The sequence below is a fragment of the Paenibacillus phytorum genome (genome assembly GCF_013141715.1).
In the GTDB taxonomy this organism is placed as follows: domain Bacteria; phylum Bacillota; class Bacilli; order Paenibacillales; family NBRC-103111; genus Paenibacillus_E; species Paenibacillus_E phytorum.
Genome location: NZ_WHOA01000205.1, coordinates 1 through 57,671, shown reverse-complemented (window position 1 = coordinate 57,671; position 57,671 = coordinate 1). Strand labels below are relative to the sequence as shown.

Below are 57,671 nucleotides of genomic sequence, written 5' to 3'. Positions count from 1 at the left end.
GAAACCGACCGTGATCGAAAAATCGTGGACAAAGTAAGAACTTATAAATATATCCCTTCTCCGGGAACGAGTTTAACGCCACCGCAAGGATTTGATTTAGCGGCATTCCGGGCCAAAATGAACGCTTACCACGCCAAGATCTTGTTTGAGGAGAAGGATGCCTCTAATTGGCCGAAATATCGTGAGGAATTAATAAACAAGTATCATGGAAAAGAAATATTTGAGAATTACGCCAAGCAAGTATCGGATGCGCTAGGCAAACCGTATACGTACGTTTCGGCCAATCCGTAATAGGAAATCATATTTTTGTATACGGATGTAAACTAAGCAGTTTTTTGAGGTGAATGGTTGTCATGATGGATGAAAAAGTAAGCAGAAAAACATTCCGAATCAGATTGGAGGAAATGGCCAGTATTTTGCGGGAGGAAATTATTTCAGGCAAGCGAGCGGTAGATGAATTTTTGCCCTCGGAATTAGATTTAACGAGACAATTTCACCTTAGCAATAAATCGGTGCGCAAAGCTCTGGATATGTTGGTCGAGGAAGGGTTAATCGAAAAAATACCGAAGGTCGGCAATCGCGTTACCGCCGTCGCTGACGAGAATAAAACGTTGGTTCGCTTTGGTTATCATCCGAGTACCAATTATGAGACGGCTTTGGCGGAAATGATTTCCGAATTTCACGGGCTTTATCCACACATACAGGTACAGCCCGTCGAAATTCCCTCACAAAATTTCCATAACTCCATAAAGGAATATTTGGATGCCGATCTTTTGGATGTTTTCAGCATGAATGACCGGAGCTTCATGGAGTTTGTAGACAATGAGACTTATAACCTGTTGGAACCATACGAGCTCAATCCTTCGCTGTACCCATTTCTATCTGAGCCGTTTATGCACCAAGGGGAGCTTCTGGTCCAGCCCTTTTCATACTCGCCGGTCATTTTGTGTTACAATCGGGAACATTTTGCCGAAATCAATGTATCGGAACCGTACAGTGGATGGACATGGACCGATCTTCTTGCTCATGCCAAGGAATTGGCTATTGAGAATGAAAGATTCGGATTCTATTTCCACTTGCTTTCCCAAAACCGATGGCCGATCTTCCTGTTTCAGAGCGGTATCGCTTTCGAACGAAACCAGCATGGACACTATGAAATCGACGAAGCAAAGCTGATGGAAAGTCTGGAGACGTGCCGTGACATTATATACATGCCCAATGTGTTTCCGACCATGCTTTCAGCCAGCGAAGCAGACGCGGAAGAGCTGTTCTTGAACGGGAAGGTATCTATGATTATGACCAGCTATTTTGGTCTCAACAAAATCAAGGGGGCATCATTTTCTTACGATATTGCCCCATTGCCATACCTGAAAGAGTCTAAAACCATGCTGGTCATCATTGGGCTGGCGATAAGCAGAAAATCGAAGGTAAAAGAAGCCGCGCGCAAAGTCGTTGAGTTTCTACAATCGCCTCAGGCCCAACTGATCATGCGGAAACACACCTTAAGTATCCCGGTGGATAAGAATGCAGCAGAGTGGAAGGGCGAGGAGAGCATCACAAGACCTTCCCGGTATAACATCTATCGGGAGATCGTGCCTACCTTTAAACGACTGAGCGAATTGAAGTTGGATTCCGTCCAGCTGTCTCACGTGCTGCGGCAAGCTAAGCTGTATTGGTCCAAACTTCAGGATGTGAAAGTGACCTCCACAAATATTGTTACTGGGCTGAACACTGATCAAGCAGAGTGAATAACCCGAAAAGTGAATGAATACCCGCCCGGTCCTTTCAAAAAAAGGACCTTTTTTCATTACATAAACTCATTATTTGTATATTAGATATAAATTAATTTTTCGAATAAAAGTTGTTGACAAGTAAAATACTGGATACTTATAATTTAGATATAAATTAGATATGCATTTGAAAAACGTGAGCGGGGAGAGTTGGTTACTGTGAAGGCAATTATCAATCATAGAGGAAATGTCAAAGTGGCCGATGAGCCTCTGCCGCAAGTGAAAAGTAATTTCGTTCTAGTTAAATCACTTTATTCAACGATTAGTCCGGGTACAGAACTTACTGCATTAAAGCGGATGCCGGAAAATCCATCTCCATTGGGTTACAGCGCTGCTGGAATCGCCATTAGTACTGGAGAGGGCGTTGTGGGCATTGAGCTTAATCAGCCTGTTGCTTGCTATGGGGGTCCCTATGTGAAGCATGCGGAATATTTGCTTGTTCCAAAGCATTTAGTCGTCCCCGTCCCCGCACATGTTCCTTTGATGGATGCATCTACGGTAGGGCTTGGTGCGATCGCCATTCATGCGCTTAGGCAAGCGAATATAAAGTTTGGTGAATCCGTCGTCATCGTGGGGTTAGGCATTCTGGGGCAAATTATAGCACGAATTGCCCATGCAGCATGTGCCAGGGTGATTGCGTTCGATATTTTGGAAAAGCGAAGAGACGCGTTATCTAGCATACGGAACATCGATATCTGCAGCAGTATGGAGGAAATCAAGAGCAAGATACAAGAGATTTCAAGTAACAGTGGGGTAGACACAGTTATACATTGCGCCGGCGGTAAACAAATGGACCTCCTCGATGAAAGTTTTGATTGGATACGCGATCGAGGAAAGATCGTCATCGTCGGTGACATGTACATGGAATTCACGCGAAGCAAAATGTTCCTCAAAGAAGCTCAGGTGCTCATATCCCGCGCCGGAGGTCCCGGTAGGTACGATGAGGCCTATGAACATGACGGCTGCGACTATCCGATAGGCTATGTCCGCTGGACGGAAGAACGAAATTTACGGGAATACATTCGGCTTTTGGCTGAGCAGAGAATCGAAATCAGTGGGCTGATTACTAATCAGGTTGCTTTACCCGATGCTTGGCAAGTATACGAGCAGTACAAACATGACCCTGGAAGCTTACTTGGAGCAGTGATTAAGTATTAACGGGAACGGAGGGACTTCCGATGAGGAATGTACATCTTGCCGATGACGCACTAACGGTCACGAAAAAACGCAAGTCAGTTGCACTTAGTATCAAACATGCATGCATGCGATATCATTGGCTGTACATGATGATGATCCCTGGCTTAATCTATTACCTGATTTATCATTACATTCCTATGCTCGGACTTATCATTTCCTTTAAAGATTACAACATGATGCAAGGCATATGGAAAAGCCCTTGGATCGGACTGCAGAATTTCCGGGAAGTCTTCAGTTCCCCAGACTTTCCGTTATTACTGAAAAACACGCTCGTGCTGAGTGTATACCGAATTTTGTTCAATATGCTTCCGGATCTCCTTCTTGCACTGATCCTAAATGAAATCCGGGTTAGATGGTTTAAGCGGATCATCCAAACGGTGACATACGGGCCCTATTTTCTTTCCTGGATCATCGTTTACGGTTTGACGTTCTCATTTCTGGCACCTGATTCCGGACTTATCTCCTCTTGGGTAAACGAACATTGGGGGTTATCCATTAACCTGCTGACCGAAAAAGAATGGTTCAGACCGATTCTGTTATTAACGGACATATGGAAGAACACAGGCTTCGGAGCCATCATCTATTTGGCTGTTCTAGCCACCATCAACCAAGAGTTATACGAGGCGGCGGTCGTGGACGGTGCGGGGCGTTGGAGTCAACTGTGGCATATTACCCTGCCTGGAATCAGAGACGTGTTCCTCATGTTAATCATCCTAAGGATCGGGCATATTCTGGATGCCGGCTTCGAGCAAACCTACATTTTCTTGAACGCACGCGTATATGAAGTAGGCGACATTATCGATACTTGGGTATTCCGGAGGGGTATTGAGAATTTGGATTTCAGTACCGCGTCTACGGTTGGATTATTTAAATCCTTCGTCGGATTCATTCTGGTGATTGTTGCTAATAAACTCGCTAAGAAATTCGGCGGATCCGGAATTTGGTAGCTGAAAAAAAGGAGGATAACGGATGTCCTTTATTCTGAAGAAAAATAAAACGGACCGGATCATAGACACAGTCCTGTATACGAGCCTGGTTATTTTTGGATTCGCGACTTTGTTCCCGCTGTACTATGTAGCCGTAATGTCCGTCACCCCTATTGCAGAAGTGCTTCGTAACGGCGGATTCGTCTTATGGCCACAGCATGTCACATTCGATGCTTACTACTATATTTTCAAAAGCAACCGGATTCCCGATGCCCTGAAAATTACGATCATGGTAACCACGTTAGGAACGTTCTGTAATCTGCTGATCACCTCATTGCTTGCTTACCCCTTGTCCAAAAAATATTTACCCGGCCGCAATGCGGTACTGGTGAGTATTGTGTTCACGATGTTATTCTCGGGAGGGTTGATTCCTCTATACCTCGTCGTTAGTGCTACAGGATTGTTAAACTCCATTTGGGCGTTGATCATCCCCGGTCTTGTTTCTTCTTTTAACATGCTGATCATGAAGTCGTACTTCGAGAATTTGCCAGCCGAAGTGGAGGAAGCGGCTAAAGTCGACGGCTGCTCTGACCTCCAGGTATTAGGGAGGATCGTTCTTCCATTATCGATGCCCATAGTCGCTACATTAGGATTATTTTATGGCGTCAATCACTGGAATGCTTACTTCGGAGGGATCATGTATGTAACGGATCCATCGCTAATGCCGATACAGGTTGTTCTGCGCAACATGATCGTGACACCAAGCGTCAGCCAGGAGTTGGGCCTCAATGTTCAAGATCTGCAAGTGTTGCCGCCTGAGACGATCAAGATGGCTACCGTCGTAGTAGCTACACTGCCGATTCTTATCATTTATCCGTTCCTGCAAAAGTACTTTGTCAAAGGTATGCTGCTCGGCTCCATTAAAGGGTGATACCGGTAACCAACCGGATTAACTAATAAACGTTGGAGGTAAGGACATGAGTACGATGATAAAGAGGAGAACAAGGATTTGGAAGAATGTGCTTTGCCCGATTCTGGCGATCTGTCTAGCAATCACCGGATGGGCACCACTGACCGGGCATGTTAATGCCGAGCAAGCTCCGCCGAACCTGCTTGCCAATCCTGGTTTCGAGCAATTGGCGGAAGAAGGCGATATGATTCCCGGATGGACTTTGTACCGAGGAGCGGACAACTCGCCAAAACCCGGAATTGCAGCAGAGACAACCGACGAAACAAGCTCATCGGGCGCCTACAGCCTCACGGTAACAGACGACAACACGACTGCAGCAATCGTTGTTTACAGCGATTTGATCGAGGTGACGCCGAATCAGGCGTATAAGCTGGACATGAAAGCAAATCAAGTAAGCGGTACCATCTATACGGCAGTAAGATTCTACAAGAAAGCCACGGACAATCCGATTTCAGGATTCATTGCAAAGCCCGCCCTTGCAGCATTATCTCCCACACTGATATGGAAGAGCGTGAATCTCGAAGCGCCTGCACCAGCCGATGCGGCCTATGCAAGGATATTGGTATATACAACCTCAGCGACCAAAGGAGCAGCGTTAGTGGACGATTTGTATTTTTCCGTTAAGCAAGAAGTTCCCTCGGACAATGTTCCATTCAATTTAACCAATCTCGGATCACAAGTGCATACCGTTAACACCCATCGGGCTGCTCTCGGTAAGGATGCCGCAGGAAACCCGGTTGCTTATTCCACTATGGTGGGAATCCCGGCCAAGCTGCTCGTCATTGATGTGAAATCTGAAAAGCTCATTGCTGCGATTCCAATTGAAGACACTGTAAACGGAACCAATTATTCATGTACCTACGTTCGCGGTTTAAGTGTTCAGCCTGACGGTACTGTATACATGGCAGGAACCCCCAGCAATCTGTTTAAATATGTGCCAGGTGCAAGCAAGGTTGAATTTGTAAGCAAGGTTTCAGGCTCGCAAGTGTTCGATATGAAAAACGGTCCAGACGGCACCCTGATTGGCGGGACCTACAATAAAAGCGAAGGCTTTGAATTCAATACCAACACCAAAGTGAATACAAATCTGGGCCCTATTATGACGGGTGAATCCTATTCTTATTCCGTCGCCTATGATGAGAAGCGTAATGATACTTACTATGGAATCGGTGCCCATGCTCATTTGATCAAATATGACCGGGATACGAAGTTGAAAACGGAAATTCCGCTTCCCGAGCGTTACCAGTCCAGTCAATTCATCTACGATATGACGGTATCGGGAGATAAACTGTTTATGAGGTTTTCTCCAGGCTTAACGATTGCTATGGATCTGAATACCATGCAGTTTGATGAGATAGAAGGCAATGTAACTTCCAGGCATGTTTCTCCTAAAGCGCCTTCCGACAATAAAATCTATTTTACATCCGATTCCCAGCTGGGGTATTACGATACGGTTTCTAAACAATATGTCATGCTTGGCGTGGACGCGCAAGGCGATATGAACGGCTTTGGATTCACGCAGCTAGACGACCCGGAATATCCCGGTGATACGCTTATTGGAGTATCCAGATATGGCAAGCTGTTCAAGTACAATCCGGCAACTGGCAAAAGTAAAAGCATTTTATTCGAGATCGCAGGCGAGCCCACAGAGCTGCAGACCGTAGAAGTATCGGCTGACGGGATGGTTCATACGAGCGGGTATTTGTCGGGAGGCAATTCGATCTACAATCCATTTACAGGGATGACTCAGGAATTTACGAACGAAACGATGGGTGACGGACAGAAGCTGCCAGGCTCGCAGACGGACCGAATTTATCATTATAACGATAAAATCTACTATGTGAATTATACGAATATGGTCGTATATGAATTTGATCCCGCTAAACCATGGAATCGTCTTGACCCGGTTTCTCCGAATCCAAGAGAGCTATTTACAGCCTCCGATGTGGGGCATCAAGACCGCGGACTTGCGGGTATCATGATTGATGATGGAAAATTAGCGATCGGCACGGTTCCGAAATACGGATATTTAGGCGGAGCGCTTGCTATTTATGATATAAAAACGGACCAGCGAGAAGTTTACTGGAATATCGTGAATCAGCAAAGCGTAACGGCTGTCACGTATAAAGACGGCTTGATTTATGGAGGCTCCAACATCTATGGAGGTCTTGGCGCAGATCCAACGGAAACAGAGGCGAAATTATTCATTTGGGATGTGAAGGCGAAGCAAAAAGTATTTGAGATCGTACCGGTCCCAGGTAAAAAAGGAATTACGGAACTGATCGTTGGCCCAGATGGGATGATCTGGGGTTCTGCGGAAGGTTACCTGTTTATTTTCAATCCAACTACTCGGCAAATCATTCATACCCAGGAGCTGATGTCGCGGAACTACAGTAGCGCAGTTTGGAGAGATGCACAGTTCGAAGTAGGTACAGACGGTAATGTATATGGGGTGCAGGCTAATCAATTTTTCGTTATAAACGCTCAGACCAAAGTGAAAAAAGTGATTCGAAATGTTGGTATTCGGAATTGGATTTCGCAGGATGCGTTCGGAAACTTCTACTTAGCGGAAGGAGCAGAATTGCTCAAGCTTACCATTCCGAATCTTATCCTTCAGCCAACAGGTGCCGAGTTGACACTGTCTTCCAACAGTTTAATCCGAAACCAGAGTGCGGAACCGATGATAAAAGCGCTGCTACCGCAAGGGCGATCCATTACTCATTTGGAAAAACGCAACCCAGTTTATGCCAGTAGTAATCCAAGCGTTATCGCGATAGAGAATGGGAAGTTCATTGCAAGTAATCCCGGTACAGCCGAGGTATGGGCTCAGGTGAATGTCGGAGGGTCAACGCTGGTAAGCAATCGCGTTACGGTAACGGTAACCGCTACAATTGACTCCTTGGAGAATGAAGTTAACCATTACATCCAATCGGGAACTATCGGAAATGGTAAAAGCCAGGTGCTGCTTAATACGCTTAGGCAAGTGCGCCATTTCATGGACAAAGGAGACTCGAAACAAGCTGCAAAACATTTGGATGATTTTATTAAGCAAGTAACATCCCATGATCAGAATGACAGGATTGCCGATTCCATTGTCCAAATCCTAGTCGCTGATGCTAATGCAGTCTCGGCAACTCTCGGCACTAACTAAAGGAGAATAACGATGAGTATTCCGCTTAATGATCATGAACTTTTTCATTTCTATACCGATCATTTGAAGAATACGCTGCTTCCCTTCTGGTTGCGCTCAGTGGATTGGGAGGATGGCGGATACTTTAACGCTTATGACAATAGCGGAACCCACCTGGTCAGTACGGACAAATTCACATGGTCACAAGGCAGATTTGTATGGATTTATGCCAAATTAGCTTCGATGGACACGGATATTTTTGATCAAGAGGAACGCTGCCATTTCTTGAAGCTTGCTGAGCATGGAGCCGAATTTCTCATGAAGCATTGCCTGCTTGAGAATGGGAGCTGCACCTTTCTGATGGATAAAAGGGGAAATCCGAAGCTGGCCGCAGCAAGCAATCGGTATGATTCCAGTATTTTCGCCGATTGCTTTGTCATCGCCGGTCTTGCCAAATACGCAGCCGTATCCGGGGATAGGAACAACCTGCATTTTGCCCGGCAGTTGTACCGTTCGGTGATTGGCAGAATTCAAGAAGGCAGTTATGTCACGGAACCTTACCCCATTCCTCTTGGTTATAAATCACATAGCATTCCCATGATTCTTTTGAATGTTACTCAAGAGCTGTATGAGGCAGAAGAAGAAGTGCTGGGTGTGCAGACCGAAGAGTTAAAGAACAACATGCTATCGTACATGGATGAGATTTGTAACCATTTCATGGATGAAGATTTCGTGCTTAATGAGATGATTGGTACCGACAATAAGCGTGTGGACTCGCTGCTCGGCCGCTATTGCAACCCGGGGCATACGGTAGAGGATATGTGGTTTGTGGTTCATGCGGCATTAAAGCTGAATCGGAATTCTTATATCAGCAAGGCAGCAAGAACGACCGCCAAAATGCTCGAGCTGGGATGGGACCATGAATTCGGAGGAATCTTCCTGTTTGTCGACAGGGAGGGAGGTCCTCCGAGAGGGAACAAGGAAGGTATTGCACATACCTCCATGGTAAAACAAATAGAACAGAATTGGGATTCCAAATTGTGGTGGCCTCATTCCGAAGCGCTTTATTCAACAATGCTCCTCTATAAGTTGACGGGAGATACGGAGTTATTGGCTCAGTACAACAGGCTTCACGATTATTCGTTCAAGACATTCCCCAATCCGGATCGCAGCGTTGGAGAGTGGATTCAAATTCGTTCGCGAAGCGGCAAACCGATCAATCAAGTCGTCGCGTTGCCTGTAAAGGATCCTTATCATATCATTCGCAACGTCATCTTAATCATTGAATTGCTTGCAACCAAAGAAGTGATAACCGAGTAGATATTAAAAGCCTTAGTTCGGTATTGAACCGGACTAAGGTTGTTTAGTTTTTTCATGCTACAAATTATACGATTAGATCTGTAGTCGAAAAGACTGCCTATGTGACCGGCAGCCTTTTTACTCACCTACGGGTAGGGAAATATGGTAATATTAGGTATATATTTTTTTATTGGAGGGATAGCTGTTGAAGCAGTTTGCGTTAATTTGCTTGGTTTTTACGTCGATCGTTTTTTCGCAGCTTCATTCCGCAACGGCCATAGCCGCCCAACATGATCTGAAAGAGAAAAAATTGCCGGGCTTACTCATTCTGACGGAGAAGCAAACCGCAATGTTCGATGCCCCGAATGGAAAGCAGATTGGAACTTCATCTTTCTCAGTAGTGAGTGTGCTAGATGCGGAACCGGGATGGTACGAGCGATTCATAAATGAATCCGAGCCATTGATTTGGTACAAAATTACTTCCGAACAAGGGGAGTCTTGGATCAGACCGAAACATCCCGAATATCCCGAAGATTTTTTCGAATGGATTCAAACATCAGGAGAAGAGTTTATATACGATGAATCATCCGAACAAGGGAAAACACCGAATACGATTTCTCCGCAGCCGTTGAAATCTATGGGTACTTATCACGGGTATTACCGAATCCAGACATGGCTCGGGTACAAATGGATCAAACCGAAGTACAAGCTTGTTCCTTACTACATTCCGATGAATGAAGACATTAGCTTGAACGCGACCACGCCAATATTTGACGCTCCAGAGGCGAACGCGAAGGTCACCGGGTATTTGAGTGCACCACAGTCAGTGATCGCCTTCGAACGAATCAATCGGGATTGGTTCCATATCCAAACGTGGTTGGGAGAGCAATGGATCAATCCGTCGTATTCCCTGCCGAAAGATGTGCAGACACGAAATGAAACTATCGAGTTAAAGGGAAATACCCCAATTTACGAGTTTCCCAACCGCGAGGCCAAAGTACTGGGAACACTTGCCCCGCAGGTTGTGTCGGCATTCGAGAGCGGGAGCGGTTGGCATCATATTCATAGCAGTTGGCTTGGCGACGTTTGGATCTATGCAAGCGACCCCGCTGCCGACCCGGAAATGTATGAACCTCCGGCTGTTGTCGCAAATCATTCGATTTCCGGCACATGGAGCTCCGTTCAGTATGATCCGGCATCTACCGGAACTAGAGGATTTCCATTAGCCCCATCAATCGGGCTTGATTGGTACCGAGATACCGATTTTTCTAGGGGGATTGTCTCGTTTGGAAAACCGGTTCCCCTCCGTTTTGCATTGGCCAATGCAAGCGATGATCCGATTACAATAGCTCAGGAAGAAAACATTATAATTGAGGTATCGCGAATAACGGGTTCCATCTATGACCCTGCGATAGAGACCGTTTGGAGGGGCACGTTGCCCACACTATCTTACGATTTTAAAACGAAAATGTTGAGCGCAGAGATAGATTTTGACTGGGACGGGAAAGACTCGGACGGCAAGCCGGTCCCATTCGGTGAGTATAGGGTACGCGTAAAGCTTCCATGGACTATCCGCTACAGCATCGACGGGAAAAACGAAGCCTTGTCGCAAAAGGTGGAAACATCCGTTCTTACTCAACGTGTTTTTAGCATCGGGGCCCCGTGAAAGTGCTAAGCTGAAGCGAAAGGGCCTATATTTCTCAGCTAACGGGCAGAATTTTGCAGGGCAGGCACCAGTTCACCCAGAAGTTGACGGTCATTTTAAAAAGTTTTCGCCGTTTCAACAGCCAGTTGAATGGCGTCTTCTATTATTTTTTCCCTCAATTTCGGAGATTTGTTATGGCCTTCAGCAATAACCTTCGTTATTTCTCGAATACCGAATAAATGTAAATTCCTTACTACAAAATTGACCGCCATTTCTGATGAAGCTGCCTCTCCCTCAGAATAGTAACCTCCGCGAGCATTTAATAACGCCACCTGTTTTCCTGTTACCAATCCGACGGGGCCTTCCGGTGTATATTTAAAGGTTGTTCCAGCACGATTCAAATAATCGATATACGTATGCAAGACTGCAGGAACGCCAAGATTCCAAAGCGGAAAACCGATGACGATCTTGTCTGAGGCCAAAAATTGGTCCAGATATTTGGTTGCAATATCTGTTACCTGCTTTTCCTCCGGAGTGAGAGGCATGCCCTGACTGAATTTGAATGCACCATTAATCATAGTAGCATCCAAGTAAGGCAAGTGCGCTTGAAATAAATCAAGCTCAGTCACCTGATCTTCAGGATGGGAATCCACATAACTTTTCAAAAAAGCTTCATACAATTTAACACTTACTGCTTGTTCTACTGGACGATTATTTGCCTTTACGAATAAAACTTTTCTCATTCCCGTCTCCCACCTTTTTTTGAATATTGCGTTCGTTCCCAGTTTAATCCCTTCCACTAGTGTCAGTGTCAATACCTTCTGTAAGAGACAATTAAATTTAATAATGGCAATACGAAGGAGGTCTTTCATTGAAACGGAAATATTCCCTCTTAGGTGTGGTTGCGTGCGTGGGATGCATAATTCTGTGTGTATTTTTTTTGTTTTGGAACCCGTATTCAAGGACGCTAGCAGGTATTGATACGGTTTTAATCATTCTTATAATGTTGATTTTCCCTGCATTTTTAGGCATCCTAACTTCATTTTTGAGAAATCGAATCTTAATGTACATTGTATTTGCTTGGTCGTTGCCTTACGGTCTCTATTTATCTGTCGCGTCGATACCAAGTATTTGGAACCTTTTTAGTGTAGTCCTTATTTTATACCTCGTTTCCGCCATGAAAATGAGGAAGATCTACGGACGTTAACCCGACCTTCTCCGCTAACGGCAGAATTGTTGTATGGATATTTAGACTTTGAATTCCGATTTGTTCTTCGCTTACCATCCATAATCGTTTAGTGGTGTCCAGGTTCTGAGCGGGAACAGACGGAATTGTTGTTTGCATGTCGGTGTAGTAAAAACCATTATGACCAGTCATTTCGTCCGAATCTGCTAACCACACCAAAGTTTCGGCACCTTTCTCCGGACTGCGGGAGAACATTTTCATCACGGCCATAGTCATACGGGCTAAAAGTCCGTTGTTCTGATTGAAGTTCGTGGAAACAAGACCAGGATCAAAGCAGTAGGCGCTGACTCCGGTCCCCTCTAGCCGTCTCACCAATTCAGAGATGAACTGGATATTGGCGAGCTTAGTCTCAGCATAGCGAAATGTAGGACCACCAATAAAATTTTGGGGAAAGCTATAAAGATGTTCCGCAGTGATCAGGACTATACTCAATGCCTGCTAAAGTGTAAATACGTTGGTGATACAACAGATCGAATCTATCTAACTGACGTACTTCATAAGTGTTAGACAGCCTCAAGAAGTAGAACACAGCGGCAGTCTAGACAAGAAAATAAAGTCCTAGACTGACGCTGCTTTGATGAACTAACGTTCCTTGATTAGCTCTCTCCAGAGAACTCTGGCCGTATTCCGATAATTTTCGCTCAATGTCATCCCCTGTACAAGATCACTTTAAGATCGACTCGCAGAAAAAAATAGGGAAACAGGGATGAGCTTAACTGTGGTCGGGGAACGGAAACTCATAGTCCAACCACAATTTGCTCAAGTTTTTAGAGATGTTAACAATCAGGTTGATGTAGCGGTCCGTTGCCCAAAGGTCGCCATCGCTGCTTACGTAGGCTTGACCGAACAAATCGTCCAGCTTGGCAAGCTTTCCTGAGGTGTCGATCTTATAGATGCCAAAGGCTGGATTATCCTTCTCCAATGTACGGGTATAAGCGCGAAAGATGAGTGTGCCGTCCTCCTTATGGGAAAGTACTTCAATCTCGTCTATCTTCAGTTGACGGTTAACGGAAACGGATTGACCGTTTGGCTGGAGCAGACTGAGCTCCCCGGTGATAAAACCATTTCGACCGGTGATGTAGTCCCCTGTAATAGGTCTGCTCGTCAACCACCAAGTTCCGTTTGGATTTTGTTGTACACTGGAGATGGGCCAATGGGTGAACCCATTCACGGGTACGGGTCGTACATTGCCATCCACGAAGAAATAACGGTAATAGGTAGAAAAGTCCGGAAAAATCTGATTATTGGTGTCCGTCTCTACTACCGATAGGATATTTCTTCCTGATCCAAGATCAAGCCATGCTTCCTTATACTCTAAGCCTGCGTAAGAACGTTCCATGAATCCCGTTGAAGAAGATGTACCGTCCTGCGGCATAGGCATCAACGAGAGCAGCTCTTGTCCTCTGTAATAGAATGTTTTCTCCTTCCGTTCGATTATCGCAGAGTCCGGGGAAGCGAATTCCGCTTTAGGTAGCGGTTCGGCATCTGCTCTTGGCGGCAGGGAGGAAACCTTCTGATTCTCCTCTTCCGTCAAAAGTGATGGCTGTTCGGTTAATGATTTCCTGATTTTGAACATTTGTGAGCCAGAGTTAAGATACAGGTAATCGGCGGAGTCGTTGACAAAGGAAGATAGGTAGTGACGCTGCGGACCTACGACGGCGAATCCGTCTTTAGGGCTCCAGAATAAATTCATGTAGAATTCGTCATGCATGAAATGCCAGGTCATCGGAAAGTATGTAATATCCCGAAAACTTAGCAGAGGATATTCCTCCGCTTGATTGTCGATCGGTTTGTCGTTCACAAAGACGGGATACGTCACGAGTTCCGCTGTATACGTCGATTTCCTGTTGCTGCTGTTCTTATCGGCAGCAGGCGGTTCCTGATAGCGATTTCCTTGCGCGTAAACATGAAGCCCTTGCGAGTCGCTCCACGTATACTCCAAAGATAAAGAGCGGGTATAATCCCAGGTTAATGGCAAATAAGTAATGTCCTTGTAGACGATAGGTGGGTATTGGGCTTTGGACGGATCGACGACTCCCCCGTTTATTTGTACAGGGAAAGTGGGGAGGCTGACTTTCACGGAATTGCCGGCAGCGTAAGCGGCTGACGTAAGCTGATCGGTTAGCAACAGTGCGGCGGTGGTTGTGAGAGCAGCGAGTTTTAGGAGACCGAACTTCTTCATTATGGTTTCACCTCATAGAGTATTGTTTAATAAATTAAACGCCAAATTTATGAGGAAGTTACCATTTTTACAAAAGATTAACCTGCGAGCCTTTTTGTCATTGCAGAGGGGACGATATGGCAATAGGGTAAGAGTATACTATTACGTTTACGGTGGTTCATGTCGGAATTGATTCAGCCCATAGGTATAAGCCGTTCGGGCAAATACTTCATTGCAGTCTAATTCTTTATTTTCTTAAACGGGGCCTTTGTTTAGGTTAGCGCAGAGTCTATCCTACAGCTATCCTCCACTTCAACCCGTCTCCTAATTGGATAAACGTATATTTATGTCGTAATTAGAGGTGTTCAGAGGGCTCAAGCTGAATAAAATTCAAATGTTTCATTCGGTTTATGACAGATAATACTTCATTAATTCTTGGTAATTCAAGCCATCTTTCGAAACCAGGAAAAAAGGAAGAAAATACAATGTCGACGCCTTCTCTCTCCATATCTTCGAGAGCTTTTTTAATCTTTTCATGAAGAAAGATGAGGCGATCCTGATTACTTATAGCCATTTTTCGAATTAAAAAGGCAATAGCTGCAAGCTGGGCGTGTGATGTGATATTGTAAAGCCCTCTGATATCAAACCTATCATGATGTATCCCATGGTTGAAACCATCAGCTTTTCTGTACCACTGCCCTGTGGATAGCTCGAAAAGTGATCGGTGGTTATTTTTCTTTCTATCTCCCATTTTGTAAGGGGGATACGCTCGCGTGGTTTGTCGTGTTCACATAAATTTTTTGCTTCCTGGGTTACGTTTTTTGGCACAAAATTGTCCATCAGGATGATTTGATCGGCAACGGATAAAAATTCACCGCTACCTCCAATAACAAGAACGGAAGATACGTGAGCAGCCTCATAAAGCTCCCTGACACGTTCCGTAAAAGGTGTAATGGGTTCATGCTTGATTAATGAACGCATTTTGATGTCTTGAATCATAAAATTCGTCGCACTTCTGTCTTCATCAATAAGAAGAAGCTTACACCCGATGTTGATTGCCTCCATAATATTTGCGGCTTGAGATGTGGAACCGGAGGCGTAGTGAGTCGAAAACTGTTCAGCTGAACTATTGGGTATCCATTTTATGAAAGGCGTAATATTGATATTTTTTATGGAACGGCCTTCCTCTGCAGATATTTCCATTGCACTTTGATCTGTAATCACAAATTCTCGTCCGTCGCCTATGCTGTGATTGTAAATCCCCGAATTTAGTGCATCCAGCACTGTGCTTTTACCCGAATAACCACCGCCGGTGATGACCGTCACACCATGTTTTATTCCCATTCCTCGCAAACCACAAATTTCAACTTCAATATCTTCCGGGGATATAAAAGGCAAGGCACCCTCCAGTGGCCCGCTGTTGTCTTTATTTCTTGGCAAAATGCTGCCATTCGCAATAAACGCACAATAGTCACTGGATTTCAGCCATTCGCGAATCATATTTTGCTTTTTTACCAATTCATAGGCAGCATTTAACTTAATGAGATCAAACTTGGCAATTAAATCCTCCACTTCTTTTGGAAGCATTTTGCAGAGCATGCGCATAGCTTTATCATTATTCTTGAATGGAAGTTGAACTGTAATCATTAAGCATAGATACCATTTTTCCGAGATGGCTTCGACAAAGGATGCATTACGTTGCAACACCACATTGGTTGGACGAAAACAATAAAAAGCACCATTTTCTTTATCAGAACGTGACCGGTTATAAATCAATTTATTTAATGCCTCAATATGATCAACCCATTCTCTTAATGCAAAATCTGAGAGAACAACTTGATCCACATTTTCATCTAAGCCGAGACGGTCAAAAGGTATTTTTATGGTGATACATGGTTTATCCAGTGTGAGTTTATGTGTCCGTTCAATGTAATAGGCAACATCGTTATACCAATAGGTTGGGTCAGATATCGTCCCCCCTTGATCATAGTATGAACCTTCATAAATCATACTGTAAGATGACTGTCCGGATTGTAATGAGCGAAAATATTGAGCGAGTCTTTTAATAAAGCATCATCCTTTCATATTTGGAAAGCGGTGAATAACGGGAAACGATGCCGAAGTTGAAACGATATCTCAAGAAGGGGGCCCCTTATCCTTTGGAACAAGGTAACTACGAAATGGATCGACCCCTAATCTCCAGGTATGAGCCTGCTCAAACATAAACCGGCACTGTTTGAAATTTTCCGCGAAAAATGAATTCCATCCTAAGTAATTCAAGTTCAATACATAGTCCCCCAAACGATTAAATCCTAACCAATTTCAAAATAAAACCACTATTGTTGCCTTGACCAACCTTTTGTCCTAAAAAAATAACAGCCACTCCGTAAGTGGCTGTCATAGACCGGCAAGAAAGCTTAAACGTTCCTTCTGCCTAAATATAAAAGCCCTGAGAGTGAATCCTACCCTCAGAGCCTAATGTATTCGTAAAAGAATAACTAAAAAGCAACATGAGGATAAGACGTATATTTTTTTGTTTTCATTTGTCCTCACCTCGTTACGATTTATTTTTACAGCAACAGAATCATAACATTAAGATCATCCACAATATAGGGAAAGATTAATTATAATTAACTCAAACCCTGACATAGGTAAAAGATGCCACCATAGAATGAAAACACAGGACACGATAAATAAGCCTGAATTTCGAAAGTACGACTCTCTAAAAACGTGAAAAGGGCCCCGAATCTTTGGTAGAATGACATTGATGCAGATGGTGATAATGATCAATTCTTGAAATAGGTCAATAAAAGAAAAGTTCTATTAGGAAACCACTCCATTGTTAGGAGTAGTTATGTCTTTATATACTAATGTAAATCTTATGGTAAAACTTTACTTTGTGTTTAGATACATTACGGTGAACCGTAACATAGATGACAGGTCAGGTCATTACGCTAACGCAGAACGATAGTTCGGAGTTAGTTACATTTTGATTCAAAGAAAAGACCATCCTTAGTGTGCAAGAGGGTCTTTCTTCAAAACTTGTCGTTACAGAAAACGCGGTGAATCTTTGAGATTCTACTAGACAGTTACTTTGGTGGATTCGCAGGAAGTTGTGCAGATTAAAGAACTAGGCGGTTTAATTTCATGTAAGTGCTTCTATACCAGTCTTATTACAAATCCTTCAAGCAAATTGCCTGTTACTCATTCTTGTTAGGTTCAAGGCTCCCGCCAACATTTTGATGTTAATGGGAGCCTTTTGAAATATACTTCTCCACCATTTTATTCAAATAATCTCGAAATTCTTCAACATAGATTTTCGGCTCTACTATTTCCAGATTTGTCCCGAAGCTCGCTAAAAATTGAAAGCCAATACTGTTTTGAGGAACATAGATGGTGGCTAAGAAATATTCAGAACTATAGTTTTCAATACTCTTTCGACCGTACCTTTCAATGAATTGACCTTTTATGCTAGGCGAAATCAACGCCTTAATAGCGACTAGTTGCGGTTGATAACTTGCTTCATGTTCTTGTTCCAATAAATAATTTCTAGGGTTAAATGTGTTTTCATCCATAATAAGATGATCGATCCTGGATAATTTAAATGTTCTATATCTCTGACGATGTAAACAGAATCCCTTCAAATACCAACTCGAATCACTAAAATGAAGCTGATATGGCTCGACAATTCTATTCGTCGTGGTGCCATTTTTATCTATATAATCAAATGAAACTAACCTTCTCTTTAATATGGATTCTTGACACGTCTTCAAGGTGTGAAGAATCTCAGACCGACCCTCCCAACCATAAAATGACAGTTGAATTGAACTTTTCAGAGACAATGGGCTAACCATCGCCTCTATTTTTTTTATCGTAATGTCAACTTCTTCGCTAATTAGAATTTGTTCCAATCCGCCGAGCGCAGTTAGTATATTAACTAAGTCGGAGCTGCTTAAAAGACGCTTATCAACCTTGTATTCATCCATAATACCGTAGCCACCATGAACGCCATTGATAGAATAGATCGGGATGTTTGATAAGCTCAGTGTTTCCATATCGCGAAGAATAGTTCTTTTGGAAACGTTAAATAATTGCGCGAACTCTGTTGTTGAAACGACATTTTTTTTCAGCAATATCATGATGATAGAAATAAGTCTCTCAACCTTGTCCATATGTCTCCCTCATATTTCTCTACTTTATTTAAGAATGGTGATATACTGCTGTCACCTTTTGTAGATTATACTACATTTATCACAAGAAGGAGGTATTACTTTATGTCAGCTATTGTATATTTAAACTTTGATGGAAATGCAGAACAAGGGATTGAATTTTATTCGGAGGCTTTAAGTTCAACTGAAGTGAAAAAAGTTAAATTTAGCGATATCCCACAAGATCCAAACTATCCACTGCCAGAAAATGAGTTAAATATGATTATGGAGTCTTCCATAGAATTCGCAGGCGGGAAAATCATGATGTCGGATATTTTGCCTTCTATGAAGACGGTAACAGGTGAGTTGGTGAAAGGAAATAATGTCCTGATTAGTCTAGTCATCGATGATAAACAAAAACTGGAAGAATACTTTAATCATTTATCGGTTGGTGGCTATGTTATAATGCCGTTATCCAATACTCCTTGGTCTTCGTGCTTTGGAATGCTGGTTGATAAGTTCGGGATTTCGTGGAAATTCAATAGTGACGCAGATAAGTTTCTTGATAAAGTCATTTCCAACAAACAGTAACTCATTAAAAAAATTGTCTTGCAATTAGAGACCACTGCAAAAGTCCATTTTTTTCAGAACAACAAAAGAGTTTAAAAAAACGAGCCTCTAGAATCGCTTCTAAGGCTCGTTTCGCGTTCAGGGAGACATATTTGATCCCCTAAATTCTTTGGTTCTTCCAAAAACATTACTTTTGCCGCGGTCTCCAATTAAAGACCATTTTTTAATATTTCCTGATGTATAAAAGGTATATTATGGGAGTATGAATCAATTTAGAAAGGAAAATGTATTTTATCTATGGAAATGAAAAATTTTATTCCAGTAAAATCGAGAGAAGATTTAAGAAATTGGCTGCAGAACAATTGCAAGACTGAAAAGTGTTGCTGGGTCTTGGTTAGTATGACGCCCACCCCCGATGTCCTGTTATATTTGGACGCGGTCGAGGAAGCTTTGTGCGTTGGATGGATCGATGGAGTCAAGAAGAAAATTTCTGAAACGGAGCTGGCTCAGAGACTATCTCCTAGAAGTAAAAAAAGTTCATGGACTGAATTAAATAAAGAACGTGTCCGTCGCCTCGAAAAGTTGGGGTTAATGAGAGACGAAGGAAGAAGGGCTCTTCCTGATATGGATCACGATTCTTTTAGAATAGATGAAGATATAGAGCAAAGGCTAAAAGAGGAAAAGCAAGTATACGATAATTTCATGGCATTTCCAGATCTTTATAATAGAGTTCGGATCGACACGATACAAAGCAATAAGAATCAGTCAGAATTGTTTAGGAGCAGATTAGATAAATTCATAACAAATACTAGAGAAAACAAAATGTACGGTCAATGGAATGATAATGGACGTCTACTAGATTATTAAGGTGCTCTGGGGCACGAAATAACCATCTATTTCGACTATCACATTCATCACCGCGGTTTGCTAATGAGCGACTGTCTTCACAGTATAAGGAGTGGGTAAAGTCAGATTACGTGATTGATATTCGATACTGACCGTATTTATGTGCCATGGTATTGAGCTAACGGAAACGATAGTTCAATCAAGCATGAAGGCGGTTGGCCAATATTTTCAGAATATTGATTATCACGAGGAGAAAAATAGAAGGATTCAAGTAATGATGCCTTTTCAGAATAACAAGAAAAATCTAGGTGGTTATTCCTCATACATCATGCACGATATGCCAATTCATCCTGACTTTGAGATAGAAGAGGATTTGATTGAATCTGAGAACTCCATTATCTATCAACAAGCTGAGAATAGGATGCATGTTCAAAAAAGCTTGTTATTACATTTACTTGAAACCTAAGCATAAACTAACGGAAAACGATAGTGGAGCTGCACTTTAAGCGGCTCTTCTTTTGCTTTCATTGGACGGGGTTTTTGTCGTGCTGATTTCCTTACTCTTTGCTGAAGCCATGGCCGGGACACTAAGGTATAATAAAACTATGGAGAAGAACACAGAGGGTTCTGACCGGATACGATTGTTGTAGTTTGGAGTGCAGCTTGAAAAAATAAAGGAGGCTGTATCGGTGAGTGTCAATTTAAACTGGATTTCAGCAGGCAATTTGGAAGCGCTTAAACAAGAGGGTGCAAAGGTTATACGAGGCGGTATCGCTGTTTTTTATCATGAAGACCAAGTATATGCGGTGGACAACCGCTGCCCGCATTTAGGCTTTCCGCTCCATATGGGGAGCTTGTGCGACGGGATTTTGACGTGCCATTGGCATCATGCTCGGTTTGACGTCTGCAGCGGCGGAACGCTTGATCCGTGGGCGGACGATGTTCCGTCATATGAAGTGCGGGTCGACGGCGGCGAAGTGTGGGTAAATGCGGTTTCCAGAAGAGCGGAAGGCGCGGAAAAATATAAGCATAGACTGAAAGAAGGACTCGAGCAAAATATCGGCATCGTCATCTCGAAAGCGGTCGTCGGACTGATCGAAGCGGGAGTGCCGGAGCAGGACATCGCCCGCATTGGCATCGAATTCGGCACGACATATGGAACGGGCTGGAACGCCGGACTTACGATTCTTACCGCGATGGCGCAAAGCGTCGACAAGCTGGACAAGAACGGCAAAATACTCGCCTTGTACCAAGGCCTTGTCCATGTCGCTCGAGGCAGCTCGGGCAGAGGAACCCGCCACTTGCTGTCGGCGCTGCCGTCGGCGGACGTGCCGTTCGAACGGTTGACCGAGTGGTATCGCAGCTGCATAGAGGTGCGGGATACGCAGGGCGCTGAGAAAGTGCTGATCACCGCCATTTTGAAAGGCATTGACACGAAGCGTCTGTCGGAAATGATGCTTGTCGCCGCAACAGATCACTTTTACTTGGACGGCGGCCATGTGTTCGATTTCCACAGCAAAGCTTTTGAGGCGCTGGAGTGGGCGGAGGTGTCGCAAAAGGAGCGGATTTTAACTTCGCTCTTGCCGATGATGGCTCGTCCGACACGGAGCGAGGAGCTGCACCAGTGGCAGACGCCGTTGAACCTCGTAGAACCGATCAAGCAAGCGGTCAACGAGCTGGAGCAGAATGCAGCGCAGGCGAAGCTCGCCGGTGGGTCAACGGATGCGCGGCAGCAAACAGATCTGTCAGCTGATACGGAAGAGCAATTACTGAAGCAGCTGCTGAGCGATACGCCTGAGCAGACGATCGCTTTGCTGCGCGACCTGCTCATCGCGGGAACGGCTCCGGCGCAATTGGCGCAGCTCGTTGCTTTGGCCGCCGCGGAACGGATCGTTCGTTTCCATACGCAGAACGATTTCGGCGATTGGATTGCAGTGCTCCATACGTTCACTTATGCTCACGCCGTGCATGAAAGGCTGCTGCAATCGGATGAGCCGATGCTGCAGCGGGCGATTTTTCACGGAGCCGTTAGCGTATATCTTGACCGTTTCTTAAACGTGCCGACAGCCGCACGTCCGAAGCCGTCCGGTTCCGCCGCGCCGGCCGACCATCAGGAACTGCTCGATTTGCTCGATCTGCGCCAGCAGGTCGGACCGGCCGCGCAATGGGTGATGGACTACATTCATGGCGGTGGTGAGCCGGGAGCGCTGCTTAACACGCTTGGCCATGCGCTGTTGCGGGAGGATGCGGAATTCCATTCTTTTCAAATGTATGAGGCCGCAGTGGCCGAATACGGCCGCTGGCAAGCGGCGACAGGCTCTTTTGCGGAGAAGGCCAAAGAAACGATGCTGCTCGCCTGCACCCGATATTTGGCGGCACACGCGCCAACCGCGCGCGAGCTCCCGCATACGGCTAAAATTGCCTGGAGGCTGCATAAAGGTGAACGGTTGTTTGAAGAAGAATAACAGATAGACACACCAGCTGGAGCGTAGAAGCGTTTCGGCTGGTGCCTTTTTTTATCAATCACATGTTTTTCGAGAGCGGCGATGCTGCCCTGCTTCTTATTGCCCCGTTCATCTTTGATGAGCGGTGTTGACGTTGACCGTGAAAATTCTGCCTTTCAGTAGAATGTTGATGGACAGACCTCTTAGATCTATTTTATTTCTCTATCATTCTATTTAATTATTTCACTTAAATGAAACGGACAATTGTACAAATTCTCCTTGAAGAGTCTTTTGACTACAATGTTCGGACAGGTATCCCACGCAATTCTACTTCTTTGATCATATATTAAAAATATGATATGAAGGAGGATACCTCATGGTTGTTTTAGATAATAATGATGTTGAAGGACAATAAAGTTATGAAATTATGCGTTCACTCTACTGGGTGAACGTTTTTTTAGTAGGGTGGAGGAGGTGATTATGCTTTATGACACGAACCTTGTTATGGGGGTTGTGATGTGATGGTCTCCCGTAATTAAACTAACGCAGAACGATAGTTAAAATATAATTACTAAAAGGGATGCCGCGCGGTATCCCTTCGGTTCTGATGTCGCTTTTTATGTTGAATTTCAAGATGACTTTGCGGGAGGTGAGCTCTTTCAAGGTATTTCTTATCCGGAGAAGATCATGATCCCGAGCTAGAGGCTTGAATCCGCAAGTACTGACGTCATCTGCCTCTTAAATAGATGTAAGCCCAACAAGCGGCTCCGCCTGCATATCACAGATAGTGCCGCTTGTTTAAATTAAAAAAGGTATTTTTGGATTGGATCTGAAAAAGCTTTGGAGTTGAGTCGGCTGCTGCCCGGTACTCAGCGTTGAATCAGCTCAGCGTGGTAAGTGCCTCCCGCGTGAACGGCTGAAGCTCATCGGTGCGGTCATCGCGGATCTTGGCCGCCCAGGCCGGGTCAGTCAGCAGAGCGCGACCGACGGCGACGAGGTCGAACTCTCCGCGTTCCAGACGCTCGATCACTTTGTCGATGCCGGCAGCCTGCCCGCCTTTTCCCTCCTCGAACAGGCTGGTGAAAACGGAGTCCAGGCCGACGGAGCCGACGGTAATAGCCGGCTTCCCGGTCAGCTTGCGCGTCCAGCCCGCCAAGTTTAAGTCTGAGCCCTCGAACTCAGGCTCCCAGAAGCGGCGCGTGGAGGCATGGAAGATATCGACGCCTGCCGCAGACAGCGGTGCGAGGAAGCGCTCCAGCTCCTCTGGATTCGCTGCCAGCTTGGCGCCGTAATTAACGGGTTTCCATTGGGAGAAGCGGAAGATAATCGGGAAGTCGGGGCCGACCGCGGCTCGCACCGCCTCGATAACCTCCACCGCGAATTTGGTGCGGCCAACCAGATCGCCACCATAATCATCCGTGCGCTTGTTGGTGACGTCCCAGAAAAACTGGTCAATGAGGTAGCCGTGCGCGCCGTGGATCTCCACCGCATCAAAGCCGAGACGCTTCGCGTCGGCTGCGCTCTGGGCATAAGCCTGTACGAGACCGCAAATCTCCTCGATCGTCAGCGGCTCTGATACCGGCTCGCCGGTCAGGCTCAGGCCTGACGGCCCGATCGGATCGACATTCGAATCCGGGAATTTCTTCCTCTCGCGGGCAGTGCCGGTATGCCAGATCTGCGGAGCGATTTTGCCGCCGGCTTCATGCACTTCGTGCACGACGCGCGACCATCCTTCCAGAGCTTCCTCACCGTAAAAATGCGGCACGCCGTGGTCAGCAGCCGCAGCCGGATGGTTAATGATTGTTCCTTCAGTGATGATGAGACCGACGGCGTTTTCCGCCCTCCGGCGGTAATATCCGGCCACGTCGGGACCAGGAACGCCTGTCGGCGAAAAACAACGGGTCATTGGGGCCATTACAATACGATTTTCAAGCTTCAGTCGGCCGTTTTCAAAAGGCTTGAACAGAGCCGCTGCTGTTTTGGATATGGTGATCTTATTCTCTCCTCCTGCATAGAAAAGGTTTGTTTATTCATCTATAAATACAAATATATAGATGAATAGATGAAAGTGCAAGCACTTCGGATAAAACTTTTGGGGCTACTTCTTCTTGGTCTGCAGCCCGGCCGCAAAGTCCTCCAAAAAGGCGGCAATCGCCTCTTCATTGCGCCTGTAATAGGTCCATTGGCCATAGCGTCGGGACTCCAACAGTCCGGTTTTCTGCATGGAGGACAGGTACGAGGAGATGACTGACTGCGTCAGACCGGATTTTTCCTGAATGCTTCCCACGCAGACACCCCCAGGGAACTCTTCTTTGATAACGTTCGGTAGATTCTCGTTCATCTTTTCCGGCTCCCGCAGCCAGCAAAGGATGTTGAGACGGGTCTCATTAGACAGAGCCTTCAGCACCGCAAGCATATCTTCATTTTTCAAATACTCGACACCCATTCCTAGTTGGTTTGTTCCAAGTATACCAAAAGTACCGCTCATGAGAAATATGATAACCACATTAGTATTTATTCAGACTGTGCATTACGCTTGGGGAGGCATAGGCGGCCGGGACAGTAAGTCTCTGAAGAGAGCCGTGTGACGACACTACAGCTCAATAACCAAATATGAAAGACAACCGGTTCAAAGCGGTTGCCTCTTCCACGCTAAAGGGCAGGAATGTTGAGTAGGTATTCATGGTATAAAAGGATATTAATGGAATCGGTCGAAGAAGTAAGAATGAACAAATAATCAAAGGGAGGTAAGTATTATTTCTACAAAAAAGCAGTTATATGTTGGGTTAATTTTCTTCCCGATCATAATATTTTTAAATTGTGTAACCATAATTGGCACACCTCATGTATTTGTTAAAATAATTAATTTAATTTCAATTGTAGCAGTATCAGGTGGTTTGGGAGCTTTCATAAGAGAAATCTTTGTTCTGAGAGAAAAGGAAAGGACAAAAAAGTTATAGGCTCATGAAACTAACGCAGAACGATAGTTAAAAAAAGAGAAGTTTCATCAAAGCACATCCAAGCGGTTGTGCTTTTCTTATGTCTATGAGAGTGTGTAGGATGGCTTGGATGCTTAGATAAATTAACATAAAAAAAGTGAGTTACAAGGGGTAGATAATAAGTGGAAAATTAAACAGATACTATCACCATTGATATTTTATAATTTAGTACTGATGCAAACAAACGACATCATATGATGCTGGAGAAAAGTAAATTCGAATCAGAGTCATAGTTGGCCTTTGAGCTATTATTGCTGGTAACGGAGGTCGTGAATTGTATAACTATTTTATAAGTTTAAATCCAACTATGCAGGCTGCAATTGTGTCAGCTATCGTAGCACTAGTTACAACCATTTTAGGAACGCTTTTCAGCATATCTTTGAAATCTTTCTTCGACAACAGATCTCTTTCCTATAAACTAAAGAAAGAGTATAGCTATGAGCAAAAGAAGAAATTACGTGAGTTAATCGGGAGTTATCAGGGAAGGGTTTTAGAAGCAGCAACTGAACTGCATTATCGTTTATTAAATTTATATGAAAATGAAGAAAAGGGGTGGTTGGCTAATGAATCATACTATCATAAATCAACAATGTACCGCTTCCTTCGTGTATTAACAATCGTTCGAATGTTTGAAAATGAAGCTATATACATCGACGCACAGATCGGAAACAGAAAAGACATTGAGTTCTTAATGTTTCTAAAAGCCCTACATTGGATTTGCACGGATGTCAGATTATTTGACGGTGTTCCCTATAATAGTAAATATGATCATTTTTATAGTGATCATTTACGTAGTATGTGTGATAGATTCGTAGATGATGGGAAAGTTATTACGTTGGAAGATTTTGAGGCCAGGTTGAAAGATTTCTCTTCCCTTTCTGAATTTTTCAATGGTATGAATCGACTTGAAGATAGATTGCGTTGGGATCGTATTGTGGTACTTCATTTGATTTTAATAGCATTTATCAACACTATAGGGTATGACTTTCAGAAATGTGGATCGGGGAAGGTATTAGAAGTAATTCAAAATGTGCGTCATTTTGGAATTTTAGAAAATATACCCGAAGTGATCAAAACATTAGTGAAACAGAAAGAAACCAAGAATGTCATCCGTTTAACTGTAAAATTTTTAAAGAAAAATTCTATACCTCTAAACTCTAAAACTCCTCTTTCACTCTAAATTTTAAAATTGCAACACGAACACAGATGAACAACTAAAGAATATTGAAAAAATCAAACCAATGTACATCCCATACCATCGGCCACCCAAGCCCTAAGCTAATGGATAACTTTTTCAAAATCCAATGTATAATGAACTAAAATCGATGAATCAAAAGTGAGCAAGGGCGTAAGCATAAATGTGCTTACGCCCTTGCTTATGTTTCAACTTGCATCTCAAGGGAGATGGAATTCCGCTTACTCTGTGATTTAGATATTATACACACGCAGCGCATCATTTCCTCACGAAAGATCGCCAAAGCTGTCCGTGAAAACATCCTGTTTAAGTGGATTACGGCAGCTTCCGGCGTTTCGGCTTGGCGATAATGAGCCTTGAGATTCTTTTTCAAGTTCTTTGTAAGGAAAGAAGTAAAGAGAATGGTATGGATGTAAAAAGGTTAGGATAGATCGGAATTTTTATTGTCCGTTATAATTGGTGCCAGCAAGGCAAATCCCCTTTAAGTGGGTGTTCAAATGAACAACCTCTTTAAGGGAAAGAAGGGAGTAAATGATTGCCTGGAGCACATTAGGTGAGAACCAACAACCGTATGGAGGGATGAACGTGTTTAAGTCAAGAGAATGGCGAAAGCGTATTGGACGGCGGATTGTTATGGCCCAACTATTACTTATCTTGTTTGTGACAGCAGCATTGACTGATTGGAGCAAGGAGCATGTCGTTTTTGGAAGTGCGCAAGATGAACTTGGCGTTCAGCTTTTTGGCGGCATATCTTCTGTGGGGGAAGCTGAGCAGGTCACACTATTGTCCGCTGATTTTGAGGGTAGTGAGCGAGAAGAAATCTGGCAAAGCGGTGGCGGCAACCAGTATCATTTTTCATTCTCGGACACAGCTGGCCGCCATGACAGTGGGGCTGCCGTAATTGGAGTGACAAAGGGAACACAGATTGGCTGGCCGGTATACTCGCAATCGATTGAGGGATTGCCTGCTGGTAAGCCGATTGTTTTTAATGGCTGGGTGCGCACGGAACAGGTTGAAGGCACAGTAGGCGCCTATATTGCGATTGCATATTATGACAGCAGCGGCTCCCGAATTTCCTTCGACCAGTCACTGGGCATTCGTGGGACCCGTGAATGGACACAGCTTAAAGCAATCGGCGTTATCCCGAAAGGAACGGTAACAGTCAAAGTGAATTATTTGCTGTATGGAACAGGTCAAGCTTATTTTGATGATGCATCTGTCTACGTCTATTCGGATGCGGTTATGAATTCGGCCGCTTATTCGGAAAACGTAAAGCTTGTCGTTACGGAAGAGCAATTGAATACGAATCTACTAGGTATTGGTATGCAGCTGAATCCGTTTACTTATATCTATGATGGGCTGACAGCTGCTGATAAACAATTAATCGAAGATCGGTTAAAGGCTATTAACCCTGCTTGGCTGCGTGTCTTTACCGATACAGCTTGGTGGACATCTAGCGCCGGCTATAACTTTAATACGCCAATGATGAATGCGTTGCTCGAGAATTTACAGTTGTGTAAAGAGGTGGGAGCCAGTATAAATCTGGTGATGCATCGTCCTAAAGATCTCAGAAACAGTGGGCTGATTGCTGAACATATGTCAGAGCTGCTTGTGTGGCTCCAGCAGCAGAATATTGAAATTGCAGCTCTAACTTTGTACAATGAGCCGGATTTGGAGTACCCCGGCACGATGGATCAATATGTGGAGATGTACACCACCATGCACCAGACGCTGGTTAATAAAGGATTTGCAGGGGTGCGGTTGGTTGTAGGAGATGCTGCAGTGTTTGACGGCTTTACGGAACGGGCGGCAAGTGCGCTGCAGAGCGAAACGGGAATGCTATCCTATCACCAATATATACCCTACAAGCGAACGTTGATTGCACCAGTGCTGCGTGCGGCTTTAATGGCTGAACGGTCAATGGGAACCGATTTGTTTTTATGGGAAACCAATGTAAGTGGCGGTACGGGATCGGGGACGTTCAGCCCGGGGACAGATCCGACAGATGGCAAACTGCTCACAGAGCGTTACTCCTCTGCACTAAAGTTATCTTCCTATCTTTTGCAAGCGCTTTCCGTAGGGGTGAAAGGAGCTGCTTACTGGGAGGCCTTTGACATGAAGTATTCTGGAAATACGTCCAATATTATGCGTTATGGACTATGGGGGCATAAAACCGCTGATTTCAAACTTCGTCCAGCCTATTATGCATATCAACTGCTGTCCAATCATATTCAACCTGGCTCCGCATTGCGAAGAATAACTTCAATAGACACACAGATTGCTGATATTGATGCAAACGACAGTCGCAATGATGAAGCAGCATTGCTTTCCTACATGATTGACAACCCGGACGGTTCGCGGGCTTTGTTTATGATCAATCCTTGGGATCAGCCTGTTAAGGTTACTGCTGATCTGAGCGGAGATGGTTATCGGCCACAGATGGTTGAGCGACAATTGTTCGACAATGACACCGTTGTCTCAGCAGTATACAGCGAAGCGCTGACGCTGAGTAAAGAGCAGTTTGCCTTGCAATCAGGTGTTTATTATGACGAACTTCCTCCAGAGAGCATGATGGTCATTACAATAGAGAAAACCCCGGATTCTCCCTCAACTGGAAGCATAGGTATGCCGGGCGTGATCCAGCTTTCTGATGACAATGGTCATGACACTGGCCTGCATGATGGAGATTATAACATAATAATGAATATGTGGTGGGGGAATAACGGAAATGTATACAGGCTGTATGAGAACGGTAAATTAATTGAAACCCGCATTGTAACGGAACAATCACAACAATCACCTGCCGCCCAATCAATTTCCACGGCCATTCACGGTAGAGCGAACGGAGTCTACACCTATTATGCCGAGCTCGCCAATGCTTTTGGAACAACCGCCAGCAGCAATCATGCTGTTGTAGTGAGTGATGCGAAGCCGGGCACCCCTGTATTGTCTCATAACAATTGGTCGGACGATGCAGATTATGCGGTTACAATGAACATGTGGTGGGGCACAAATGGTACAACTTACAAGTTATACGAAAATGGACAATTAATTGATACGCAATTGCTTCAGAAAACGACCCCCAATGCACAGTCTGCAGTCACTTACATGAAAGGTAAAGCGCCGGGAACCTATACTTACCAAGGGGAATTGATCAATGCGGCAGGAGCAAGCTTCAGCACATGGATCACGGTCCAGGTAGCGGGAGGAGATGATTGACTTCTTACGTTTTAAGGCTAACACGTTTTTCGGCGAAACGGATGAATAACGGTAAACAGAGTTCAATCAAAGTAAAAATGTTAGGATAGCTACCATTTACAATTTTTAGCTATACTTTAAATTGAGAAACAAACTTATCAATGAAACCAGGGGGAAAAACGATGGAAAAGAGACGGAATTGGCGACTAGTGGTTTCAACCTTATTGTTGGCCAGTTGTCTGGCTGCGACTGCTTGCTCTAGTAGTACCAATGGGACGGGGAATGTCGGGGCGACCAATGTTGCATCTGAAACAAACAAGGCCTCAGCAGGCAAGAAGGAGAGTACTGGCGATAAGATAGATCCGTTAGGCAAATATGACCCGCCAATTAATGTAAGTGTGGCAACCTTGATTGATCAGGCAACAAAATTTCGGGACGGTGAATCGATTGAGAACAATAATTGGATGACTGCTTACCGTGAACAGCTTGGGATTAAAGTGAATTATAATTGGACGGTAACAGGTACCATCGAACAGTACAACCAGAAGCTTAATATTACGATTGCATCTAACGAGTTGCCAGATTTCGTCACCGTGAATGCCATGCAAATGAAACAGATGGCTGAATCAGGACAATTGGCTGAGTTGAATGAGGTTTACGAAAAGTATGCGTCTCCTTTGTCCAAAAGCATCTTTGAATATGATGCGACTGCACTTAATTCAGCGAAAATCGACGGTAAGTTGATGGGACTGCCGTTCGTCAGTGCATTGCCGGACAATGCGCCAATGCTATTTATTCGTACAGATTGGTTGAAAGCGCTTGGCTTACCAGAACCGAAAACGATGGACGATTTATTCGCAATTATGGATGCCTTTACGAACCGGGATCCTGATGGCAACCAGCGAAAGGATACGTATGGCCTTGCGCTGACAAAAGGATTATACGAGATGCCGGGCCTCAAGGGTTTTTTTAATGCTTATCATGCGTATCCAACGCTGTGGGTGAAGGATGACGCTGGCAAGACGGTGTATGGCGAGGTAATGCCACAGATGAAAGCTGCGCTTGCCAAGCTGCAAGCGCTATACAAGTCAGGGCAAATTGACCCTGAATTCGGGGTGAAGGATGCAGGAAAGCTGTATGAAGAAATTGCAATGGGGAAATTCGGTGTATTTTTTGGCTTAGACTGGGCCCCGATTGTCATCAAGGCAGGCAAGATATCAAACCCTAAGATGGAATGGAAGGCGTTCCCGCTTCCTTCAATTGACGGTAAAGTGGCCAAAGCAAGCACGCCGTTTAATGTGTCGCAGTATGTTGTTGCCAGGAAAGGGGCGAAGAACCCTGAAGCTGTAATGAAAATGATGAACCTTAGTGTAGAAAAGCTCTTCGGAGAGTCAGCAGAGCCGGAAGTATACAGTACTGGGAAGGATGGTATTGCTATTCACAAGTACAGATTGTTCCAACTCGAACATCCGCTGAAAAATTTAAATCAGAGTCTTCATATTCAAGCTGCTCTGGCCGGTTCTAATCCGTCTGCCCTTAATGCGGCTGAGAAGCTAACTTATCAGAGAATACTGGACTATCAAGCGGGTGATCTAAGCCAGTGGAGCACCGAGCGGGTATTCGGCATTGGTGGAGCGTTCTCTATTTTGGATGAATACACCAAGAATAATCGACTGCTGCTAAGCGAATATGTCGGCACCAGCACGCCAACGATGGTGGACAAGAAGGCAACCTTGGATAAAATGGAGCAGGAAGTGTTTACGAAAATCATTATGGGAACGTCGACGATGGATGAGTTCGACAAATATGTAGATAACTGGCATCGCCTTGGTGGCAGCAAAATTACGGAAGAAGTAAACAAGGCTTTGTCAAAATCTCGTTAGTCGTGGGGTAAACGAGTAAACAGGTTAGCTTGATAGCTTGTGTGCGCTGCCACCGCTGCATCCAGTAGTGGCGGCGAAACACAGCGGTTAGAGAGCTTTAGAGATTCAGACAGATTGGCGGGATATGACATGCGATATGGAAAGAAGCTCAAACGGGAACTGCCGCTCCACCTTATGATTATTCCAGGGTTCATTCTGGTGATTATATACCAATATATTCCAATGACAGGACTGGTAATTGCTTTTCAGAAGTATCTGCCCGGGCTTGGCATCTTTGGTTCGAAGTGGGTCGGATTTGACAATTTCAAGTATGTACTTGATATGCCAGACAGCTTCCAGGTGCTGTGGAATACGGTACGAATTGCTTTTATGAAAATTATTGTTGGCCTTATTGTGCCGGTTGTAATTTCACTACTGCTGAATGAGGTAAGAAAAGAAGTAGTCAAGAGGAGCGTACAGACATTAATTTACTTGCCCCATTTTTTGTCCTGGGTTATTCTCGGGGGCATTACGGTGGATATTCTCTCACCATCTACTGGCATCGTCAATCAGATGCTGCAAGCATTTGGAATCAAACCGATTTTTTTTCTGGGGGATAACAACTGGTTTCCTTATCTGCTCGTTACTTCGCATGAATGGAAAGAATTCGGGTTTAGTACAATTGTCTACTTGGCAGCGTTAACGGGTATTAATCCATCACTCTATGAGGCCTCCGTACTTGATGGTGCCAATCGCTGGAAGCAGACATGGCATATTACGCTTCCCGGCATGACGCCGATTATTGTATTAATGCTAACACTATCGCTCGGAAATGTACTGAACGCGGGATTTGACCAAGTGTTCAATCTATATAGTCCTTCTGTCTATCAGAGTGGGGATATCATTGATACCCTTGTTTATCGAATGGGGCTTATTGATGCGCAATTTGGGGTAGCGACGGCTATCGGATTATTCAAGTCAGTCGTTTCTTTTGTGTTTATTTCAGTATCTTATCTGCTTGCCTATCGGTTGGCCAATTATCGTATCTTTTGAATAAAGGAGCTCATGTGATGCAATATTCATCGTTAAGTCGAAAAATATTTAATTTAGGCAATAACTCCTTTTTGATTGGTCTTTCGATTCTGTGCATACTGCCGTTGATTCATATTGCTGCAATTTCCTTCAGCTCGAGCAGTGCGGCAGGCGTTGGTGCGGTGAAGCTATGGCCAGTGGAATTTACATTGAAATCTTATCAGTATGTGCTGGATAAACCTGAATTCCTCAAGTCCATTTTCAACTCGCTACAGCGCGTCTTTCTTGGTTTTGCCGTGAATATGCTGCTAATCATTCTACTAGCCTATCCGTTGTCAAAGGAAGTTGCTTCATTTAGACTGCGTACGATGTATGTTTGGTTTTTTGTGATCACCATGCTGTTCAGCGGCGGTCTGATTCCCACCTACATGACAGTGAAAGAAACGGGTATTCTCGGCACGATCTGGGCGCTTATTCTTCCAGGGGCCGTTCCTGTGTTCAATGTCGTTTTAATGCTGAATTTTTTTCGCGGGCTGCCGAGGGAATTGGAAGAATCAGCTTTTATAGACGGAGCAAATCATTGGCAGACGCTGTGGAAAATATATGTTCCACTGTCGCTGCCGTCCATTGCTACAGTAGGTTTATTTACAATTGTAGGTCACTGGAATGCATGGTTTGATGGTCTGATCTATATGAAATCACAGGCGCAATATCCACTTTCAACGTATCTTCAATCGGTAGTAATCAATCAGAACATGGCCAGCATGACGGAGCTTGATGTGAATGACATGATGGAAATTTCCGATAAAACGGCAAAAGCAGCCCAAATTTTCCTGGGAGCACTACCTATACTCATCGTTTATCCGTTTCTCCAGCGTTTTTTTATTAAAGGACTCGTGTTAGGCAGTGTTAAGGAATAATACTGCCAATTTGTATAACGCATGCTACAATTGACCAATGAAGATGAGGGAGTGAGTGAGAGCTTGAACGGTGACGGGGATGGGGAGGATAATTATGCTGAACATATCAGGGCTTCGAAAAATTAATATTTACAGTAAATTGGTACTGACATTCCTGATTGTACTGCTGCCCCTGAATGGGATTGCTCTGTATGTTAGCTCTAGAGGGGCAGAGCATGTGGAGAAGGAAATCCTGACATCTGTTCAATCCAAGATGGCCTTCTATATGACAACCTTTGAGTCGGAAATTACCCGCACTCTGCAATCCCAACATTCCTTCGTCAGCGATTATGATGTAATGAATCTAAGCACACAAGCCAATTTCATGGATCAGAATGCGAAACGGGAAGCAATCCTAAGACTGCAGCAACGTCTGGATCTACTGGTTAATACGAGCAGCTTTTTAAGTCATGTTACCATGCATATTCCGCTGTTGGAAAGAAGTATAACTGACAAGCGAGTGCTTGACAGCATTTCTGAGGACTATAAATCATTGCGTGAATACTCCAGCCGTTACGATGCTCCGATTGTTAAATGGAATGAGCGTATGTTCATAAATTTAATTTATCCTCCGGAGCGCACGATACAACTGGAAGATAAAGCTCCACTTTTTGTACTGACACTGGAAATCGCGCAATCCAGACTGCAGCATGTGCTAGAGCAATTGGCCGGCAGTTATCATGGCGAAGCCTTCCTCATCAGCAATGGGGATATTCCCTGGACATTGGGAAGCTCTCAGAACACAACAATTTCTGAACACTTATGGAACGAGATATTACAGACGATTCCGCTGGATAGCGTCTCTTACATTACAAATCTAAAGACAACGGATGGTGAGTATATTGTTGCTGCCGAAAGATCCAATGAGACTGGAATCTTGCTTGCAGCGGTAATCCCTACGCAGCAAGTAATGGGCTCTCTCAAGCAATATAAACAGTGGTCTTGGTTGATTATGAGTATGACAATTATTATGATTTTTATTTTTTCTTATGGGCTCTACCGCATTATCCATACGCCTCTTAGAAGGCTGGTTGGCGCTTTTCGAATAGTCGAAAAAGGTGAATTTAATGTAACCATCGGCCATCCAAATGAAGACGAATTCGGTTATTTGTATGCTCGATTCAATGAGATGGTTATGCAAGTGAAGCGACTGATTCAAGAAGTTTACGAACAGAAGTACAGATTGCAGCTCTCGGAGTTGAAGCAGCTTCAATCTCAAATCAATCCCCATTTTCTGTATAATAGTCACTTTTCGATGTACTATATGGCCAAAAATGATGATAAAGAGAACCTGATGAGGTTCATTAAATATATGGGTGATTATTTTCAATATATTACCCGCAACGGATCCGATGAGATGATCCTCCGCGAGGAAATCAATCATGCTATAACTTATGCGAACATTCAGGAGATGCGGTTTCAAATGCGTATTCGTTTCACGATTGTAGATATTCCAATCGTTGTGGACACAATTCTTGTGCCCCGATTAATCCTGCAGCCTATTGTTGAGAACGCTTATAAGCACGGTCTTGAGAATAAAGAGGAGGCAGGCGTGCTTGCAATCCGGTTTATTGTTGCAGCGGATCGATTGGAGATTGTTATTGAGGACAATGCGGATTTGTCTGAGAATAGTTTGGTTGCTATGCATGAACTTTTGTCTGGTCAGAATGGCGCCGGGGAAACAACAGGGATGCTGAATGTTCATCGGCGATTGCAGATTAAATATGGACCCACAAGCGGGTTGCGGCTTGCGAGAGGAACGATGGGAGGATTATGCGTCTCCATCGTCATTCCACTTGCTAAGCAAGAAGGGGAGGAGGATTATGCATCGTCTGCTCGTTGTTGATGACGAACCTATTATTGTGGAGGGGCTTTATGAGTTGTTCCGGGATATTATTGATCTGGATCTTGAAGTTCATCGGGCGTACTCTTCCACACAAGCATTGGAATTGGTGGCAAGAATAAAATTTGATCTGGTGTTTACTGATATTCGGATGCCTGGTATGGACGGATTGGATCTCCATAAACATATCGTATCCCGTTGGCCGGGGACGCGTGTAGTTTTTCTGACAGGATACAATGATTTTCAATTTGCTCAACAAGCGATCCGATCCGGGGGATATGATTTTATTATTAAAACCGAGGGCGAGGAAAAAATTCTGGAGGTGTTCTATCGGGCGATTCAGGAAATTGCTTGCCAGTGGGATGAAGAACGATTAAAGGACGCTGCACGCAGACAGATACAACAAGCGATACCATTGCTGCAAAAGGAATACGTCCTTGCTCTCATGGAAGAAGACATCGTAGAGCAGGCCGATGCAAGGGCGAAACGGTTGGAAGAGCTGAACATTTCACTGGATTCCGAGCAGTCGTTGCTGCTTATGACATGCAGAGTTGATCGTTGGTATGAGGATATGACGCATGCCGACAAGACCTTGCTTCTCTATGCCATCCAGAATATTTCCGATGAATTGCTTCAGTACGGTCGGAAGCTGAGCTTGGTATGCAGTTCCAAAAGTCTAATGTGGATGCTGCAGCCTAAGGAGCAGGACAATAGGGGAGGAGAAGAAGAATTCCTCAATTATGTGAAGGAAATAATGGTGGAAATACATGATGTATGCAAAAATTTGCTGCGTCTGCCCGTTTCTCTATTTCTTTCAGGCGGTTATACGAGCTGGAATGACATTGGAAGGCAATGTGGCAATCTCTTGCGGCGTGAGCAGAATGGAATTGGACAAAATGAAGAAGTTTTGCTTATTATCGAGTCCAAGCCTGACGCGAATGAGAATCGTGGAAATCAGATGAACGAAGAGGGGTATTATGTCTACACTAGAAAGCTCAAGCAACTGGAGGCATTCCTCGAAACAGGTCAGAAGCTGTTTTTTCTGGAGTTATTTCATACTTTGTCGACTTCTTTGCAGCCGTTATGGGAATTTGCGAGGCAGCATTTTTTTCACTCTGTTTCTGCTATGCTGCTCGATCATGTGAACTGCTCGGCCAACTCAGCTGATTTATTGTCAATGAAAGCTGTAAGCGCAGTGCTTAATGCGGAAAATGAACGTTCTTGGGAAGAGAAATGTAGCACTCTGATTCAACTCGCACAGTTTATTTTTGACTATCGTGTTAAGGACCAAACGATCAAGTCGATTGAGATGATAGACCAGTTAAAGCAATATATTGGAAATCATCTTAAAGAAGACCTTTCACTCACCAAGCTGTCAAGTATTGTTTACTTAAATGCATCGTACCTGTCTCGGTTTTTTAAGCAAATGACAGGAGTTAATGTAAGTGAGTTTATTTTGGAACTGAGGATGGAGAAGGCGATGGAATTAATCAAAGAGACAGATTTAAAAATTCAGGAGGTGGCAGATGAAGTCGGTATAGGGTCATCAGCTTACTTTATTAGACTATTTAAAAATAGAACAATGATGACGCCGATGGAATACCGTGAATCGATCTGATGCTTCAGTCTTTCCAAATGTAGGTAATGTTGGTTTTTAAGCAAAAGAAAAAGCACCGATCGGGTGCTTTGATTTATTTCTTCGATTGAGATCCTTTTCTGACATAATTGTTGCCGCTGAAAGATAACGTCCAATTGCTGACGGGATTGCCTGTCAATAATGACCTTACCACAGAAAAAGAAAAGGATGCCTCCCATGTACGTGGGTCTGCTCGATTTGCTAACCCTTGTCGCGTCTATTCCATTTTCCGCCAATAACATCCGCATCCTTCAATCAAATACATCGGGTCATTAATTCCATGCATATTTCTGTAGTTGTTGACGGCGTCTGCGCAATTCGGCAGACAATAGTCGTCAATAATAATAAATCCGCCTTTGGAGACTCTCGGGTACAGATGATACAAGCAATCCATGGGCGAACCGTACATATCTCCGTCAAATCTCAACACTGCAATCTTTTTAATCGGAGCGGAAGGTAAAGTGTCTTTAAACCACCCCTTTAGAAATCGGACTTGACCATCCTTCGAAAGAGTCGGCCACCCACACACTTCTATCCTTGATCCCGTTAACTTTGAGAAAACCCCGCATAAAAATGCAAGCTCCGCCTCTCCAGACCCCGGTTTCTATAAAATCGCCCTCTATATTGTCATTGCGCGATAGGAGGCCAGTCAAAACCTATACGGCGCACGTCACGGTTGGGATGAAAACGTTTAACGACCTCCAAATCCTGGGCATGCAGTTGATTCAATAATTCAGCAGGAAGATCTAAATGTATATCTGGCGTCAAAGGCTGGTATCGTTCGGCATCTTCATGCCAGATCTCAAACAAAATCGCTTTTTTTAGCTCCGATTGATTGGACGAGTATTCCTCCACAACTCACCATTTTCTATCTTGCAAGTTTCAAAAGGGGATATACCCTTTTTATTGTTATTATAGCTGTTCTTTGAAGCTAGCCCTATCAATCGTTCATTTCTGCTATGTCGAGCTGGCGAAGACGAGTTTGTTCGGCTATCATGTCGATCTCGGTGATCTTCCCATCCACAATCTTGAGTTCGAGTACGAAAAGTAGTCGACCGCGAGGAGCCACGACTGCGCCCACAGATCCGTTCACGAGCACCGGCCGTGCACCTTGGGCACGACCAACGAATCCCATGGCCACATCATGCGCACCGTGAACAACTGGCCATGCGGCGACCGGTGGAAATGCAGGATCGTTTCGGAGCACGACATCGGGGTCTAATACCGCAAGAAGTTTCTCAAAATCTCCTGAGCGCGACGCAGCTAGGAAAGCATCTACAAGCTCTCGTTTTCGCTTGAAATCCTCTGAATCAGCGGTTGTTTTAGCCCCCTGAACCCGACGACGAGCACGACTCGCAAGCTGTCTTGCTGCAACCTCGTTACGCCCTATGATCGGAGCGATGTCCGAGAAAGACAAGGCGAAAATATCGTGCAATACGAACGCAATGCGTTCGGCGGGATTCAAATTTCCGAGGACCATAAGCATCGCAAGACCAACAGAGTCAGCCTGCAGTGCTTCGTGCTCGGGATCGCTTCCATCTTGGCGGCTAGCAACCGGCTCAGGTACACTCACCAGCGTAAGCTCCTCACGCCGCGATTTGCGAGATCGCAACATATCCAGACACACCCTGGAGACTATTGTTGTCAGCCATCCTCCCATATTCTCGACTCCACTAGTATCGGAGCGGCTAAGGCGTATCCATGACTCCTGTACAGCGTCATCCGCTTCGCTCAGAGATCCGAGCATCCGGTAAGACACCACTTGCAGGTGATTCCGATGCGCCTCGAATTGTTCCACAAGCCAATGATGATCGTTCATACGTTACAGCCCTTCCTTCGTTTTCATTTTTACTTATATGTCGTATGAAACTCAACAGATGTGACAGAGATATACGATATCTGCAGTATTTTCTGAGTTACGCATTCTAAAAATTTTTTTTCACCGAATCGGTCACGTTTCCTTACTGACTTCCGACATAGTTAATGACAAGGGAAATCGGCCACTACGAAAGAAGAGGCCATACCGGGTGTCCTGGCAAAAAAACATTTAAACTAAGGAGATGATTGTTTTCAGCCCCGCTTACGGCAATGTAACGGATAAATTCGGCGTCACGTTCCGAATTCTCACAAGAGGACACCAGTGATCAATCATTGTTACTTAAAATAAGGGGAGGAAATCCTAATGACTGTTCTTTTCATCGTTCTTCAAAGCTTGCTGGCCTTATACTATGTATTTTCAGGCACTGCAAAGACTTTAGGGGCCAAATATTGGGTCGATATTTTCAACAATCTTGGAATACCACAGTGGTTTCGTGTCGTCACAGGCGTCGTCCAGTTAGTCGGTGCCGCTATACTAATCATCGGCTACTGGTATTCAGAGGCGGTCACGTGGGCTTGCATTTGGCTTGGAATTACGATGTTACTGGCGTGCCTCGCGCATTTCAGGGTCAAAGATCCGATCGGCAAAACGGCACCGGCCCTCATGTTTACTGCGTTAATCATCATTCTAACCATCGTTAATGCAGCGGTCTGATATTTCCCTTTCTTAAGAAAGCATCATCTAAATTTATTAACTCTTAAACCATGAGCTTGCCCTGAGTCGGGTAAGCTTTTTTGTTTTCTGAGTCGAGGGGGTTGAAACACGTTAAGAGCTATCCTTGAATACGAAGAGTAGGATAGTTTGGAGTAATCCTTTATGTTAAAATATGGCTAAAAGCCTAAGGTGGATTCTATGGAGAACTGTTCGCAAATAATGGGAATTCCAGTACCAAAAATAACTATGGAAGATACAGTCCATATTATTGACCAAGTAATAACGGAAAAAAAAGATGAACTGTTTCATGTGGTAACACTAAATCCAGAAATCGCCATGTCTTGTCAGCATGATTTACTGCTCCGTTCCATAATTGACGAGGCGGGTCACCTAACCGCTGATGGTGCAGGTATTGTCATGGTCTCTCGTTTAAAGGGAAATCCACTTCCCGAACGTGTTACAGGATGTGATCTTTTAATCAATTTATTGGAGATAGGGAACAGAAATAATTGGTCGTTTTATCTACTGGGCGCGAATGAGATGACTAGTAAAAAGGCAACAGAAGTAATAGGTAAGAGATACCCAAATGTATCCGTTCTGGGTAGACAGCATGGCTTTTTTGATCATAAAGATGAGGCGCAAATTGTAGATGAAATTGCGACCTTGAGTCCCGATGTTTTAGTAGTTGCACTTGGAGCCCCAAAAGCTGAATTTTGGATACATAAGTTTAAAAACAAATTAAATGTAAGGGTTGCTATTGGCGTTGGAGGAAGTCTCGATATCATTGCGGGGACAGTAAAAAGAGCACCAATTATATGGCAGAAGTTAAATGTGGAATGGCTGTATCGATTAATAAATCAACCTTCTAGATGGCGAAGGCAATTAATTTTGCCTCGTTTTGCAATGAAAGCAATGTTCTTTAAAGAAAATAATCGGTTACAATAATTGTTCAAAAAACTCAAAAAACGCAGAACGATTCTGTTGAAGGCATACCTTAATATAAAAATATAAATATTTAGCGATGGTCAAAAACAGCCAAGGAGGATACGTAGTATGAACTTGACCAAATTAAGGAGGACCATTAGATGACTACAAAAAATCCCGATTGGCAAATCCCGAAGCCAAAGAAATCAGTAATAGAGTGGCTGCTTGGCGGGGACCCTGCGATCCGTTGGCAGGTGATGCGTGACCTAACCGAAGAGCCCGATAACTGTGTTGCCGCAGAGCGGTCGCGGATTGTCTCTGAAGGTTGGGGTGCCCGGGTCCTCGGCCTGCAATCTTCCGAGGGCAACTGGGGCGGTGACGCCGACGCACGGAACTGGCTATGCACGAGCTACACCTTGCTGCTTTTGAAGGACCTAGGCTTGGATCCGTCGGGTGAGGAAGCCCGCAGATCGATCGGCCTAGTGCGTGACCACATCACCTGGCCGCGGCAAATGGGCGGTCGGCCCTACTTCGACGGAGAGACTGAGCCCTGTGTCAATGGTTGGATCCTTGGAGTGGGTGCCTACTTCGGAGTGGCAAGCGCTCGGCTAGTCGATCGACTCCTCGGTGAGCAGCTTGAGGACGGAGGTTGGAATTGCAACGCCCCTCAAAGTCGACGATCCTCGTTCCACAGTACCATATGTGTCTTGGAAGGACTATTAGAGTACGAGAAGGCTAAGGGTGAAACTGCTGCGGTGACCGAAGCCCGCGTCCGGGCACAAGAGTACCTTCTGGAGCGTCGCATGTTGAGGTCCCTGTCATCCGGCGAGGTGATCGATCCCAATTGGAAGCGTTTCTCGTTCCCGACCACGTGGCATTACGACGTGCTGCGGGGTCTGGATTACTTACGCAGCGCTGGTGTCGAACCCGATGAACGGGTCACCGAGGCCGTCGGTCTGGTGGCGAAGAAACAAGACCAAAACGGGAAATGGCCGCTCGAGAACTCTCACCCCGATCGAGTTCACTTCGACATGGAAGGTGTGGAAGGCGAGCCTAGCCGCTGGAACACTCTCCGCGCCTTACGAGTGCTGGACTGGTATTCAACACAACACTAATGTATCCGATAGAAGAGGACTATTTCTTTACCTCCGGGTTACGATTTGTTAGAAGCATTTTTCGGAACAAACCTTCAGGATAAAGATGAAGAGGGCATATGCTGAAACGTTTTAGCTAACGAGGAATTTTAGTGCAGGAGCTGCTTAGACGGCTCTTTTTTTATTTATTGTACAAACGAGCAGCATAGTTTAATCGCTTCGCGAATATTTCAATTATTGAGTATCAAATTTTCCGTTATTACCAATTAAAAATAACTATTAGAATTGAGTGATTTTGGGAGAAGGGGGAGAACATCGTGAAGAAACAAGGTCTTATTTTTATTATGCTATTTTTAGTGCTCTCGTTGTCAGCTTGTTTGTCGTCAAAAGTCGCTTTAAACACGCCGAATCCATCTGAACCGCCATCAACGTCTGCACCAGAAATCACGCCGACGCCCACACCCACACCCATATCCGCGCCATCGCCCTCATATTCACCGCTCGCAGTGTCGCCAACACCTGCAGCAAGTCAAGCGCCTGCATTTGATCCCCCAGTACACTTCGATTATCCAGATGCAGTACGTGGAATTTATGTAACAGGTTGGTCAGCTGGAGGGGGCCATATGTCTAAACTTCTATCACTTGTTGATAATACAGACCTAAATGCAATGGTGATAGATATAAAGGATGATGACGGGTATATCACATTTAAACCTGAGGGCAAATTTGCAGAATTTGGCCAACCTTACATAAAAGATCCCCAAGCACTCATGAAAACACTTGAACAGCATAAAATTTATCCTATCGCACGTATTGTAGCCTTTAAAGATACGGTTTTGGCGAAAAAACGTCCAGACCTCTCTTATTTAGACGGCAACAGTGTTTGGCGTAATGGAAAAGGTGACGGGTTTATCAACCCATTCCTTCAAGAAACATGGCATTATAATGTTGATGTTGCAAAATTAGCTGCAGAACTTGGGTTTAAAGAGATCCAATTTGACTATGTTCGATTTCCGGAAGGCTTTGAAAGTAGGGACAAAGTTCTTAAATATTCATTGGGCGATTACAAGGATAAAAAACCAACTAAGTTTGTGCAAGAAGAAAAAGATTATACGGAAGCCTCTAAGAAATATCAAGACGATTTGACTTCTTTACAAATAAAGTTGACAGATGCTACGAATACCTACAATTCAGCAAAAACCGATGAAAATAAAAAAGCAGTGGACGATGTTCAAAAGAGTATGTCTGATCTAAAAAAACATGCACCCCAAGCACCGGATTTTAGCGATAAAGCACGTATGACACAGCTTCGTGTTGATGCTGTCAGCGACTTTGTCGCATATGCCAGAGAACAACTAAAGCCGTATAAAGTAAAAGTGTCTGTTGATATCTTCGGATATACGGCTACATTGCCTGAAGCTCCAGGTATCGGTCAGAACTTTAACCGCATTTCAAGCTCAGTAGATGTAATTTCGTCTATGATTTATCCAAGTCATTGGTCTAATGGTTATTTCGGAATTCCAAAACCAGATAAAGATCCCTATAGACTTGTTACCGAATATATGAAGGCTGAAAAAGAGAAGTTTGCACAGCTCCAGACTCCCCCCTTATCACGTCCTTGGATTCAAGATTTTACAGCAAGCTGGTTAGGTGCTGGCAATTATATTAAATATGGCAAGTCTGAAGTAGATGCACAAATTAAAGCCTTAAAAGATGCTGGTGTTAATGAATACATAATCTGGAATGCTAACAATTCCTACACAGAAGGTGTAACCTATATACCAGCTGAATAACACAAAAACAAGGCTGCCGCGGAACCAACCGGGCAGCCTCAATGCTAGATTGGGCAACTGATCATCCAATAATTGAAAAGATAGGTCTGGAGGAGTTCTCCACAAACAACTGAAGGAATTTCGGGAAATATGGGGAATTTTATCTTTATCCCATATGGGAGATATCGCAAAAGTGAGGGAGATACAATGAGTCAAACCGCAAATAAATTTGAAATAGAAGTAACAAAAAAAGTGCGGATGAAATACCTCTTACATTTGCCAGATTGTTATGAAAAAGAATCCTCAATTAAGTGGCCTTTAATCTTATTTCTTCACGGGTCAGGTGAGCGTGGAGATGAACTGGAGTTGGTAAAAGCTCATGGAATTCCTATGATAGCAGAACGGGATCCTTTTTTTCCATTCATTACGATTTCCCCTCAATGCCCGGAGGATTCTTTTTGGAATGCTGAACAAGACGGATTGATGGCCTTAGTGGATGAGATCATCGCAAACTACAACGTAGATCCAGATCGGTTAAACTTGACGGGGCTAAGCATGGGTGGTTATGGGACGTGGCACTTAGCAGCAGAGTATCCAGGAAGGTTCGCGGCTATTGCTCCAATATGTGGTGGAGGTAACCCCAACCGGATAAATGAACTAACAGGAACGCCCACCTGGGCATTCCATGGCGCGAAGGATGATGTAGTTCCTATTGCTGAATCGGAAAAAATGGTAGACGTACTTCGCGCAAATGGTGGAAATGTCACTTTCACAATTTATCCTGAGATGAATCATAACTCATGGACAGAAACATACGATAATCCGGAATTATATACCTGGTTTCTAGGTCATTCTTTAACGTTAAGGAAATGAAGTTGTTTTTACACTAACGAGAAACGAGCGATGATTGGTTATGCTATAGGAAAACGCTATTTCAATTACATTAAGAGAAGGCTGCCGAAATAAAATGATCGGCGGCCTAAGGATGAACATATTAAGCTTTTAAATCGTCATGTTGATTATCTTGAGCAACAATACAATTGGATTGATTCACTTGGTCATACGAAACCATCAAACGGTGTATTTTATCTTTTAGAGAGGTTCCATGTAAATCATCGAGCGGCATTTATAAATTCTGCAGAAATTGAGATGCTGGAAAAACGTCTATCAAGGCTGAATGCACATTGTGTACTCTAAACCTTGTCCCAAGATGCTGTTGAGCCCAGATTTATTCAAAGTCGTAGCGAGGCTTACACAGACGAAGCAGACTGGGATTTTTATGCAAAACAAATACTCATGGAATTAACCTAACGCAGAACGAGAGCTGAATAAGAAAACGACAAGGCTGCCGAGGAAACGTTCGGCAGCCTTCATTACGTTTTTGGGTAAATGTGCTCAGAAATGCCCATTCGATTGCGTCAGTGCACTACCCTTACTCTTCCAATTGCCGACAGAGTATTTTTGCCTTTCCACGCCGTTTTCCTTTTGTACAACTCATTATCTAAAATCGGTATTCCCCTTATATCGAAGGTCACCTTGTTCTGGTCTCAAACGCTTCTGGCTTCGTTGCTCCTCCAATAAACGGACCATATGCAGTCGGACTTTTTCCGATTGCGGCGTGGCCCAAGAAGGGTGAGCGAGATTACGGGTTTCCAACGGATCCTCGGTTAAGTTGTAGAACTCGTATTGCTCAGGAACCGGATCGGTTTTGCAAGTAACATGACAAGTGGGAGTAGATGTTTGTTTTGGATCTGCACATACTTCACCAAACAGCTGAATCGTGAGGTCTCGTACACCCGGTTCGCTCCAGAACTGCTCGTTGTCGAAGTAACGGGAAAATTTCCATAACTGATTTGGCAGTCCGTGCTGTCCGGGTAGATCGGCGATAACGGTCTCGATGTGGTTAGGCTGAACGACAGAGGTGTAAGCTCTCCCTAATGGATTGAATTGATGCTGGCCACGTGTTATATCGTCATCGGTCATGAAATAAACCGGCTCCCTACGGCAGGAGACTCCCCCAAGCTCTTTGCGACCGAGTAAGTAAGGCGTAAGATCGCGGCCAACGAAGGGGCGGACTTCGCTGAAGCAGCTTTGCAGCCGGTATTGAATTCCGGGAATGTCTGCATCCGCAAGTCCAAGCATCGTAGGCAGAAGATCGACATGGGAGGTTAACTCTGAAAAGCTTTGCCTGTGCGGGAAGAGGCGCTTGTTGTGAATGAGGAAGGGCACATGCAGAACTTCTTCATAAGCGCAGTACATTTTCTGGTGCAGATGGCCGTGGGCGCCCAGCAGCTCGCCGTGATCTGAAGTGAAAATGACAATAGTGTCGTCACTGAAAGAAGAGCGGCTCAGCGCTTCTAAAACTTTCATTATTTGCAGGTCGGCATTTTTTTGCAACTGATAATACAGCTTTCGATAAAACGACTCATTTACGATTGGCTGCAGGGCTATTGGATAAGTATCCCGGTAGCTGGCCTGGCAACGTGGCTTCGTATTCAGAAATTCACCGATCGTGGGCGGAGGAAGGACTTCCGGCATCGGATCGACCTGGAAATGAAACAAGTTCGGTAGATGGTCGGTCAGCATACCATACAATGCAATATCGTGCGGGTTTACAAAGGAGGCGACGACGAGCCATGGCTTTGCACCAGAGTCGGTACGCTTTAGATGATCCAGCGCCTCAATCAGCTTAACAGTCTCTGTACCGTAAACGACATCCCTGCCGCTCAAACCTGTAGCTGCCGATGAAGCGGAATTACGAGGATTGCGGCCATGGGGTTCAGGCCCGATCCAAGATGAGAAGCCGAAGGCATACAGCGGATCTGCGGACAAATAAAGCTGTTCCCGCTGTGGGTCCGGCACACCAGTTGCAGGATTGTAGCTAGGCATATCATCTTTAGTTCCAGGAACCAGAATATCTTCATACGAAATATGCCATTTGCCTTTGTAATATGTTTGGTACCCTGCCTCGCGAAAGTAATTGCCCATCGTAGGCACAGTATTCGGCGGCAACCAGAACATATCTGAATCGAAAGCACTTTTCGCGATGCCGTTCGTTTGCGAGACACCATGGAGTGAGGGGTAATGGCCGGTAAACATCGTAGCCCGGCTCGGACAGCACGCAGCGCTACCGATATAGTGACGGTGGAGTTCCACGCTATTCGCGCGCAACCGTTCGTGGGTGGGGAGATTTGTGAGCCGCCAAGCTCTAATCTCGGGGCTTTCATAGAGAGGAGGATACCGCTCCTCATCGACAACAATCAGGAGGAAGTTCGGCTTATTTATCATTTACACACCCCCGAATTAACCTGTTCTACCCTAGATGTATGCGGGGAAGGTAATCACCATGCTGATTAAAATGGGGACTCTCATTGCTTAAGGGAGTGTTAATCTACGGGCAGTTATACGCAACTATCAGTGCATTTACAGCGTCTAAATATATGGGATTATTTGTTAGGTCTGGAGAACAGAGTGATGATTTTTATGCTTATGGAAGAAGAGGTCGCTGTATTACTGAGAGTAGGATTACTATTTGTAATGATTCCTGTTTTAGTGTTAGTGATTAGTTTAATGATTAAATTAAATTTAATAAGCATTGCTCCCGACGGAGCTATTGAATCAAGCCTATAATAAAACTCGACCCCCTTTTAAATATACAGACTCAGACCCACAGCCAGTTGCTGTGGGGCTCTTTTTGCAACTAAAGGGCAGATAGTGGAACGAGTTATAAATTAAAAGGTATAGAGCATTTCTTGGTAATGAGGAATGCTTTTTATCTTTGTCTAAAATTAAAGGGATATTTATATAACAACAATAATATAATTATTATCGGTAATTATTTATTGTAAAACGATAAATTATGTATTAAAATCAAATTGACAATAACTAAGTGAGGTGCATATTATGAAACGAGAAACACTCTTTTTAAAGGTAGTTGTTTTTCTTATTGGAATTCCGATTCTTGCTTTGTGTATATTTTTGGTGCCAGAGATAGCGAAATTTGCAGCAGAATTGTATCCAGATCATACTTATATGAAATATCTCGTTTTAGTCGATTTGTATGCAACGGCGATACCTTTTTACTTTGCTCTGTATCAAGCTTTTAAACTTTTAAGCTATATTGACAAGAACAAAGCTTTCTCGGAATTATCTGTACAAGTTTTAAAGAATATAAAATACTGTGCAATCACAATCAGTATCCTATATGTGGTAGGCATGCCACTCTTCTATCTCATAGCAGAGAAAGACGATGCCCCAGGTATCATAGTAATCGGAATGGTCATGATTTTTGCCTCCCTGGTGATTGCAGTCTTTGCTGCTATTCTTCAAAAGCTTTTAAAAAATGCCATAGATATAAAATCAGAAAATGACTTAACGGTCTGAGGTGAATGACATGGCGATTATTATCAATATTGATGTGATGTTGGCTAAACGGAAAATGAGCGTAACAGAACTTTCGGAGAGGGTTGGAATCACGATGGCTAATCTCTCTATATTGAAAAATGGAAAGGCAAAAGCGATTCGATTATCCACTTTAGAGGCGATTTGTAAGGCTTTAGATTGTCAGCCTGGAGATATTTTAGAATACAGAAGTGACGGAAACACTCAGGACGATGATTAGGGGGAGGTAGAACCATGGATAATAACAATCTGATTATTGAAAATATGGCTAATCCCCAAGAGCTGGAGAGAATGTTTAGAAAAGAACCCGAAACTTTTAAAAAGTCATTCTCCTACGCCTGGGAACAAAACCCTGATTCGCAGGTTCTTGCCGTTTGGTATGAAAGATTGCATTTCAAGGAGACTGTACATACAGAAAAAGCTTCCTTGTTTCGGAAAGATTTCTTATCCATGGGGATTTTAGCAATTCTGGCCGGGATTAGCACAAGGATCATTTTTCATTTTGTCGAACAGCAAGCTATAGCCCCTATTAACCTTGTCTTTGGTATTCTTCCCTTAATTGCCATCTATTTTATATTCAATAATTTCCCTAAAAAAAATGTTCTGTACACCCTAGTATCGTCTTTCCTAATCTCCGGGTTTTATCTGAATATGCTGCCACTAGAGCAAAAAGACAGTATTATCCTGGCGTATATACACCTTCCCATATTCTTGTGGGTAGTAGTAGGGCTTGCATTTACAGGAAATGAATTTGGCAGAGGCAGCATAAGATTAGCCTATCTTAAATTTAATGGGGAACTTTGCATACTCTACGCCAGTATGGCAATAAGCGGAATGCTGCTAACCGCATTAACCATGCAGTTATTTAGATTTGTCGGCATGGATATATCTGATTTTTATTTCAAAAATGTCGTTTTATTTGGTGCTGCCGCGCTCGCTCTTGTGGCTACATACCTCGTATCTAGGAACCTTAAACTTGCTAAAAATATAGCACCCTATATAGCCAAAATTTTTAGTCCTCTTGTACTGGCAACATTGTTGGTCTATCTTATAACGGTTATTTGGGTCGGGAAAAATCCATTCTTGGACCGCGATTTCCTCCTATCTTTCAACGGAATACTCCTTAGTGTATTGGCCGTCACCATATTCTCCATTACCGAAAGCGGCACAGACGAGAAAAAGAACATTTCTGATTATATAAATTTTGCTCTAATTGTTCTTGCTCTTATCATTGACAGTGTGGCTTTATCAGCCATAGTGTTCAGGCTTTCTTCTTATGGGATTACGCCCAACAGACTTGCTGTTTTAGGCGTTAACATACTTATCTGGGCCAATCTAATTTGGATTATGCTCTCCTATATGCGTTTTCTACAAAACAAAACCGGACCGTTGGCCATCCAAGATGCCGTTACTAAGTATTTGCCGGTCTACGGACTTTGGGCAGCTTGCGTTACATTTACTTTTCCTTTAATTTTTTATTAGAAATTTAAGATGATTGAGCAAGGCATTAATTAGCATGGAAAAAGAACATTACGCTATAAGCCAGCAGCGAAAAAGCAGCCGATCATGGCTGCTTTTTCTTTTTCAAGTAAACTTACCATGGAATCGAAAATCGGTGGCGTGTATTTTTCCAATTCAACGTACCCGTCAATATGAGTGCGGCGAAATAGAGAAACAAGGAACAGACGATTGAAGTGATTACGCACCATAACTGCGGCATACCGTGACTGGCAACATAATTATAGGTCGAGTGTCCGCATATCACCATCAGCATCATGCAGATCCCAACCTTGACATAAGGACGAATACTCCAATAAAATCCGATCGAGCTTGAAATGGAAAAGAAGTTAAGCAGTGTTTGTATCACAATGCCGATACCGATGCCGTACGCAACGCCAATAATACCAAATTGGCTGCCGAACACGAAGATCGAGACACCCTTGAATACGGTGGCTATTACGTAATTCCACAGCGTAGCTTTCGCGCGGCCGAGCCCGAGCAGAATTGCATGAAGCGGAGCGTCGAAATAATGCAGGAAAAACATCGGCGCCAGTATTTTCAGAAGCAATCCTGCTTCCGGCGTATTATAGATAAGTGTCGTTAGTGGAGTTGCCCACTCGTACAGGATAACGGTCGCCGGCGCGCCGATCAGAAGTCCCAAGATCATAGCCTGATTCATCCGCTCATGTATGAGTAGACTGTTCTTGTTCGCCGCTGCCTCGCCAATCGCAGGAATAAGAGCGGTGGACAAGGACTGCGTGATAAAGCTTGGCATGAACAGCAGCGGAAACGCATAGCCGGCCAGCTGGCCGAATTGCTTCGTGGCTAACGCCGTGCCGATGCCGGCCAGCGCCAGGCTAGTTGTAATAAGAAGCGGCTGGAAGGTACTGTATAACGAATGAATGACACCGTGCCCGGTCGTCGGCAGTCCGATCTGCAGCAGCTCGCCGAGTGTGCTTCTTCCTTGTTTCAGGTGGCTTGCCCAAGTCTCGCCCGGCATCTTCGATTCACCGTATAGCTTGTAGCTTGTCACCAAGAATAGGAGGCTGATCGCTTCGCTGACAACAGAGGCAGCCATTGCTCCGGCAGCCGCATAAGCGACGCCATAAGGCAGCAATAGGTGGACCAGCGCAAGTACACAGGCGATTTGCACCGTATGCTCCAGCACATCGGAAGCGGCAATGGTCTTCATCTGCTGCATGCCGCGGAAATATCCCTTTAATACGGCGGAGACAGCGACGATCGGCGCGATCGGCGTAATCGCCAGCATCGCGTAATAAGCGCGTTGGTCGCTTAGCAGAATGGATGCGATCCACTCAGATCCAAGTAATGTGACGGTCGTGAGCGCTACGCTCAAGACGCCCGTAACAGCGAGGGATACATGCAGGATGCGCCTCACTTTCATCCGTTCGCCGCGAGCGTTGGCCTCTGCGACCAACTTTGAAATTGCAACCGGCAATCCAAGCTCCGTAATCGTAATGACGAGCGGGACGAGCGGATGCGCCATCATCAAGATGCCGATTCCCTCTGCGCCCAGTACGCGAGCGATATACATGCCGCTGATAAAACCGAGAATACGGTTGATGAAAGCAGCGACAGACAAGACCAGCGTACCTCTCATGAACGATTGCCCGTGTTGTGACATGACTTGTGTCCTCCTGTTTATCGAATACTTAAATGTATTCATAAATTGGAAAAGCATGCGAACAAGCCGGTGTTGATGTCATTAATCAAGTAGTCCTGACGCCTACCAAAACCGAGTCATGATCAAAAAGCTTCGGCAATATTGCGCCGAGGCTTTTTAACATTTAGTCAAAGAGCCAAATGGCATAAAGTGTTGTCACATTGCTAACTAACGTTTTCATATGGAGTTTAAAAATGTTGTTGACACGACACCAAATGGTGACCTATAATCAAAGTGTCACCAAATGGTGTCATATTAGTAATTAGTCATTTGGAAAGTTTGGAACCTGAATAAGTTTAACTTGAAACAATTATGAGGAGGAAACAAAATGAGTACGATCATTGGTGCGGAAACAACCGCGAAAGTAGAAACCCAGCCCCGAGGAAAAATGATTGCTTATTGGTCAGTCACATTACTACTCGCAGCATCTATTACGTTAAGTGGTATTGGGCAACTGATGCGATATGGGGGAAATGTCGAGTTAGTGACCAATATTGGTTTCCCATTATACGTTACGAACATTCTCGGGAGTTGGAAATTACTTGGAGTCATTGCTATCGTCGTGCCAGGTTTTCCTCGGCTTAAAGAATGGGCTCATGCTGGTCTCTTCTTTTTAATGACTGGTGCGGCATTATCTCATGTGTTTGCTAACGATTATGGTGATTACGGGTTTCATATTATCCTTCCGCTCTCATATGCTGCACTAAATATCGCCTCGTGGGCGCTACGTCCGAAGAGCCGCAAACTTTAAGGAGGTGGTGAAATCAACGGCTGTCTCTTCATACCACCAATAGATTTTTACTACAGAAAATAATATTTTGGAGTGGGTGCCATGAGCGAGAACAACGAGTTGCGAGATGTGTTTGACGCGATTGCAGATCCGACTAGGCGCCGACTAATTCGTCTGTTAGCAGAGGCAGAGGAGATACCGCTTCATGAATTAACGGCACAGTTTCCAATGGGCCGTACTGCGGTATCCAAGCATTTGACAATCCTTAAAGAGGCCGGACTGGTACTTGATCGAAAAGTCGGTAGAGAAACGCGATTTAGGTTAAACGCCTCTCCACTCAGAGAAATTCAAGATTGGGTGGCTTATTACAGTAATTTTTGGCGTACGAATATGTTGCGCTTGAACCAACTATTAGAGGAGGAAGAAGAATGAGTTTAACATTAACCTTGGATTTTCAGTACAAAACATCGATTGAGAAGCTTTGGTCCGCCTTAACCGATTCAAGCAAGCTTGCCAAGTGGGTGGCCAACATCCACACCGGTCAGGCGATGGAAAATGATTTTAAGCCCGTTGTAGGACACCATTTTCAGTTTCGCACTCAGCCGACCGAATGGTGGAATGGAATTATTGACGGCGAAGTGCTTATCGTGGACGCACCAAACCGGTTGTCCTATACTTGGGCTAGCGGAGAGAAGCACACGGTCACCTGGACGCTGCAGGATTTAGGGGACGGAAAGGTTAACCTTCATCTCGAACAAACCGGAATCTCAAATGCTCAAGCACTGGGTGGAGCTAAGTATGGCTGGAGTAATTGGTGCGGCGAGCTTGAAAAGGTGTTGGAACAATAACCGCAATCGAAACAGAGCCATGGCGGGATTCCTGCCGTGGCTCTGTTGTCACTACTGATGACCTACCAAATAGGTTTGGGGATATTCCGAGAAGGCATCAAATTTTGGTCAAAGTAGTATCATTTCTTGTTTCCATCGTTACAGTAGGTTTTCTTCTGTGCGTTTATTTAGAGGTTCTATTCCCATAAAATGTTCTGCGTTATTAAGCTAACAGAGAACGATAGTGGGGAGCTGCCGCGAGGGGTAGGCAAGAAGTTTTCCTTCGTGTCCGGTTAGATGTGCATGCTTTAACATTTCGGACAAACTGTCAGCTGAACGAAAAATTGATGAGGGGTGTTCCTTGATGACAAATAGTAGAATGAATCCTAAGGTTGATGGATTTTTAAGTAAAGCCAAAAAGTGGAAGGAAGAATATGAGAAGTTGAGAAATATCGTTCTTGACTGTGAGCTGACCGAAGAATTTAAGTGGATGCATCCTTGTTACGAGTTTGAGAAAAAACATAGTTTTAATACATGGATTTAAAGAATATTGTGCGCTTCTGTTTCACAAAGGTGCCTTGTTACAGGATGCCCATGGGATTCTAATCCAACAAACGGAGAATGTACAGGGGGCGCGCCAGATTCGGTTCACCAATGTTCAAGAAATAGTTGAAATGGAAACCATCTTGAAAGCCTATATTTATGAAGCCATTGAAGTTGAAAAAGCCGGTTTGGAAGTGAATTTTAAGAAGAATACAGAATTCTTAATCCCTGAAGAACTTCAAAATAAATTCGATGAAATCCCTGCCTTGAAAACTGCTTTTGAAGCATTGACGCCGGGACGGCAAAGAGCATACATTCTTTATTTTTCTGAACCCAAACAATCCAAAACTCGAGAGTCAAGGGTTGAAAATGTATGCAGCAAATTCTGGGTGGAAAGGGATTAAATGATTAGTATATTCGATGAGAAAATAAATAAATCAAACTTTAAGATATTACCTCACTTTTCGTTCATTCGAACTCCTTTTTAGATCGCTGGTAACACTCAATCAAATAATGGGATAAAAATTTACAATACAAAAAATTGAGTAATAAACACAACACCCGTCACTGACTTAATCTCAAGTATAATACCTGTGCGGTCCCCCCGTACAGATACCAAACTATTGGCTGGTAGCAATGGTGATATTAATGCGCGAAGTATGGTATTGTTTCTATTTCTTGCAGCTAGGACGAGCTGGGTGGCGAACGCGTTGTTACTGCTAATTTTACGGTATAACGGCAGAATCCTCTTAGAAATGCTTCTCAAGCTGATTACCGTTAAGCGGACACTCCCTTTTGTGTTGGTCGCATTTTCTACTTGATCCGCCGGAGCCGGAGCCTTAAAGCCGATGCTAAATCCAAATCTATTGGTTCCAAAATCGTTGAAACCAGATGTAACTTCCTTGAATAAACGATTGAGTGAATCCAAATTATTGTTCCGGATCGCGATGGTTAAGCGTGTTGCATATACCGGATTACAAACAATTTCACGGTAAATTGGGATCGTTTTCGTAGCCGCTTTTCGCAGCGCTACTACCGTTAATATACTCAATTTAAGTTTCAACTCCCTCCTATTAAACTTATATAGTATATTGAATTCTTATAGTTTGGATTGGGTAGTTATATTGGTAGAATATATATTTGATGAACAAGTCTATGTCCAGGATTCCTACTTACATGTGTACATGGGCTTTTGTTTTTCTTTTGGCCATATGTTCCATAAGAAATGAAACATAAGTTCTATCTAGAACTAACCAAGCTTCATAATCCCTTTTTACATGACGATCAGCCTCTCCAAAGATGGCTATAATAAAAATATGGCAAGATATTCAAGCTGCCATGAAGTATAATCTGAACGTTTACTGGGCGGATAAGGCGAAGAATTTTGAGGTTTTTTCGAAGATCATTGGATAGATGATGCGGTACTAACGCTGGGAAAAATTGCTTTTACGCTTGAACATAGAACAATCGTTACAAAAGATGAAGGTGGTTACTATCTTTTAGAAAAATTACCCTCAGAATGGCATCGACTTGTTAATGAAGCGTTACGGATTCGTCAGAGTATAGATACTTTGGATTACACTTCAGGCTACCGCAATTTTATCTCGGTAGCCTAAAAAACATGTGACACAACCTATAAAAGATGAGTGTTCTACCTCAAAAAGAACCTAAGTATTAGTTAGCCAAACGTGCATTTCTTTAGTCCGATGACAGTTATACATGTCGATTTACAACTCTCTCACATAAAATAAATAGATTGATTAACAAGTGGGAGGTGTGACTATGGCTAGAGTAACTGTACTAATGCCTGTTTACAACGTGTCATTATACCAGCGGTACGGCTTCTCATTCAGAAGGATACCTAACTAACGCAAGTGGAGATACTGCCCATGCCGAAGGAAATACAAATATGCCTTAATATCATTACCGATTTCGACCCTTTTTTTGCTCTCTGGTTTAAACTGTTGCAAGCAAAAGAAGCTACGATTTCAATAAACCGTAGCTTCTTTTTTTGCTGCCTCGGCGCGAACCGATCCAAATGCTGGTTAAATCAAGGTTTGAAAAGAACCTTAGAGGCAGCCTCTTGGCTTTATTTCTGCTTGGACTGAGCCTCTTTCTGGGCATCATCCGCTTGTTTGGCTTGCAGTAATTGTTCTTGTCCTTTATCTTGAATCGTCTTAAGTGCCTCATCAGCTGATTTCTTCCCGTCAATAACGGCCTGAATTTCTTGATTGGCAAGCGTACTGAACGGCTGGTAGAAGCCGCCTGGGATTTTCTCGTAACCTTTATAGCTCTTGTCAGGATTAGGTTTCAGGAGATAAAATGGCTCAAGATTATGGCCGTCCCTTTCTTTGGAGTAAGCGGTGCGGGTCATCAGGCTGCTCGAAGATTTGGACATGACTCTAGCGAATTCATCGCTGTTGATATATTTAATGAATTCCCAGGCTGCCCGCGTATTGGGCGATTGTGCATTGATACCGAATACATTGGATACGGAAACAGAGTTAGAAAAGTCCGGATTTTGCGGATCAACGGGAACCGTGACGATATCCCAATTGATAGGCTTAACATCTTTCAGGCGGTCTTTGGCCTCTTGCAGATTTTGCATCATATAGCTGCCGTCAATCGTCATCGCAACCTTGCCCATGGCGAACAAATTCTCTTTGAGATAATCCTCGTACATGCGAGGCGCATTAGAATCGGCGTTTTGATTTTTTGGCATATACAACGCACCGGATTTCAGAGAGTCGACGGTAAGCTGCAAAGCCTTCTTCCAGGCATCTGTCTGGATCGTCAGCTTCATCTGCTCAGGATCGATGTAAGACAGACCCAGCGTTGTGCCGATGCTGCTCATATATTGATAGGCGACTCCTTCACGCATGTAAGAATAAGCGGAAAATCCGTAAATTCGCTGATCTCCCTGACCGTCGGTCGGGAATCGTTTGGCGAGATTAATGACATCTTCCCAGCTCATTTTATTTTTCGGAAGCTCTATGGCATACTGCTCGAATAGATCCTTGTTATAGTAAAGAGCCTGACTGTAGAAATCTGGTGAAAGTCCATATAACTTGCCTTCGCCTTTGAGCTTAATCGTTTCCAGTGTAGCTGGAAGGATATTCTCCACATCGAATTTATCCTGCTTGATGACATCGTCCAGCGCATACAGGCGTCCTTTTTGTACGAACTTTTCAAGCTGGTCGGTACCGTTGACAAGGAGAATATCCGGCTTTTCTTCTTCAATGAGTTTATCAAGCGCTTCCTGAGGATCTTTGCCTGCTCCATAAATACCTTGATTCGAGATGACCTCAACGTCAATATTCGGATTTTTGGCCATGAAAAGATTACCGTATTGTTGGTAGAAGGAATTCTTGTCATAATACATCACTTTAATTGTTGCTTTCTCATCTTTCCCCAGCTTCTTAAGCGATCCGGCTTCTCTTGAAGTACCGCTAGCCTTCTCCGAAAAATTACACCCTGTCAGCGAGGCAGTTACCGCAATCGCAGCGAGTGTATACATCCAACGTTTCATTTGATTCCCTCCACATTGTTTCTATTACCAAATATAGTAATAATTCTTTCACTATCATACATATATCGGAATAAAAATACAAATTATACCAAATATAGTAGAGTAGAATAGTGTTGTGTGGCGAAAGGCTATGACGAATTCGGCCCCACCAATCAGCAGCAGTTTACGGCAGCCTATCCGATCTTCCTGCGTCCTTACTGTAACAACGAGAGCGGATTTATTTAATAGCTTTTAAGGAGGGATTATTGGGAGAATCTAGAAATTATATGGAAGAAAAGGAAGGGTGCTGTGATGACCCTTTGATTCGGTTGGTGTGTACTTCCGTTGTAAAGCACAAGGTGAGTTATTAAAATTAGGTGATGAAACTAAGAACCCAAGATGGATTTCCGTAGATGAATTAAGACAACTAATGAATGAGGATCCCCTCCAATTTTCAAATGTAGACAGAGCAGGAATTATATTTTACTTAAAATATATTGAAATGATGTAAAACTATACTAACATGTGCTCTGATTCACTATCGGATTTGGGTCTAAATCAGGCAAACAATCTTACTGAGTTTCTTATACCGAAAAACGTTGATTATATTATTTCAAGTCCATATGAAAGGGCTTATCGAACAATTTCTCCATTAGCTGAAAGACTTGGTATCGAAATTGTAACAGATAACCGATTGACCGAAAGGATATTATCTGAAAAAAATCACCCTGATTGGCGTGAAATGCTTCGACAAACGTACTACGACTTAGATTTGTATTATGAGGGTGGCGAGTCGAGCAATGTAGCTACGCACCGTGTAATTACTGTGGTTAAAGAACTATTAAATAGTCGGTTTGAAAATATTATAATAGCTTCACATGGAAATCTCATATCTCTGCTCTTGAAATATTTTGATGATCGTATCGGGTATAAGGAGTGGGAAAACCTGTCTAATCCAGACGTGTTCCACCTCTCCTTTATGAAGGATACTCCAAATATAGAACGAATTTGGACTGACTAAGTGACTATTTTAGTTAGTGTCTTCTTCAAATATCATTA

45 protein-coding genes and 3 pseudogenes (1 of these 48 running past the window's edge) are annotated in these 57,671 nt (G+C 44.0%); 33 read left to right on the top strand and 15 right to left on the bottom strand.

Annotation, left to right across the window (positions count from 1 at the left end; genetic code table 11):
- The 8 genes from GC098_RS29465 to GC098_RS29430 all read left to right on the top strand — a co-directional run.
- On the top strand, positions 1–291 hold the final stretch of the coding sequence (locus GC098_RS29465) for a type 2 periplasmic-binding domain-containing protein (RefSeq protein ID WP_171646940.1). The gene continues 1,299 nt to the left of window position 1, outside the view; 291 of the gene's 1,590 nt are visible here — the last part of the coding sequence; its start codon lies beyond the left edge, outside the window; it ends in the stop codon at positions 289–291.
- 62 nt (positions 292–353) lie between these two features.
- Positions 354–1,748, top strand: a complete 1,395-nt coding sequence (locus tag GC098_RS29460) for an extracellular solute-binding protein (RefSeq protein WP_246359042.1) — start codon at positions 354–356, stop codon at positions 1,746–1,748.
- 201 nt (positions 1,749–1,949) lie between these two features.
- Complete coding sequence (locus tag GC098_RS29455) at positions 1,950–2,948, top strand: zinc-dependent alcohol dehydrogenase (protein ID WP_171646926.1); 999 nt, start codon at positions 1,950–1,952, stop codon at positions 2,946–2,948.
- Between the two features lie 20 nt (positions 2,949–2,968).
- Positions 2,969–3,934: an ABC transporter permease gene (locus GC098_RS29450; RefSeq protein ID WP_171646924.1), complete on the top strand. Its 966-nt coding sequence runs from the start codon at positions 2,969–2,971 to the stop codon at positions 3,932–3,934.
- A gap of 22 nt (positions 3,935–3,956) precedes the next feature.
- Positions 3,957–4,844 (top strand): carbohydrate ABC transporter permease, encoded by an 888-nt coding sequence (locus tag GC098_RS29445; RefSeq protein WP_171646923.1) that lies wholly within the window; start codon positions 3,957–3,959, stop codon positions 4,842–4,844.
- Between the two features lie 46 nt (positions 4,845–4,890).
- Entirely contained in the window at positions 4,891–8,034 is a 3,144-nt protein-coding gene (locus GC098_RS29440) for an FIMAH domain-containing protein (RefSeq protein ID WP_171646921.1), read from the top strand.
- 12 nt (positions 8,035–8,046) lie between these two features.
- Positions 8,047–9,333, top strand: coding sequence for an AGE family epimerase/isomerase (locus tag GC098_RS29435; protein WP_171646918.1), 1,287 nt, complete (start codon positions 8,047–8,049; stop codon positions 9,331–9,333).
- A 184-nt stretch (positions 9,334–9,517) separates the two neighbouring features.
- Positions 9,518–10,978, top strand: a complete 1,461-nt coding sequence (locus GC098_RS29430) for a flagellar hook assembly protein FlgD (protein WP_171646916.1) — start codon at positions 9,518–9,520, stop codon at positions 10,976–10,978.
- Positions 10,979–11,073: 95 nt separating this feature from the next.
- Here the strand turns inward: GC098_RS29430 and GC098_RS29425 are convergent, their stop codons facing one another.
- The 6 genes and pseudogenes from GC098_RS29425 to GC098_RS29405 all read right to left on the bottom strand — a co-directional run bounded on the left by GC098_RS29425 (position 11,074) and on the right by GC098_RS29405 (position 18,536).
- Positions 11,074–11,700, bottom strand: coding sequence for an FMN-dependent NADH-azoreductase (locus tag GC098_RS29425; protein ID WP_171646913.1), 627 nt, complete (start codon positions 11,698–11,700; stop codon positions 11,074–11,076).
- Between the two features lie 524 nt (positions 11,701–12,224).
- Positions 12,225–12,620: pseudogene (locus GC098_RS29420) on the bottom strand (Rossmann-fold NAD(P)-binding domain-containing protein); the annotation flags it as partial.
- Positions 12,621–12,915: 295 nt separating this feature from the next.
- Positions 12,916–14,385, bottom strand: a complete 1,470-nt coding sequence (locus GC098_RS29415; protein WP_171646910.1) for a hypothetical protein — start codon at positions 14,383–14,385, stop codon at positions 12,916–12,918.
- A gap of 334 nt (positions 14,386–14,719) precedes the next feature.
- Complete coding sequence (locus GC098_RS41775; RefSeq protein ID WP_376773978.1) at positions 14,720–14,959, bottom strand: hypothetical protein; 240 nt, start codon at positions 14,957–14,959, stop codon at positions 14,720–14,722.
- Positions 14,947–16,374 (bottom strand): P-loop domain-containing protein, encoded by a 1,428-nt coding sequence (locus GC098_RS29410; RefSeq protein WP_171646907.1) that lies wholly within the window; start codon positions 16,372–16,374, stop codon positions 14,947–14,949. Before GC098_RS29410 ends, GC098_RS41775 begins: the two co-directional genes overlap by 13 nt.
- Positions 16,375–17,609: 1,235 nt before the next feature.
- Positions 17,610–18,536, bottom strand: coding sequence for a helix-turn-helix transcriptional regulator (locus GC098_RS29405; protein WP_171646905.1), 927 nt, complete (start codon positions 18,534–18,536; stop codon positions 17,610–17,612).
- A 102-nt stretch (positions 18,537–18,638) separates the two neighbouring features.
- Between GC098_RS29405 and GC098_RS29400 the strand changes: the two genes are divergently transcribed.
- The 4 genes from GC098_RS29400 to GC098_RS29385 all read left to right on the top strand — a co-directional run bounded on the left by GC098_RS29400 (position 18,639) and on the right by GC098_RS29385 (position 22,393).
- Positions 18,639–19,103, top strand: a complete 465-nt coding sequence (locus tag GC098_RS29400) for a VOC family protein (RefSeq protein ID WP_171646904.1) — start codon at positions 18,639–18,641, stop codon at positions 19,101–19,103.
- A gap of 276 nt (positions 19,104–19,379) precedes the next feature.
- Entirely contained in the window at positions 19,380–19,949 is a 570-nt protein-coding gene (locus GC098_RS29395; protein ID WP_171646903.1) for a YdeI/OmpD-associated family protein, read from the top strand.
- Positions 19,950–20,133: 184 nt separating this feature from the next.
- Positions 20,134–20,394 carry a Rossmann-fold NAD(P)-binding domain-containing protein gene (locus tag GC098_RS29390; protein WP_246359041.1) on the top strand — a complete coding sequence of 87 codons (261 nt, stop codon included), beginning with the start codon at positions 20,134–20,136 and terminating at the stop codon, positions 20,392–20,394.
- Between the two features lie 223 nt (positions 20,395–20,617).
- Positions 20,618–22,393 (top strand): Rieske (2Fe-2S) protein, encoded by a 1,776-nt coding sequence (locus GC098_RS29385; protein WP_171646900.1) that lies wholly within the window; start codon positions 20,618–20,620, stop codon positions 22,391–22,393.
- Positions 22,394–23,252: 859 nt separating this feature from the next.
- On the opposite strand, the gene GC098_RS29380 is transcribed toward GC098_RS29385, so the two are convergent.
- The gene (locus GC098_RS29380; RefSeq protein ID WP_171646957.1) at positions 23,253–24,365 is read right to left on the bottom strand and encodes an NADH:flavin oxidoreductase; all 1,113 of its coding nucleotides are present in this window, start codon (positions 24,363–24,365) and stop codon (positions 23,253–23,255) included.
- A gap of 105 nt (positions 24,366–24,470) precedes the next feature.
- Positions 24,471–24,788, bottom strand: a complete 318-nt coding sequence (locus GC098_RS29375) for an ArsR/SmtB family transcription factor (protein ID WP_376773977.1) — start codon at positions 24,786–24,788, stop codon at positions 24,471–24,473.
- Between the two features lie 857 nt (positions 24,789–25,645).
- On the opposite strand from GC098_RS29375, the gene GC098_RS29370 reads away from it, so the two are divergent.
- From GC098_RS29370 to GC098_RS29340, 7 genes are all read left to right on the top strand, one after another.
- Complete coding sequence (locus GC098_RS29370; protein WP_171646892.1) at positions 25,646–26,551, top strand: hypothetical protein; 906 nt, start codon at positions 25,646–25,648, stop codon at positions 26,549–26,551.
- A gap of 600 nt (positions 26,552–27,151) precedes the next feature.
- A complete protein-coding gene (locus GC098_RS29365) occupies positions 27,152–29,785 on the top strand; it encodes an early set domain-containing protein (protein ID WP_312880416.1) in 2,634 nt (877 codons plus the stop codon).
- A 161-nt stretch (positions 29,786–29,946) separates the two neighbouring features.
- Positions 29,947–31,647 (top strand): extracellular solute-binding protein, encoded by a 1,701-nt coding sequence (locus GC098_RS29360; protein WP_171646888.1) that lies wholly within the window; start codon positions 29,947–29,949, stop codon positions 31,645–31,647.
- A gap of 129 nt (positions 31,648–31,776) precedes the next feature.
- The gene (locus GC098_RS29355) at positions 31,777–32,679 is read left to right on the top strand and encodes an ABC transporter permease (protein WP_171646885.1); all 903 of its coding nucleotides are present in this window, start codon (positions 31,777–31,779) and stop codon (positions 32,677–32,679) included.
- Between the two features lie 17 nt (positions 32,680–32,696).
- Complete coding sequence (locus tag GC098_RS29350; protein WP_171646883.1) at positions 32,697–33,578, top strand: carbohydrate ABC transporter permease; 882 nt, start codon at positions 32,697–32,699, stop codon at positions 33,576–33,578.
- 94 nt (positions 33,579–33,672) lie between these two features.
- Entirely contained in the window at positions 33,673–35,463 is a 1,791-nt protein-coding gene (locus GC098_RS29345) for a sensor histidine kinase (RefSeq protein WP_171646881.1), read from the top strand.
- On the top strand, positions 35,441–37,078 hold the full coding sequence (locus GC098_RS29340; RefSeq protein ID WP_171646879.1) for a response regulator: 1,638 nt from the start codon (positions 35,441–35,443) through the stop codon (positions 37,076–37,078). The genes GC098_RS29345 and GC098_RS29340 overlap by 23 nt, the downstream gene beginning before the upstream one ends.
- 235 nt (positions 37,079–37,313) lie before the next feature.
- Here GC098_RS29340 and GC098_RS40390 read toward each other — a convergent pair.
- Positions 37,314–37,951, bottom strand: a pseudogene (locus GC098_RS40390) (TylF/MycF/NovP-related O-methyltransferase).
- Between the two features lie 85 nt (positions 37,952–38,036).
- Positions 38,037–38,915: a sigma-70 family RNA polymerase sigma factor gene (locus tag GC098_RS29325; RefSeq protein WP_171646875.1), complete on the bottom strand. Its 879-nt coding sequence runs from the start codon at positions 38,913–38,915 to the stop codon at positions 38,037–38,039.
- A gap of 363 nt (positions 38,916–39,278) precedes the next feature.
- Between GC098_RS29325 and GC098_RS29320 the strand changes: the two genes are divergently transcribed.
- The 5 genes from GC098_RS29320 to GC098_RS29300 all read left to right on the top strand — a co-directional run bounded on the left by GC098_RS29320 (position 39,279) and on the right by GC098_RS29300 (position 44,292).
- Positions 39,279–39,629, top strand: a complete 351-nt coding sequence (locus tag GC098_RS29320; RefSeq protein ID WP_171646874.1) for a DoxX family protein — start codon at positions 39,279–39,281, stop codon at positions 39,627–39,629.
- Between the two features lie 219 nt (positions 39,630–39,848).
- Entirely contained in the window at positions 39,849–40,574 is a 726-nt protein-coding gene (locus GC098_RS29315; protein WP_312880415.1) for a WecB/TagA/CpsF family glycosyltransferase, read from the top strand.
- A gap of 140 nt (positions 40,575–40,714) precedes the next feature.
- On the top strand, positions 40,715–41,668 hold the full coding sequence (locus GC098_RS29310) for a prenyltransferase/squalene oxidase repeat-containing protein (RefSeq protein WP_171646872.1): 954 nt from the start codon (positions 40,715–40,717) through the stop codon (positions 41,666–41,668).
- Positions 41,669–41,964: 296 nt separating this feature from the next.
- Entirely contained in the window at positions 41,965–43,440 is a 1,476-nt protein-coding gene (locus tag GC098_RS29305; RefSeq protein WP_171646871.1) for a putative glycoside hydrolase, read from the top strand.
- A 186-nt stretch (positions 43,441–43,626) separates the two neighbouring features.
- Entirely contained in the window at positions 43,627–44,292 is a 666-nt protein-coding gene (locus GC098_RS29300; protein WP_171646870.1) for a carboxylesterase family protein, read from the top strand.
- Between the two features lie 624 nt (positions 44,293–44,916).
- Here the strand turns inward: GC098_RS29300 and GC098_RS29295 are convergent.
- Entirely contained in the window at positions 44,917–46,707 is a 1,791-nt protein-coding gene (locus GC098_RS29295; RefSeq protein ID WP_171646869.1) for a sulfatase family protein, read from the bottom strand.
- A 615-nt stretch (positions 46,708–47,322) separates the two neighbouring features.
- Here GC098_RS29295 and GC098_RS29290 point away from each other — a divergent pair.
- Genes GC098_RS29290 through GC098_RS29280 form a run of 3 tightly spaced genes read left to right on the top strand, consistent with a single transcriptional unit; the run spans position 47,323 to position 49,302 of the window.
- Positions 47,323–47,802: a DUF2975 domain-containing protein gene (locus GC098_RS29290; protein WP_171646868.1), complete on the top strand. Its 480-nt coding sequence runs from the start codon at positions 47,323–47,325 to the stop codon at positions 47,800–47,802.
- A gap of 10 nt (positions 47,803–47,812) precedes the next feature.
- Entirely contained in the window at positions 47,813–48,040 is a 228-nt protein-coding gene (locus tag GC098_RS29285) for a helix-turn-helix domain-containing protein (protein ID WP_171646867.1), read from the top strand.
- Positions 48,041–48,054: 14 nt separating this feature from the next.
- A complete protein-coding gene (locus GC098_RS29280; protein WP_171646866.1) occupies positions 48,055–49,302 on the top strand; it encodes a DUF4153 domain-containing protein in 1,248 nt (415 codons plus the stop codon).
- Positions 49,303–49,414: 112 nt separating this feature from the next.
- On the opposite strand, the gene spoVB is transcribed toward GC098_RS29280, so the two are convergent.
- A complete protein-coding gene (gene spoVB / locus GC098_RS29275; protein ID WP_171646865.1) occupies positions 49,415–50,965 on the bottom strand; it encodes a stage V sporulation protein B in 1,551 nt (516 codons plus the stop codon).
- 367 nt (positions 50,966–51,332) lie between these two features.
- On the opposite strand from spoVB, the gene GC098_RS29270 reads away from it, so the two are divergent.
- The 4 genes and pseudogenes from GC098_RS29270 to GC098_RS29255 all read left to right on the top strand — a co-directional run bounded on the left by GC098_RS29270 (position 51,333) and on the right by GC098_RS29255 (position 53,516).
- Positions 51,333–51,755, top strand: a complete 423-nt coding sequence (locus GC098_RS29270; protein ID WP_171646864.1) for a DoxX family protein — start codon at positions 51,333–51,335, stop codon at positions 51,753–51,755.
- A gap of 81 nt (positions 51,756–51,836) precedes the next feature.
- Positions 51,837–52,166: an ArsR/SmtB family transcription factor gene (locus GC098_RS29265; protein ID WP_171646863.1), complete on the top strand. Its 330-nt coding sequence runs from the start codon at positions 51,837–51,839 to the stop codon at positions 52,164–52,166.
- A complete protein-coding gene (locus tag GC098_RS29260) occupies positions 52,163–52,582 on the top strand; it encodes an SRPBCC family protein (RefSeq protein WP_171646862.1) in 420 nt (139 codons plus the stop codon). The genes GC098_RS29265 and GC098_RS29260 overlap by 4 nt, the downstream gene beginning before the upstream one ends.
- Positions 52,583–52,925: 343 nt before the next feature.
- Positions 52,926–53,516: pseudogene (locus GC098_RS29255) on the top strand (YdeI/OmpD-associated family protein).
- A gap of 114 nt (positions 53,517–53,630) precedes the next feature.
- Here GC098_RS29255 and GC098_RS29250 read toward each other — a convergent pair.
- Positions 53,631–54,167, bottom strand: a complete 537-nt coding sequence (locus tag GC098_RS29250; RefSeq protein WP_171646861.1) for a hypothetical protein — start codon at positions 54,165–54,167, stop codon at positions 53,631–53,633.
- 109 nt (positions 54,168–54,276) lie between these two features.
- Positions 54,277–54,405, bottom strand: a complete 129-nt coding sequence (locus tag GC098_RS42035) for a hypothetical protein (RefSeq protein WP_512699028.1) — start codon at positions 54,403–54,405, stop codon at positions 54,277–54,279.
- A 108-nt stretch (positions 54,406–54,513) separates the two neighbouring features.
- On the opposite strand from GC098_RS42035, the gene GC098_RS41770 reads away from it, so the two are divergent.
- Positions 54,514–54,720 (top strand): aminoglycoside adenylyltransferase domain-containing protein, encoded by a 207-nt coding sequence (locus GC098_RS41770; RefSeq protein ID WP_171646955.1) that lies wholly within the window; start codon positions 54,514–54,516, stop codon positions 54,718–54,720.
- A 473-nt stretch (positions 54,721–55,193) separates the two neighbouring features.
- Here the strand turns inward: GC098_RS41770 and GC098_RS29240 are convergent, their stop codons facing one another.
- Positions 55,194–56,633: an ABC transporter substrate-binding protein gene (locus GC098_RS29240; protein ID WP_171646859.1), complete on the bottom strand. Its 1,440-nt coding sequence runs from the start codon at positions 56,631–56,633 to the stop codon at positions 55,194–55,196.
- Positions 56,634–57,135: 502 nt separating this feature from the next.
- Between GC098_RS29240 and GC098_RS29235 the strand changes: the two genes are divergently transcribed.
- Entirely contained in the window at positions 57,136–57,633 is a 498-nt protein-coding gene (locus tag GC098_RS29235) for a histidine phosphatase family protein (protein ID WP_171646857.1), read from the top strand.
- Positions 57,634–57,671 lie beyond the last annotated feature (38 nt).

Bases quoted from the DNA above. Each gene is read 5' to 3' on its own strand.
- GC098_RS29460 (WP_246359042.1), top strand. From the start codon at position 354: ATGATGGATGAAAAAGTAAGCAGAAAAACATTCCGAATCAGATTGGAG.
- GC098_RS29450 (WP_171646924.1), top strand. From the start codon at position 2,969: ATGAGGAATGTACATCTTGCCGATGACGCACTAACGGTCACGAAAAAA.
- GC098_RS29445 (WP_171646923.1), top strand. From the start codon at position 3,957: ATGTCCTTTATTCTGAAGAAAAATAAAACGGACCGGATCATAGACACA.
- GC098_RS29440 (WP_171646921.1), top strand. From the start codon at position 4,891: ATGAGTACGATGATAAAGAGGAGAACAAGGATTTGGAAGAATGTGCTT.
- GC098_RS29435 (WP_171646918.1), top strand. From the start codon at position 8,047: ATGAGTATTCCGCTTAATGATCATGAACTTTTTCATTTCTATACCGAT.
- GC098_RS29425 (WP_171646913.1), bottom strand. From the start codon at position 11,700: ATGAGAAAAGTTTTATTCGTAAAGGCAAATAATCGTCCAGTAGAACAA.
- GC098_RS29415 (WP_171646910.1), bottom strand. From the start codon at position 14,385: ATGAAGAAGTTCGGTCTCCTAAAACTCGCTGCTCTCACAACCACCGCC.
- GC098_RS29410 (WP_171646907.1), bottom strand. From the start codon at position 16,374: ATGATTTATGAAGGTTCATACTATGATCAAGGGGGGACGATATCTGAC.
- GC098_RS29405 (WP_171646905.1), bottom strand. From the start codon at position 18,536: ATGGACAAGGTTGAGAGACTTATTTCTATCATCATGATATTGCTGAAA.
- GC098_RS29400 (WP_171646904.1), top strand. From the start codon at position 18,639: ATGTCAGCTATTGTATATTTAAACTTTGATGGAAATGCAGAACAAGGG.
- GC098_RS29395 (WP_171646903.1), top strand. From the start codon at position 19,380: ATGGAAATGAAAAATTTTATTCCAGTAAAATCGAGAGAAGATTTAAGA.
- GC098_RS29390 (WP_246359041.1), top strand. From the start codon at position 20,134: ATGAAGGCGGTTGGCCAATATTTTCAGAATATTGATTATCACGAGGAG.
- GC098_RS29375 (WP_376773977.1), bottom strand. From the start codon at position 24,788: ATGCTTGCGGTGCTGAAGGCTCTGTCTAATGAGACCCGTCTCAACATC.
- GC098_RS29360 (WP_171646888.1), top strand. From the start codon at position 29,947: ATGGAAAAGAGACGGAATTGGCGACTAGTGGTTTCAACCTTATTGTTG.
- GC098_RS29355 (WP_171646885.1), top strand. From the start codon at position 31,777: ATGCGATATGGAAAGAAGCTCAAACGGGAACTGCCGCTCCACCTTATG.
- GC098_RS29350 (WP_171646883.1), top strand. From the start codon at position 32,697: ATGCAATATTCATCGTTAAGTCGAAAAATATTTAATTTAGGCAATAAC.
- GC098_RS29345 (WP_171646881.1), top strand. From the start codon at position 33,673: ATGCTGAACATATCAGGGCTTCGAAAAATTAATATTTACAGTAAATTG.
- GC098_RS29340 (WP_171646879.1), top strand. From the start codon at position 35,441: ATGCATCGTCTGCTCGTTGTTGATGACGAACCTATTATTGTGGAGGGG.
- GC098_RS29325 (WP_171646875.1), bottom strand. From the start codon at position 38,915: ATGAACGATCATCATTGGCTTGTGGAACAATTCGAGGCGCATCGGAAT.
- GC098_RS29320 (WP_171646874.1), top strand. From the start codon at position 39,279: ATGACTGTTCTTTTCATCGTTCTTCAAAGCTTGCTGGCCTTATACTAT.
- GC098_RS29315 (WP_312880415.1), top strand. From the start codon at position 39,849: ATGGGAATTCCAGTACCAAAAATAACTATGGAAGATACAGTCCATATT.
- GC098_RS29310 (WP_171646872.1), top strand. From the start codon at position 40,715: ATGACTACAAAAAATCCCGATTGGCAAATCCCGAAGCCAAAGAAATCA.
- GC098_RS29300 (WP_171646870.1), top strand. From the start codon at position 43,627: ATGAGTCAAACCGCAAATAAATTTGAAATAGAAGTAACAAAAAAAGTG.
- GC098_RS29295 (WP_171646869.1), bottom strand. From the start codon at position 46,707: ATGATAAATAAGCCGAACTTCCTCCTGATTGTTGTCGATGAGGAGCGG.
- GC098_RS29290 (WP_171646868.1), top strand. From the start codon at position 47,323: ATGAAACGAGAAACACTCTTTTTAAAGGTAGTTGTTTTTCTTATTGGA.
- GC098_RS29285 (WP_171646867.1), top strand. From the start codon at position 47,813: ATGGCGATTATTATCAATATTGATGTGATGTTGGCTAAACGGAAAATG.
- GC098_RS29280 (WP_171646866.1), top strand. From the start codon at position 48,055: ATGGATAATAACAATCTGATTATTGAAAATATGGCTAATCCCCAAGAG.
- spoVB (WP_171646865.1), bottom strand. From the start codon at position 50,965: ATGTCACAACACGGGCAATCGTTCATGAGAGGTACGCTGGTCTTGTCT.
- GC098_RS29270 (WP_171646864.1), top strand. From the start codon at position 51,333: ATGAGTACGATCATTGGTGCGGAAACAACCGCGAAAGTAGAAACCCAG.
- GC098_RS29265 (WP_171646863.1), top strand. From the start codon at position 51,837: ATGAGCGAGAACAACGAGTTGCGAGATGTGTTTGACGCGATTGCAGAT.
- GC098_RS29260 (WP_171646862.1), top strand. From the start codon at position 52,163: ATGAGTTTAACATTAACCTTGGATTTTCAGTACAAAACATCGATTGAG.
- GC098_RS29240 (WP_171646859.1), bottom strand. From the start codon at position 56,633: ATGAAACGTTGGATGTATACACTCGCTGCGATTGCGGTAACTGCCTCG.
- GC098_RS29235 (WP_171646857.1), top strand. From the start codon at position 57,136: ATGTGCTCTGATTCACTATCGGATTTGGGTCTAAATCAGGCAAACAAT.